Origin of the sequence: Salinivibrio sp. AR640 (assembly GCF_001995405.1) — a bacterium.
GTDB lineage: Bacteria > Pseudomonadota > Gammaproteobacteria > Enterobacterales > Vibrionaceae > Salinivibrio > Salinivibrio costicola.
In genome coordinates, this window is record NZ_MUFD01000029.1 from 1 (window position 1) to 43,421 (window position 43,421).

General features: G+C 51.1%; 39 protein-coding genes, 1 rRNA gene and 1 riboswitch. Of the genes, 13 read left to right on the forward strand and 27 right to left on the reverse strand.

Translation table 11 applies throughout. From position 1 onward, the window contains the following. A 16S ribosomal RNA gene (locus BZG75_RS13015) occupies positions 1 to 130 on the reverse strand; the annotation flags it as partial. A 730-nt stretch (positions 131 to 860) separates the two neighbouring features. Between BZG75_RS13015 and BZG75_RS13020 the strand changes: the two genes are divergently transcribed. Further along, positions 861 to 1,343: an RNA-binding protein gene (locus BZG75_RS13020; protein ID WP_077577232.1), complete on the forward strand. Its 483-nt coding sequence runs from the start codon at positions 861 to 863 to the stop codon at positions 1,341 to 1,343. Here the strand turns inward: BZG75_RS13020 and murI are convergent. Further along, positions 1,297 to 2,118, reverse strand: a complete 822-nt coding sequence (gene murI / locus BZG75_RS13025; protein ID WP_077577214.1) for a glutamate racemase — start codon at positions 2,116 to 2,118, stop codon at positions 1,297 to 1,299. The two genes, BZG75_RS13020 and murI, sit on opposite strands and share 47 nt — an antisense overlap. Before the next feature lie 80 nt (positions 2,119 to 2,198). Then, on the reverse strand, positions 2,199 to 4,013 hold the full coding sequence (locus tag BZG75_RS13030) for a TonB-dependent receptor domain-containing protein (RefSeq protein ID WP_077577215.1): 1,815 nt from the start codon (positions 4,011 to 4,013) through the stop codon (positions 2,199 to 2,201). Positions 4,014 to 4,045: 32 nt separating this feature from the next. Beyond that, positions 4,046 to 4,272, reverse strand: a riboswitch (cobalamin riboswitch). Between the two features lie 122 nt (positions 4,273 to 4,394). On the opposite strand from BZG75_RS13030, the gene trmA reads away from it, so the two are divergent. Then, positions 4,395 to 5,498: a tRNA (uridine(54)-C5)-methyltransferase TrmA gene (gene trmA, locus BZG75_RS13035; protein WP_077461657.1), complete on the forward strand. Its 1,104-nt coding sequence runs from the start codon at positions 4,395 to 4,397 to the stop codon at positions 5,496 to 5,498. A 73-nt stretch (positions 5,499 to 5,571) separates the two neighbouring features. On the opposite strand, the gene BZG75_RS13040 is transcribed toward trmA, so the two are convergent. Both BZG75_RS13040 and fabR read right to left on the reverse strand, forming a co-directional pair. Continuing rightward, positions 5,572 to 5,955: a YijD family membrane protein gene (locus BZG75_RS13040; protein WP_021022553.1), complete on the reverse strand. Its 384-nt coding sequence runs from the start codon at positions 5,953 to 5,955 to the stop codon at positions 5,572 to 5,574. Between the two features lie 12 nt (positions 5,956 to 5,967). After that, positions 5,968 to 6,603, reverse strand: a complete 636-nt coding sequence (gene fabR / locus BZG75_RS13045) for an HTH-type transcriptional repressor FabR (RefSeq protein ID WP_028569605.1) — start codon at positions 6,601 to 6,603, stop codon at positions 5,968 to 5,970. 185 nt (positions 6,604 to 6,788) lie between these two features. Between fabR and sthA the strand changes: the two genes are divergently transcribed. Then, positions 6,789 to 8,207 carry a Si-specific NAD(P)(+) transhydrogenase gene (sthA, locus tag BZG75_RS13050; RefSeq protein WP_021022555.1) on the forward strand — a complete coding sequence of 473 codons (1,419 nt, stop codon included), beginning with the start codon at positions 6,789 to 6,791 and terminating at the stop codon, positions 8,205 to 8,207. Positions 8,208 to 8,283: 76 nt separating this feature from the next. Here the strand turns inward: sthA and cysQ are convergent, their stop codons facing one another. The 14 genes from cysQ to gspC form a co-directional block, all read right to left on the reverse strand. Continuing rightward, the gene (cysQ, locus tag BZG75_RS13055; protein WP_077577216.1) at positions 8,284 to 9,093 is read right to left on the reverse strand and encodes a 3'(2'),5'-bisphosphate nucleotidase CysQ; all 810 of its coding nucleotides are present in this window, start codon (positions 9,091 to 9,093) and stop codon (positions 8,284 to 8,286) included. 3 nt (positions 9,094 to 9,096) lie between these two features. Next, positions 9,097 to 9,651, reverse strand: coding sequence for an ADP compounds hydrolase NudE (gene nudE / locus BZG75_RS13060; RefSeq protein ID WP_077461661.1), 555 nt, complete (start codon positions 9,649 to 9,651; stop codon positions 9,097 to 9,099). A gap of 43 nt (positions 9,652 to 9,694) precedes the next feature. After that, positions 9,695 to 10,441, reverse strand: coding sequence for a type II secretion system protein N (locus BZG75_RS13065; RefSeq protein WP_077577217.1), 747 nt, complete (start codon positions 10,439 to 10,441; stop codon positions 9,695 to 9,697). A gap of 4 nt (positions 10,442 to 10,445) precedes the next feature. Further along, positions 10,446 to 10,940 (reverse strand): type II secretion system protein GspM, encoded by a 495-nt coding sequence (gene gspM / locus BZG75_RS13070; RefSeq protein ID WP_077577218.1) that lies wholly within the window; start codon positions 10,938 to 10,940, stop codon positions 10,446 to 10,448. Further along, positions 10,937 to 12,190: a type II secretion system protein GspL gene (gspL, locus tag BZG75_RS13075; RefSeq protein ID WP_158009990.1), complete on the reverse strand. Its 1,254-nt coding sequence runs from the start codon at positions 12,188 to 12,190 to the stop codon at positions 10,937 to 10,939. The genes gspM and gspL overlap by 4 nt, the downstream gene beginning before the upstream one ends. Next, entirely contained in the window at positions 12,159 to 13,163 is a 1,005-nt protein-coding gene (gspK, locus tag BZG75_RS13080; RefSeq protein ID WP_077577220.1) for a type II secretion system minor pseudopilin GspK, read from the reverse strand. The genes gspL and gspK overlap by 32 nt, the downstream gene beginning before the upstream one ends. Beyond that, positions 13,160 to 13,798, reverse strand: coding sequence for a type II secretion system minor pseudopilin GspJ (gene gspJ / locus BZG75_RS13085; protein ID WP_021022562.1), 639 nt, complete (start codon positions 13,796 to 13,798; stop codon positions 13,160 to 13,162). The genes gspK and gspJ overlap by 4 nt, the downstream gene beginning before the upstream one ends. Continuing rightward, the gene (gspI, locus tag BZG75_RS13090) at positions 13,782 to 14,159 is read right to left on the reverse strand and encodes a type II secretion system minor pseudopilin GspI (RefSeq protein WP_021022563.1); all 378 of its coding nucleotides are present in this window, start codon (positions 14,157 to 14,159) and stop codon (positions 13,782 to 13,784) included. The genes gspJ and gspI overlap by 17 nt, the downstream gene beginning before the upstream one ends. Then, complete coding sequence (gene gspH, locus BZG75_RS13095; protein WP_158009991.1) at positions 14,159 to 14,707, reverse strand: type II secretion system minor pseudopilin GspH; 549 nt, start codon at positions 14,705 to 14,707, stop codon at positions 14,159 to 14,161. The genes gspI and gspH overlap by 1 nt, the downstream gene beginning before the upstream one ends. A gap of 1 nt (position 14,708) precedes the next feature. Next, complete coding sequence (gene gspG / locus BZG75_RS13100) at positions 14,709 to 15,164, reverse strand: type II secretion system major pseudopilin GspG (protein WP_033379158.1); 456 nt, start codon at positions 15,162 to 15,164, stop codon at positions 14,709 to 14,711. A 7-nt stretch (positions 15,165 to 15,171) separates the two neighbouring features. Continuing rightward, positions 15,172 to 16,407, reverse strand: coding sequence for a type II secretion system inner membrane protein GspF (gene gspF / locus BZG75_RS13105; protein ID WP_077577222.1), 1,236 nt, complete (start codon positions 16,405 to 16,407; stop codon positions 15,172 to 15,174). Further along, entirely contained in the window at positions 16,407 to 17,933 is a 1,527-nt protein-coding gene (gspE, locus tag BZG75_RS13110) for a type II secretion system ATPase GspE (RefSeq protein WP_077577223.1), read from the reverse strand. The genes gspF and gspE overlap by 1 nt, the downstream gene beginning before the upstream one ends. Further along, positions 17,930 to 19,912, reverse strand: coding sequence for a type II secretion system secretin GspD (gene gspD / locus BZG75_RS13115; protein WP_033379160.1), 1,983 nt, complete (start codon positions 19,910 to 19,912; stop codon positions 17,930 to 17,932). Before gspD ends, gspE begins: the two co-directional genes overlap by 4 nt. 71 nt (positions 19,913 to 19,983) lie before the next feature. Next, a complete protein-coding gene (gene gspC / locus BZG75_RS13120) occupies positions 19,984 to 20,853 on the reverse strand; it encodes a type II secretion system protein GspC (protein WP_158009992.1) in 870 nt (289 codons plus the stop codon). Positions 20,854 to 21,140: 287 nt separating this feature from the next. On the opposite strand from gspC, the gene hslR reads away from it, so the two are divergent. From hslR to BZG75_RS13140, 4 genes are all read left to right on the forward strand, one after another. After that, positions 21,141 to 21,545 (forward strand): ribosome-associated heat shock protein Hsp15, encoded by a 405-nt coding sequence (gene hslR / locus BZG75_RS13125; protein WP_021022570.1) that lies wholly within the window; start codon positions 21,141 to 21,143, stop codon positions 21,543 to 21,545. 35 nt (positions 21,546 to 21,580) lie between these two features. After that, entirely contained in the window at positions 21,581 to 22,456 is an 876-nt protein-coding gene (gene hslO / locus BZG75_RS13130; protein ID WP_021022571.1) for an Hsp33 family molecular chaperone HslO, read from the forward strand. Between the two features lie 321 nt (positions 22,457 to 22,777). Next, positions 22,778 to 24,406 (forward strand): phosphoenolpyruvate carboxykinase (ATP), encoded by a 1,629-nt coding sequence (gene pckA / locus BZG75_RS13135; protein WP_021022572.1) that lies wholly within the window; start codon positions 22,778 to 22,780, stop codon positions 24,404 to 24,406. Between the two features lie 124 nt (positions 24,407 to 24,530). Then, a complete protein-coding gene (locus BZG75_RS13140) occupies positions 24,531 to 26,372 on the forward strand; it encodes an AsmA family protein (protein WP_077577225.1) in 1,842 nt (613 codons plus the stop codon). On the opposite strand, the gene BZG75_RS13145 is transcribed toward BZG75_RS13140, so the two are convergent. The 4 genes from BZG75_RS13145 to typA form a co-directional block, all read right to left on the reverse strand. Then, the gene (locus tag BZG75_RS13145) at positions 26,369 to 27,313 is read right to left on the reverse strand and encodes a bifunctional GNAT family N-acetyltransferase/hotdog fold thioesterase (RefSeq protein WP_021022574.1); all 945 of its coding nucleotides are present in this window, start codon (positions 27,311 to 27,313) and stop codon (positions 26,369 to 26,371) included. The genes BZG75_RS13140 and BZG75_RS13145 overlap by 4 nt on opposite strands. A gap of 27 nt (positions 27,314 to 27,340) precedes the next feature. Beyond that, on the reverse strand, positions 27,341 to 27,775 hold the full coding sequence (gene dtd, locus BZG75_RS13150) for a D-aminoacyl-tRNA deacylase (RefSeq protein WP_077577226.1): 435 nt from the start codon (positions 27,773 to 27,775) through the stop codon (positions 27,341 to 27,343). Then, on the reverse strand, positions 27,747 to 28,715 hold the full coding sequence (locus BZG75_RS13155) for a virulence factor BrkB family protein (protein WP_077577227.1): 969 nt from the start codon (positions 28,713 to 28,715) through the stop codon (positions 27,747 to 27,749). Before BZG75_RS13155 ends, dtd begins: the two co-directional genes overlap by 29 nt. Positions 28,716 to 28,862: 147 nt before the next feature. Beyond that, a complete protein-coding gene (gene typA / locus BZG75_RS13160; RefSeq protein ID WP_077577228.1) occupies positions 28,863 to 30,689 on the reverse strand; it encodes a translational GTPase TypA in 1,827 nt (608 codons plus the stop codon). A gap of 531 nt (positions 30,690 to 31,220) precedes the next feature. On the opposite strand from typA, the gene glnA reads away from it, so the two are divergent. The 6 genes from glnA to add all read left to right on the forward strand — a co-directional run bounded on the left by glnA (position 31,221) and on the right by add (position 39,698). Continuing rightward, positions 31,221 to 32,630 carry a glutamate--ammonia ligase gene (gene glnA, locus BZG75_RS13165; protein WP_077461674.1) on the forward strand — a complete coding sequence of 470 codons (1,410 nt, stop codon included), beginning with the start codon at positions 31,221 to 31,223 and terminating at the stop codon, positions 32,628 to 32,630. A 186-nt stretch (positions 32,631 to 32,816) separates the two neighbouring features. After that, a complete protein-coding gene (locus BZG75_RS13170) occupies positions 32,817 to 33,353 on the forward strand; it encodes a DUF4124 domain-containing protein (protein WP_158009993.1) in 537 nt (178 codons plus the stop codon). Positions 33,354 to 33,462: 109 nt separating this feature from the next. Next, the gene (gene glnL / locus BZG75_RS13175) at positions 33,463 to 34,527 is read left to right on the forward strand and encodes a nitrogen regulation protein NR(II) (RefSeq protein WP_077577229.1); all 1,065 of its coding nucleotides are present in this window, start codon (positions 33,463 to 33,465) and stop codon (positions 34,525 to 34,527) included. Then, complete coding sequence (gene glnG, locus BZG75_RS13180) at positions 34,520 to 35,929, forward strand: nitrogen regulation protein NR(I) (protein WP_077461677.1); 1,410 nt, start codon at positions 34,520 to 34,522, stop codon at positions 35,927 to 35,929. The genes glnL and glnG overlap by 8 nt, the downstream gene beginning before the upstream one ends. 135 nt (positions 35,930 to 36,064) lie before the next feature. Further along, a complete protein-coding gene (locus tag BZG75_RS13185) occupies positions 36,065 to 38,611 on the forward strand; it encodes a bifunctional diguanylate cyclase/phosphodiesterase (protein WP_198532350.1) in 2,547 nt (848 codons plus the stop codon). A gap of 85 nt (positions 38,612 to 38,696) precedes the next feature. Next, on the forward strand, positions 38,697 to 39,698 hold the full coding sequence (gene add / locus BZG75_RS13190; protein WP_077461679.1) for an adenosine deaminase: 1,002 nt from the start codon (positions 38,697 to 38,699) through the stop codon (positions 39,696 to 39,698). Positions 39,699 to 39,745: 47 nt separating this feature from the next. On the opposite strand, the gene hemN is transcribed toward add, so the two are convergent. From hemN to BZG75_RS13210, 4 genes are all read right to left on the reverse strand, one after another. Continuing rightward, positions 39,746 to 41,119 carry an oxygen-independent coproporphyrinogen III oxidase gene (gene hemN, locus BZG75_RS13195; RefSeq protein WP_077577230.1) on the reverse strand — a complete coding sequence of 458 codons (1,374 nt, stop codon included), beginning with the start codon at positions 41,117 to 41,119 and terminating at the stop codon, positions 39,746 to 39,748. 199 nt (positions 41,120 to 41,318) lie between these two features. Then, complete coding sequence (locus BZG75_RS13200; protein WP_077461681.1) at positions 41,319 to 41,813, reverse strand: DUF2489 domain-containing protein; 495 nt, start codon at positions 41,811 to 41,813, stop codon at positions 41,319 to 41,321. 13 nt (positions 41,814 to 41,826) lie between these two features. Next, on the reverse strand, positions 41,827 to 42,315 hold the full coding sequence (gene yihI / locus BZG75_RS13205) for a Der GTPase-activating protein YihI (protein ID WP_077461682.1): 489 nt from the start codon (positions 42,313 to 42,315) through the stop codon (positions 41,827 to 41,829). Then, positions 42,312 to 42,956 carry a class I SAM-dependent methyltransferase gene (locus BZG75_RS13210; protein ID WP_077577231.1) on the reverse strand — a complete coding sequence of 215 codons (645 nt, stop codon included), beginning with the start codon at positions 42,954 to 42,956 and terminating at the stop codon, positions 42,312 to 42,314. Before BZG75_RS13210 ends, yihI begins: the two co-directional genes overlap by 4 nt. Between the last annotated feature and the right edge of the window lie 465 nt (positions 42,957 to 43,421).

A 43,421-nucleotide genomic window follows, 5' to 3' on the forward strand; every position in this document is an offset into this window, starting at 1 on the left:
TTACTCACCCGTCCGCCGCTCGACGTCCAGTAAATCCACCGAAGCTTCAATACTGCCGTTTCCGCTCGACTTGCATGTGTTAGGCCTGCCGCCAGCGTTCAATCTGAGCCATGATCAAACTCTTCAATTAAAGTTTTGGTGTTTGCTTTTCCAAAGAAAAGACAAACGGCTCGATAAATACTGTTTTGTTCGTCTCTTTCGAGATAAACGAATTGACTGTGCTCTTGTTGGCATCCACTTTTAAAAAAGTGAAATCAAAACAGCTCAAGGCTGTACCAACATGAATTGGTCACTCAGTTCATCGAATAAATCTTTTTGTCTATTCTCAACGAGTGCCCACACAGATTGCATAGGTCAAATTGTTAAAGAGCGTTGACTGTGCGAAGCTGCGCTTCGCTTGGTCAGGGCTGCGTATCTTACGCGCCTTACCGTTAAAGTCAAGAAGAAATTTTATTTTTTATTTTCAACCCTTAGGGCCGAAACAAAACCTCTTTTTGACTCCCCTAACGCTTGGCGTTAAGTGGACGGCTATCTTAATCTTTTAAAAACTCACGTCAAGCGTTTATTTTTATTTGATTTTTTACTTCTACATGGCGCTGAGCGCTTGCCCTGTGTGCCGTGTCGATGTGGGGCGTAGTATAGCGACACAGATCACACTGACAAGGGTTTTTTACGTTTTTTATTTCGACTGGGCAAGAATCCACCTAAAATGATGAATAACCAGCGTTTTGAAACATTCTTGATACGTGGTATTTACTGAGAGATAACGCTGGCCTGTTTTCTTGGTCCTTTTCATGACATGCATTGCCTATTTGTTGTTCATGTCATCACTTTTAATTGCTCTATTTTTAATAATGCTTATGAAATCACCAGTCAATTTTGCACTAATTATCTGTATCGCCGTACTCGGCGCCATTATCGTCAACCTGATGGGGGTCAGTTCACCTGCCATTGCATTCGCTGCAGGCGCAATCGTCAGCGGACTGTCTTGCCTCTACCTTCCTCTCCCCGATTTTAAACCAGCGGCACAGGATGCCCCTGCACCACATAGCGTGAACAACGACGAGGAAGAATCACCTCAGAGTAAAACCTTGTATGTGGGTAACCTACCTTATCGCGCCAATGAAAATGATGTCCGTACACTGTTTAGCGAACATGGCGAGGTTTTTGCCGTTCGGCTGATGAAGGATAAACGCACCGGCAAACGTCGAGGCTTTGGTTTCGTGGTGATGGCCGCTGCGCATGCCGAGGATGCCATCAACGCCCTGAATAACAATGTATACGGTGAGCGGACACTTAAAGTCCGTGAAGCGAACGAACCAAAAAAGCAGGCGAATAGCTAACGCGCGTCAATCCTATCGACTGTATATAGTCGGATAGCGCGTCAGCCTTAATCGGTGTTGCCGTTGCGTAAGCGTGATTGTCTGATGTTGTCGCGGTAACACTGGATAAGTTCAGTGTCGCCGTCAGTGAGACGATGCGGCGCGCGATTGCAGTGCCTGAATCAATCAAACACACTGACTCACCCAATACTTGTTGGATTTCATTTCGCAATAAGGGGAAATGCGTACATCCCAGCACCAACGTATCGATGGTGGCTGTAAACGGCGCTAAGATTGCCGTTAAGTCCTCTTGATTAACGGCCTCGCCTCGTAACTTTCGCTCTGCCATATGCACCAAAGCTGTAGTACCTACCGACACCATATGACAGCCTTTGGCGTAATCGGCAATCAACTGCTTCGTATAAGGACGAGCAACGGTGGCAGGTGTGGCCAGCAAACCTATCGTTTTATGCTGACTTTGCGCCGCTGCCGGTTTGATCGCCGGCACCACGCCGACAACCGGAATCGCTAACTGTTCACGTAACTGCGGCAGTACCAGCGTCGAGGCGGTATTACATGCGATGACGACGATATCAATATCATGCTGCATACATACCGCACTCACCAAAGCAGTCACACGAGTGATGAGTTGGGTATCGTCCAGCTCACCGTATGGGAAAGCTGCGTTATCGAACAAATAGGTGTAGTTAGCGTCAGGAAGCAGCTCTCGCACCGACTGATAAATCGATAAGCCCCCCACACCGGAGTCGAAGATCAATATATTGGGCTGCGCCATGGGACACCCATTCAATAAAAAACGCCCTTATCATAACGATAAAGGCGTGATTAAAGCTAGTTTCACCATAAAAGCAAACGCTAGTACTGATAGTCCAGCGTCATAAAGTAGCCGCGTTCGGCCGCAGGATAACCCCCCGCAGTCTCGTACTCTTTATCGAACACATTATCGACTTTGCCTTTCACGGTCAGGTTATCGGTCGCCTGATAAGAGGCAGTAACCGTCCACAGACTATAGCTTCCCAGCATCTTTCCATCGGGATAATCCAGACGTTCACTTTGATACTGCCACTGAGTACCGAGCTGCAGTCGCTCCCATTGGTAGGATGCATCCCACTTCGCTATCCGTTTAGCGCGACGTGCGAGCTGCTCGCCTGTTTTCTCATTTTTAGGATCTTTATATTCTAACGATATGCGATTATTTAAAGAGTGGACATCAAAGTTAGCAATAAACTCAACGCCTTCGATCTTAGCTTCACCCACGTTTTGGTTCTGACCATTGGGGTAACTACCTGCATACTGAATGAGATTATCAATGCGATTGATATAGCCTGTAAGTGACCAATCAACGTCAGCCGTCACGCCACGAAGAGCAAACTCGGTATTGGACGATTCCTCCGGCTTGAGCGTTGCATTGCCGCCCCATCCGTAAAGCTCAGTCAGACCGGGTGCCTTAAAAGCGGTGCCGTAGCTAGCGACCAATTGATACCCTTCCTCTATCGCAAAACCCGCGCTTGTCTGCCAAGTCGTATGCTGCCCGTATTGTTCGTTATCGTCCGAACGTGCGCTTGCCTCAATAGATAGTGCCTCTACTGGGCTAAATTGCGTTAAAAGGTAAGTGCCCAGGTTATCACGCGGATTGATTGCAATATCATTGGGGTTGGTAATCAAGCTTCCTTCATTAAAGGTGTCTTGTCGATAATCCACACCACCGCCAAGCAGCCAATCATTCGTGGCTTGATACTGGAGTCCCAACGAGGTAGTGACTTGCTCAACATCTGAAGTTTTATTGTTTTTACGGTCACTGCCAAGGCTGTAGTCATAGTTTTCTTGTTGGGAGATTTCTGCGCTGAGTGTTGCACTCCAGGCATCAGAGCGATAATTCAGCGTGCTGGCCAGTGCTTGGCTTTCTAACCAGCCATGTTTTAAGCTACCAAAATTATCGTAATCGTACTCATTCTGGTACCAGCGCCCCGTGATATCAGCCGACCAAGCAGCGTTCCATTGATAATTGTATCCAAGTTGTGTATTGCGACCAGTAAAGCCATGCTGGTCTCCACGGTTACTCGCCTTTGGGTGAACATTATATCCATCATTCGACTCATACCCAGCAATGCCTGAGAAGTGACCCTTATCGCCTAACTTTGTTGCCCAAGCGCCGTTAATCGCATGATGATCCAAACTGCCCATGGTTACGGAAACATTGGCTCGCTCTTTATCGGTTTTAGTGATGATATTGATCACACCACCGATCGCGCTCGACCCATAGAGTGTGGCGCGTGCGCCACGAATAACCTCAATACGCTCGATACTGTTCACCGGGATCTGATTAAAATCCACCGACCCTGTGATGGACGAGGCCATACGCACCCCATCAATTAGGACCAAAGAGTGGTCTGATTCCGTGCCGCGCATAAAAATAGAGGCAATTTGTCCACGACCTCCGTTTTGAGCAATTTCAATACTCGGCACCGAGCGCAATACATCGACAAGGCTTCGCGCCTGCAAGCGCGCAATGTCTTGACGTGTCAAAATGGCTGCGGATTGCAATACTGAGGCATCGGACTGCGCAAACCGACTGGCGGTCACCACCACCGTTTCGGTATTTTGCTCGGCCCACGCGCTCGCGGGGAGTAATGACGCCGCCACCAGGCTCGCCACAATTGGTTTGTTCATGGGTTATTCCTTCCTATCGCGAGAATATGCAGCACTGTGCTGCGGGGCGGGCTGTATTCGGACTTAAGAGCATGGCTTGCGCCGCCTACTGCTAACGACTTCCCATCACCTATCCAAAGAATTGGCGACAGTGTCTGGCCTAGTGCCGAGTTAGGGTCGTTCTCTGATACCGCTGCGCGTCAGTTGCGGATTCTCACCGCATTCCTGCGATTACGGCCTGTTTGCTCGCTAATCGCTTACCCGCCCAAGGATAGTAGCCATCTAGATGGATATTGTCCATTGATAACCTTATAGAATAACGGAGAATCGTGAGCAAGGCTGGACATAGCTGGGGATTTGTCTAAAATCTGCGCTCATTTTCCAATCGCTGAGGCAGCCATCATGACCAAGGCCCAATCAACCGTTGACTACGACACACAGCTTGCTGAGAAAGTCCAACGACTCACGGAACAACTCGCACCGTTTCACGCGCCTGAGCTCGAAGTGTTTCATTCGCCAGAGACGCATTATCGGATGCGCGCGGAATTTCGGGTATGGCATGAGGGGGATGATCTTTACTACATCATGTTTGACCCGGCGACTAAACAAAAATATCGCGTTGATACCTTTCCCGTGGCGAGCCGCTTAATCAACGACTTGATGCCGCTCTTACTCGAAGCAATTAAACCCAACGAGACCTTGCGCCGCAAACTGTTCCAAGTGGACTTTTTGTCAACCCAAAGTGGCGAGATCTTGGTGTCGTTACTGTACCACCGCCAACTAGATGAAGCGTGGGAGCAGGCCGCCCAAGCACTGAAGCAACGCCTCAATGATGAAGGCTTTAACCTCAACTTGATTGGCCGTGCGCGTAAGCAAAAAAAAGTACTAGACCGCGATTACGTACTAGAAAAGGTACAGGCTGATGGCCAAACCTTGGTGTACCAGCAAATTGAAAACAGTTTTACCCAGCCCAATGGCCCAGTGGCGCAAAAAATGCTGGATTGGGCGATTGATTGTACCCGAGATAGCGAGGGCGATTTGCTGGAACTGTATTGCGGTAACGGCAACTTCTCACTGGCGCTGGCAAAAAACTTCCGTCGAGTCTTAGCCACCGAGCTTGCCAAGCCCTCGGTACAATCGGCGCAATACAATATTGCCGCCAATCATATCGATAACGTGCAAATCGTTCGTATGTCAGCCGAAGAGTTTACCCAAGCGATTAATGGTGAGCGTGAGTTCCGTCGCTTACAAGACCAAGGCGTGACGCTGAGTGATTATCAGTGCAACACCATTTTTGTCGATCCACCCCGCGCGGGCATGGATGATGAAACCTGCAAAATGGTGCAAGGCTACGATCGTATTTTGTATATTTCATGCAATCCGGAAACCTTGGTCGAGAATTTACAACGCTTAGGCCAAACCCACCGGATTAGTCGTTGTGCCCTGTTCGATCAATTCCCGTTCACTCACCATACCGAAGCGGGTGTGTGGTTAGAGCGCCTATAAAACCACTAAAGCCAGAAACAAAAAAGCGTCGCTCGCGAAAGGGACGCCTTTTTTTTGTTTTTAGCCCTGGTGATTAGGAATCAGAGGCCGTCTCTGCAGTCTGTTTGCGACTGAAAAAGCCCAACTTATGCCCAATCCAGAAAGCTAACGCCATTGAGACCAAGATCGAGAAGAAGTTACCGCCCAGCTCTGGTATTTGCATGCGAATAAAGGCGGAATAGCCAAATGCCCCCACCAGGAAACACGCAAAGGCAATCAGCGGTGTGCCTTCTGTCAGTGGCTGTCGTTCATGCAATTGATAACAAGCATGTACGGCCAGTACAAATGCGAGAATGGGGAAGATCGAAAACGCCACGCCACTGAAAAAGACGGTGGCTAGCGTTGCACTTCCACAAATGCCAGTGACTAGCGCCAGCAATAAGAATTTACGTTCTGATTTGACTTGCTCGTGTTCCATGTTTTCACCTGTTTATGACAGTTTTTCCTGTAAGGCTCGCCGCTCACGGTCTTTACGGTACCAGTAAGCTCCCTTGGCTATCATGCGCAATTGTAACACCATTCGCTCCGCCAATTCTGCGCGTGCGTGCGGGTCGAGATCAAGGGCCTCTGCCCCCATATTGAAGACTAAAATCACACACGCCTCAGATTGATTGTACGCTTCTTCATACGTGAGCTGTGTGCGCGATTGTAAATACTCGGTTAACTCCGCAACAAAATGTTGGATTTCTCGCGCGACTGCAGCACGAAACGCAGCGGATGTACCTGACCGTTCACGGAGCAACAATCGAAACACATTCGGACTACTTTCAATAAATTCCATAAAGGTTTCGACGGAAGTACGTACCACACTGCCTTCCGCAGCGATACGTTGACGCGCTTGGCGCATCAGTTGGCGCAATAACAAGCCCCCTTCATCGACCATGGTTAAACCGAGCTCATCCATGTCTTTGAAGTGACGATAAAACGAAGTCGGCGCTATACCTGCCTCTCGGGCCACTTCGCGCAAACTTAAGCCTGAGAAACTGCGCTCAGCACTGAGTTGGCTAAACGCCGCATCAATGACAGATCGACGCGTTTTTTCTTTTTGTTCTGCTCGAATCCCCATCATATCCAACTCATGGTCACCATGGTGTCACTATACGCAATTTTTATCGGCAAATCAGCCAGCCTACATCACGCGCGAACGCCAATTTCACCAGAGATTGGGCACCGAAAGTTAACCTTACGGATAATAAGCGTTAAACTAGTCATAAATGGATGTTGCAATAATGAAAATAAGGTCTGAGCCCTATGAGCAAGTCGAGTCCCCACCCAAAAGATCACTTTGACGCGATCGTTATTGGTAGCGGCCCTGGCGGTGAAGGGGCCGCGATGGGTTTGTCAAAAGCGGGCAAACGCGTCGCGGTGATTGAGCGCGAAAACACGGTTGGCGGCGGATGTACCCATTGGGGCACGATTCCCTCCAAAGCGCTGCGCCACACGGTTAGCCGGATCATCGAATTTAATCAAAGTCCGATTTATACCCAAAACACCAAAAGCCTACACAGCACGTTTGCACAAATTCTAAGTCATGCCGATTCAGTGATTGGCAAACAAACGCGCATGCGCCAAGGCTTTTACGACCGCAACCAATGTACCTTGTTACATGGGAGTGCCACATTTATTGATGCACACACATTAGCGGTTCATCATAGTGATGGCAGCGCTGATACCTACACGGCTGATCACTTTGTGATAGCCACCGGCTCTCGCCCTTATCAACCGGCAGATGTTGATTTTGCTCACCCTCGTATTTACGACAGTGATTCAATTTTGTCGCTTGAGCACGACCCTCGTCATGTCATCATTTATGGTGCGGGGGTCATTGGCAGTGAATATGCCTCGATTTTTCGCGGGTTAGGGGTGAAGGTCGATTTAATCAATACACGAGACCGCTTGCTCTCCTTTTTGGATAACGAAATCTCTGATGCCTTGTCCTATCACTTTGGCAGTAGCGGCGTCATGATCCGTAACGATGAGACCTATGCAAACATTGAAGGCACGGAAGATGGGGTGGTCGTCCATCTTGAGTCAGGCAAAAAAATGAAAGCCGATTGTTTGCTCTATGCCAACGGACGCGCGGGCAATACCGACAAACTTAATCTTCAATCCGTCGGGCTGACACCGAATTCTCGCGGTCAACTTGATGTCGATAGCGAAAGCTATGCCACTGAGGTCGGTCACATCTACGCGGTCGGTGATGTCATTGGTTATCCAAGTTTAGCGAGTGCTGCCTACGACCAAGGCCGTGTGGTGGCTGAAGCCATCTGCCAAGGCAATGCCAATGTGCGCCTGATTGAACATATTCCAACTGGGATCTATACCATTCCGGAGATCAGTTCAGTGGGGAAAACCGAGCAGGAGCTCACTGCAGAAAAAGTCCCTTACGAAGTAGGCCGATCGCTTTTTAAACACCTAGCACGAGCACAAATTGCAGGGATGGATGTCGGTAGCTTAAAGATACTGTTTCACCGTGAAACACGCGAGATCCTTGGCATCCATTGCTTTGGTGAACGTGCCTCGGAAATCATTCACATTGGCCAAGCGATTTTCGAGCAAAAAGGTGAGGCAAATACCATCGATTATTTTGTCAACACCACCTTCAATTATCCCACCATGGCGGAAGCCTATCGGGTGGCGGCGCTTAATGGGCTCAATCGCTTGTTCTAGCGGCTTTGTTCTTATCCATGCAAAACGGCACTGAGAGCGGTGCCGTTGACTGTATTATCAAACACCTGCGGTGTCTCTAGCGACGTAAAATAGATGACCACGCTAGCGACTCATCACCAAGAACAATAAAGTTTGGATTTTGCAGTGAATCCCGCTCGTTATACGACAAAGGGTCAAGCTCTGTGCTGAGGATCCGTCCACCTGCTTGCTCGACGATGCATTGCGTCGCGGCGGTGTCCCACTCACCGGTCGGTCCTAAACGCAGATAACAATCTACCGCCCCTTCCGCCACTAAACAGGCTTTCAGTGCGGCTGAGCCCAAAGGGATCAAATCGTAATTAATTTCAGGCGCTAGTTTTTCCGTCACCGCATGAATATCTTGTCGACGACTGATCGCAATGGATAACGAGGTAATCGCTTCGTCGCGCTTCATGGTCGAGATGCGATGCATATCGCCATCAGGGGTGATTTTCCACGCCCCTTTATCTTGGCACGCATAATAGGTCACACCCGATACAGGCGCATAGACCACGCCCATCACCGGATGGTTGTTTTCCACCAGCGCAATAATAGTGGCAAAATCGCCACTGCCAGCGATAAATTCTTGGGTACCATCCAGTGGATCAATCAGCCAATAGCGCTGCCATTGTTGGCGATCACTGAAGGGCACACCGCAATCTTCTTCCGACAATACCGGAATCTCCGGCGTCAACGCAGTGAGTTTTTCCGTAATCAGCTTGTGGGCAGCTAAATCGGCGCTGGTCACCGGCGTTTGATCACTTTTGGTGATCTCTTCAAAATCACCGTCTTGATAAATATCGAGAATAACCTGGCCCGCTGAGCGGGTTATTTCAATCACATCGGGCAACAACTCAGGCAATGCCATGCCTCACCTCTCCGCTTGTAAGTACTTCAGCGCCATCATCAGTGCGGTAATACTGCGCGCTTCACAGAAATCACCATGGGTCAGTAACTCTTCCGCTTGGGCTAACGGCCAGCGAATGATCTCAAGCGGTTCGGGTTCATCACCTTCCAAGCTTTCTGGATACAAATCACGTGCCAACATCAAGGTCATACGGCTGGAAAAGTACGAAGGCGCGAGGACCACCTCTTTCAACGGGATCAATTCGCGCGCGCCCTGGCCAATTTCTTCTTTCAGCTCACGCACCGCCGCTTGCGCGGCCTCTTCACCCGGGTCAATTAAGCCTTTCGGGAATCCCAATTCATAGCGCTCTGTCCCAGCAGCATATTCTCGGACTAATAAGAGATCGCCTGACTCGGTAACCGGCACCATCATTACCGCATTACGGCCTGAGGGTTTCATCCGCTCATAGGTACGTTCAACGCCATTGCTAAACGTGAGCGCTAACGACTCCACCTTAAACAAACGAGAAGCGGCGACGACCTGTTTCGACAGGATTTGAGGAAGTTTACGCTGCGTCATAGTGTGATTTGCCACCCTTTGCTGATATGCCAATCAGGCCTTGTTAGCCGCGAAAAGAAAAGCGATAGCGGCCTTGTTGATCTGGCGCGCCTAACCAAGATAATGGCGCCTTCATCGGCTCGGGATAGTCAGGCCCCGGCTTTAGCCATCCCGATACAGAGTATCGCCCAGACGGCGTAATTGACAATGAAAACTTATTGCTTAAAGACGCCGACTGCCCCTCACCGTGCGCGGCAATACCTTGATTTTCGCAGGATAAAGCGGCTTGCGCAGGAATATTTTCTAGCTGCCCCATCGGCAGTTGCAATGCTGCATGCTGCCATTGGATTTGCCCTTGCAATTGCTGACACCCTGATTCAGCCAAGATGGCATCGCGCAGCACCAGATCGAGTGTGCCATCAATCGCAACGCCCGGGGGCAGTGCGATAGCGCCTGTTAATAGCTGCGCGGGCGCAGACACCAACGTTTGTGACACCGTCAGTGTCGAGCCGTTAAAACCAAGGTTCCCTTTTCCTCGCAACCCGTCAGGGCTACGTACCTGAATGGCCGCTTCAAACGTCGCGCCGGTGACTAAACGATGCCACTGCACATCCCATTGCACCGGCCCTAGGGTATAATTTTGCCACCGTATTTGTTCGACTTGCCCGTGCCAAACCGTGCCGTCGATTTCACCGATTTGTATCGCATCGGGCAAAGGCGCTAGGCGTAATAAAGATGCAGGCGCATGCACCACAACACTGACCACAAAGACAAGCACACACCCTATGCCGAATAAGCCTTTTTTCCACATTGTTTTATCGCTCCAACTGCAGTCGATTCACCTTAACTTTGCCGGCCGTCTCTGTGGCTTCCGTGCTTAAACGCACCACGCGAATACCATGTACACTCGCCAGTTGATCTAACCAGCGGAGGAGTTGGTTAAACGGCAGCGGTTCAATCCCAAGCTGCACGCTATCTTCACCCGGTTGTAAGCGCGTAATCGTGAGGTTAAATTCCCCAGCACTGGCCGCGATGACTTGGTTTAATGGCTGTGTACGGCTTGCAGAGGCTTGATGACCGCTTCCTGACTGCGCCCGCAGCTGCATGATTTGGGTGCGCTTTTGTTGAACGTCTCGCAACAGGTGCTGCTCGCTGGCTAGCGCGGTATTGGCCTTTTCGGCCTGAGTTTGAAGCGGAACGATAACTCCCCAGTACAAAAGACTAACGACCAGCACGCCACCTGCGATCAGTAATAATCGCTGCTCGCGCACACTGATCGCCTGCCACTGGGCTTGAATGCGTGCCATCATGATGGGCTCCTTAACGTAAACTCGCCACTGACTGCGTCGCCACTACGGTTCAGCTGGCCGAGCTCAGTCGCATAATGCTCGCTCAATATTCCTCGCAAACGCTCAAATTGCGCAAAGTCTCGACCTTTGGCGCGTAAAATCAACGCGTCTCGATTACCCTGATAACGCAGCGCCTGGAGCTCCAGGCCAGGCACATCATCCAGCATTGGCGCTAATTGTGCCAACCAAGGCAGTAGCGCGGAATCCTGTTGCTGCCCGGCTAGGCGGGCAATTTCAGCGTCCATTTGCCGCACCATATACGAGCGGGTTGGAATGCGTTGGTATTGTGGTAACGTCTCACGAAACAAGGCTTCGCTTTGCGAGCGTAACACTTGCACCTGTTGCTGAGTGTCACGAAGTGCCAGCCATTGCTCGCCGCCCAACAACGCCATCACCATCACCAATAGCGCGGCGGTGGGGATCAGCGGCTTGAATCGCTGTTTCATCTGGCTTTGCGGCCGATAAGGGCCGGATAATAAATTGGCAGACACCGAGGTACTCTGTGCGGCCAACATACTGATAGTTGGTTCACTTTGCTGCCACTGCACCGGGAAGCCATCGATGGGCAAAGGCGACTCGGTGTGTGCGTCTTGCGCGCCATACACCTGCAGGCTGAGTGTCGATGACTCGGTGCCTGCCGCGCGCGCTCCCTCGGTTTGATTGCCCGGCTGTTGCCACCAAGCTTGCGCCCAGAAGGCAAGCCATGCGCGCTGCCCAACCACACCTTGATGGGGTTGATAGCGGCACAACCACTGATCGGCCAGTGGCGCTAGCGTCAACGTTTGAGGCTGCCAAGGTAAACACAACACATCCGGGATCCACTGGCGAGCATGGATATTGGCCGCATCAAGGGCCTGCTGCCAAGCTTGCATCTGCCGATGAGCTACCACCGCGACCTGAGCGGTGTTTTCTTGGGTGTCGAGCAGGGTGACATGCACCGCCTCAACCTCATCGGCTAATGCTTCTTCCAGTAAATAGGGCACGACTTTGTCTCGTTGCCGGCGCGAGCCAGGCGGTAACGTCACCGAAGTGAGCGTCAGCCAGGTACTGTCCACCAGCACGACCACACGTCTTGTCTGTGCTTGTTCTGTTAATGCTGACAACTGCTGACAGGTGCCGGTCGTCATCACTTGGTTATCGCTGGTACGCACCTGCGCCCAATAAATGGGTTGGCTGGCATCACTGATCCTGATTATCAGTCGCTCGCTCACGCATTCCTCCGAACCGACGGCGTAAAACCGATACTTGGCCGTCGTCTTGATAGTGCAATAATGCCTGGATGTGACGTTGGGCTGAGGCCACGTGCACATCGGCGTGTAATAAAAAGTAATGGCTTGTCACGCTTAAATGCGACATCACTTGCTTGCGCGCCGCCTCATCAAAATCAGTAAGCGTCAGGGTAGCGATAAAATCGTCGACACTTTTCCAACCCGAATCAGGGCGCTCGGTCAGTACCTGTTCTGCCTGTTCAACTGACAGGGCCGGGGTAAACAACGCCGATAGCAATGCAGCCTGTTTGTCCATTAACGTGTTCACGTTCACCATCAGCTCCGCAGAGGGAATCGCACACAGCTGCGGTGATAACTGACGAAAGACCTCAGCGTTGACTCCACGAACAGCGCGCCACTCACTGACATCGGCAATCACGGCATCAGCCGTCACGTAAGCGGGACGGACACTCTCGTAGTGAGCATCTTCCGCGCCTAACGATTGATCAAGCTGATTATTTTCATCAATATAATCGCGACTCGCTTGCGCAATCACATCGGCTTGATAACTATCGTCGACCTGGCTACCGATTAAAGCACGCAGTACGCGCACTTCATACGGCACCTCGCCGCCTAACGCTACGCCTCGCAACTGCAAACTATTTAAGTTAAAGCAGGCTTGTGCATCTTGTAAGTAACCACTAACTTTGCCACCTTGAAGCGGAAATGTCCGCGCAGACTGGGCCCAGTCCTGGTTTACATTCACCGTATCACTGTCCGATAAACTTTCGCGTAATACCGCAGAGGCAAGGGCTTCCACCGCGTTGCTGTACCAGTACACTTGCTGAAAATGGAGCTGGTTTTCCGCCCGATAGTAATTGGTAAACAATCGTGACGCCATGCTGCCAGCAATCGCTGTCATCAGCGCCATGATCATCATCACGATAAGAAGCGCCGCGCCTCGCTGTCGGGTCATTGTGCCTCCCGCTGCAGCGGCGCGGGTAACGTTTGCCCCGCCAGCAAATACGTCCGGACTAACCGCCCGTAACGCGGATGAGTAAAGCGTACTTGCACCGCTTTGGGCAAAGCATGGGCCGTGTTATAGCTTTCTTGCCAATTGCCTTCCACGTAAAATCGAAACGTGAGCGCTTTGATATCACTGAGCAAGGTCGCCACCGCTGGCTCATCACCTGCGGCCTGATCCGGATAGCGCCAACGCAGGCGCTCTAAGTGACCGTCCCGTTGTCGGTAGCCAACCGCGACGACTTCACCGCGAGGAAAACGCGCTTGCGGGTTAATCCAACCGGTACGCGTAAAACGTATACCCATTTGTTCACTTTGGAGAACATCGCGTCCGGCAATCAGCAGTCGCTCGGTCGGTGTTTGACCGTCGATACGCTGACGACGCGCGGCCATTTGACGAAAGTCACTGTCCATGATCACTAACGCACGTTGCAACCGCTGCAAGGTTTCGCCGACTTCACGCGATTGCACATTGCTGCGTTGTACGGTTTGTAGCACTTGATAAGCCGTCAGGCTGATACTGGCAAATACCACCAACGCCAACAAGACTTCAAGTAACGTAAATCCCTTTTCAGCGCGTCTCGACATACGTCCTCACGGTCACCAATGGGTTATCGCTCTGCTCAGCGGCCGACACCGACAGATCCACCGCTCGCAGTTGGCCGGTTTCGGTCGCCACCGGCGTAAGTTGCCATTGCCATTGCTGACCGGCCATCTCAGTGGTCCCTTGCGTCGCCTTTTCTGGCACGTCAGCCCTGAGCACGACTTCAGCAAGTTGGTTATCCGCCACCATGGCCGCTAAGGTTTTTTGCTCTAAACGCCCTAGCGAACGGGTATGCTGGCCCGTCGCCTTCATGACACTGAGCGCGGCAATAGCAAAAATGGCCACCGCCACCAATACCTCAAGCAAAGTCATGCCCTTTTGGGGGCTTGGCGTCTTGCCATGCATCAGCGGTCCTCCACCCGTTGCCAAGTAAACTGTGCCAGCTCATTGGCTTTAAGCTGCCAAGCGGCCCGGCCATCTACGTCGATTCGTAAGGTAAAAGGGGTGAGTTCACCATTGGGCAATAACCAGATCTGTGGTGGGGCCACGGGCTGTTCACCCTCGTCATCAAACAGGTTCTCAAACAGAGGCTTATCTTCGAACAAGCGGTCTTGTTGCTGCCAACCAAAGCCGTCCATGGTGAGAGAAAACCGGCTTTGCGCTGGCAAGGTCCCTTGGGTTGCCCAGCGTTCACTGCGCACGGGACGCCACTTGTCTTCCCCCAATGTTAACAGCTGATAATCATGCTCATTGATGCGCACGCCATACGTTCGCCCCTCGAGCCAGCTTTGCTCGGCCCATAGCTTCATCCGCTGGTGTAACGCTTGCCCCGCTTCTTGCGCGCGGGTATCGGCAGGCTCTGGCAACACCATCACCACACCAGAGGCACTGACAGCGATAATGACCACCACCAGTAAGATCTCAAGGAGGGTAAAACCTGCCGCTTGGCGCATCTTATTGCAGCTCGTTAAGGTTCCAGTTGCCGATGTCTTGGTTGACACCGTCGCCCCCTTCTTGGCCATCCGCGCCTAACGAGAAAATATCAATCACCCCATGTTCACCTGGGCTGACATAGCGATAATCGTTATTCCATGGGTCCTGTGGCAAGCGCTTAATGTAGCCTTGATCCGGATAGCTGCGCGGTACCGGCTCACTTTGCGGTTTGTTCACTAACGCGTCTAAGCCTTGATCGGTGGTGGGATATTGGTTGTTATCCAGTTTGTACATGTCCAGAGCATTTTCAAGCGCACTGACATCAGCAATCGCCTTTTTGACCGCGGCTTTATCTTTATTACCGAGCAAATTGGGGGCGACAAAGCTTGCTAATAAGCCAATAATCACCACCACGACCATCACTTCGAGCAGGGTAAAACCGTGTTGACGACGCATCTTGTTCTCCTTATTTATCATTATAAAATTACAATCCGACCATATCGTTCATGGCAATAATCGGCATCAAGGTGGCCACGACAATAAAAAGCACCAATCCTGCCATTAATACGATCATCAACGGGCCGAATATACCTAGTGCCACATTCACTTGGGCTTCAAAATCTTTATCTTGGTTATCCGCGGCACGAGAGAGCATGGGCTCAAGATCACCACTGCGTTCACCACTGGCAATCATGTGCAGCATCATGGGAGGAAATAAGCGCGACTGATCCAAAGCGACACGCAAACTGGCACCTTCCCGCACTTTATCCGCAGCTTCCAATACGCGCATGCGGACGTATTGATTACTCATCACTTGCGCGGCGACTTTCATCCCATCTAATAACGGGATGGCACTGGCCGTGCATATTGCCAAGGTACGCGCAAAACGGGATGTATTCAGGCCGCGAGCCACCCGGCCAATTACCGGCAAGGACAGTATTTTTTTATCCCACACTAAGCGTCGCTGCGTATCCTTAAGCAAGGCTCGGATACTGACACCGATAAGGATCAGTGCGCTCACCACCCAAACCCCCCAGTCGGTAATAAAATCACTGGCGTTCAATAGAAATTGGGTGGATGCCGGCAGCGCCTGACCGGTTTGAACAAATTGACCGACAATATCAGGCACCACGGTGGCCAGTAAAAAGGCGACAATCACCACCGAAAAGAAGGTGAGAATGGCGGGATACAACATGGCTTGTAACAACGTGGACTGAATGCGCTGACGGTTCTCAACATAATCAGCCAAGCGTGATAATACGGTGGATAAATACCCCGCTTTTTCACCGGCAGCAATCATCGCTCGGTAGAGTTCATTAAACACCTGTGGGTAATCGGCTAACGCATCAGCCAAGGTGTACCCTTCCATCACTCGCGCTCGAACACTGGTCATCATGCTGCCTATTCGCGGTTTTTCCGCTTGCTCTGCCACTGCTTTTAAGCACTCTTCAAGTGGCATAGAGGCATCGATTAAGGTCGCCAATTGGCGGGTGATCAACGACAGCTCTTGTGTACGAATACCGCGGTTTCGTTGACTGAACAGTGGCTGCGACGCCGATGCCTTTTGGTTGGCGCGTTGACGACGCGTAGCATTGACGTCGAGCGGGGTAAAGCCTTTGTCACGCAGCTGCTGACGCGCTTGTCGTGCAGTATCGGCCTCAATCACCCCTTTACGCTTACGCCCTCGCGCGTCTAACGCTTGATAGTCAAATGCGCCCATTAGCCCTCCTTGGTGACACGAATCACTTCTTCAAGGGTGGTTTGCCCTTGCAGCACTTTGGTTAGGCCGTCATAGCGAATACTCGGACTTTGCGCACGCACGGCTTCTTCTATCGCATGCTCGCCCGCATCATGATGGATAAGCGCTTGCACCTTCTCGTCGACTGTCAGCAATTCATGAATCCCGGTTCGGCCTCGGTAGCCCTTGTGGTGACAGTGTTCACAGCCATCCGCTTTATAGAGCGTGATCGCCTCGCCGGGGTTCGCCAAGCCTAGCTCGACAAATAACGGCTGCTGCGAGCTATCGGCTTGATAAGGGATACGGCACCGTGGACATAAGGTGCGGACCAAGCGCTGGGCCAGCACGCCGAGTAACGAGGAGGACAACAAGAAAGGCTCAATGCCCATATCACGTAAGCGTGTCACCGCGCCAATCGCCGTGTTGGTGTGCAGTGTCGACATCACTAAGTGACCGGTCAGTGAGGCTTGTACGGCGATTTGTGCGGTTTCTAAGTCTCGAATTTCACCCACCATCACCACGTCAGGATCTTGACGCAACATAGCGCGCAACCCTCGCGCAAAGGTCATATCGACTTTGGGATTGACTTGGGTCTGACCGATACCCGCCAGATCAAATTCGATCGGATCTTCCACGGTGAGGATATTGCGATCCTCACTGTTAATGGTTTGTAATCCAGCATACAAGGTCGTGGATTTCCCTGACCCCGTCGGGCCGGTGACGAGCAAAATACCATGAGGTTTGTGAATCAGTGCGCGAAAATCTTGGTGCAAGCTGGGCACCATGCCCAACTGCGCGAGATCCAGTTGGACGGCGTTCTTATCCAGCAAACGCATGACGACACGTTCGCCGTGAGACGAGGGCATGGTCGACACCCGCACATCCACCGCTCGCCCACCAATACGGACCGAAATACGCCCATCTTGTGGGACCCGTTTTTCGGCAATATCCAGTTTTGCCATCACTTTGACGCGAGACACTAATAAGGGGGCCAACTTGCGGCTGGGGGATAGAACGTCACGCAGCACCCCGTCAACGCGAAAACGGATCGATAACGCATGCTCAAAGGTTTCGATATGAATGTCAGACGCGCTTTCTTTAATCGCTTCGCCTAACATGGCGTTAATCAACTTAATGATCGGCGCGTCGTCTTCCGATTCAAGCAAGTCTTCACTTTGCGGCAGCTCTTCGGCCAACGAGAAAAAGTCGTCGCTGTCGGCATCCGCACCAATGTCAGCCATTAGCTGTTGTGCATCGGCGCTGTCTCTTTGATAAAGGCGAGTCAGATGGTGCTCAAAGTCAGCATCCGACACCCATTCCGGGGCGATATCCGTACCCAGAACACGTTGCACCTCCACCAAGGTCTGCGGTGTTACCGACGCTAAACACAGTAAACGCGGGGTGTCGTTATCGGCCAATACCACCACACCGTGACGACGCGCAAAGCCAAAGGGTAACTGCCAGGTTGTCACCGGTTCAGCCGCTAGCGCCGCAGCACGCTCACTCATCCTTCTAACTCCGCTTGTAGCATACGTACTTCGGCCGGCATCACTGCTTCGCTGTTGTAATCAGGCAGGACCGGTTTTTCAGCGTCAGGCATCAGCTTAACGCCATCTTGGGCGCGCTGTAATTGCTCGGCGCGGATATAGTTGTATTTGCGTTGAGTCACCCCGTCTGCGGTCAAACCGGTACGAATAATGGTCGGCTTAATAAACAGCATCAGGTTTTTCTTTTCGGTTTCGGTCGAGGTCGACTTAAACAAGTGCCCTAAAATAGGAATATCCCCCAACAGTGGCACCTTGGATTCACTTTCGACCGTTCGTTCGTCAATCAAGCCACTTAATACAATCATTTGTTGGTCGCCGACCATCACTGATGTATTCAGTTGACGTTTACCAAAGCGCACATCCACCGCGCCACTGGCGCCAAGCACGTTCGAGACTTCTTGCTCAATATCGAGCAACACCGCGGAGCCTTCATTGATTTGCGGGGTGACTTTCAGCTTGATCCCCACATCTTTACGCTCAACGGTTTGGAAGGGGTTGTCGTTATTCGAGCCCGTTTGCGAGCCGGTGATCACAGGGACTTCTTCACCGACAATAAACGAGGCTTCTTGGTTATCGAGCACCATCAAATTGGGCGACGACAAAATATTCGACTCGTTTTTCGACGCCACCGCGGTCACCAAGGCGGTCCAATCGCCCATGACTACGCCGGCAGCCAAGCCATTTAATCCACCTAATACATTGTTTAATGCCGAGTAATCGCCCGACTCGGTAATCGGAACATTGTACGGAGTACCATCATCCCGATAGCGTACTTCAGTACGAGTAGTATCTTCCGCTGCTTTCTGTCCTGTGAGGTAACTGGTAACACCCACCCCTGCGTTATTAAACTGAATCCCGCCGTTTTCAAGCGATCCCCACTGTACGCCGAGGTTCGCCCCATCGGATTCCGACATTTCGACGATTAAGGCTTCAATCAACACTTGTGCGCGGCGAATATCGAGCTGAGAAATCACGCTCTCAAGGGTTTTTAAAATATCAGGTGGCGCGGTGATCACCAGCGAGTTAGTGCCTTGGTGCGAGGAAATTTGTACCGCTTGATCATTTACGCTCGGTTGGTTTTTCTTCTCTTTTTCTTTTAACAGATTATCGGAGACGCCTTGTAATACATCTACGACGTCTTCCGCTTTCGCATAGCGCAGATAAATCACCCGGCTGTTGCCGGTCGTCGCCATTTCTTGGTCGAGTTGTCGGATAAGTTCAATCACGCGCTCACGGACTTTGGGCTCGCCAGAAACCAACACCGCATTCAGGCGCTCGTCCGCAACAATACGTGGTTCTAAAAGCTCAGGGCGGGTGTTGGCGTTGTCTCGCTTATTGAGGGTGTCGACGATCCGTACCATTTCCGCGGCTGACGCGTGGTCAAGGCGGACCACTTCCACTTTTTTATCGCCTGCTTGATCGACACGCTGAATAATATCGGTGAGCCGATTCACCACCGCGGCACGACCGGTGATCATAATGACATTGGCAGGATCATAGTGCACCACGTTCCCTGCCCCCGCATTATTGATCAGCTGACGCAACAAAGGGGATAGCTCGCGCACCGAGACATTTTTTACGGCAATCACGCGCGTCACGACTTCGTCACCGACCACGTTATCGCCTTCTCCAACCACGGGAACGGGCGAGGTTTTCGCATCTTTGTCGCGAACAACTTTAACAATCCCATTTTCCATCTCAACCACCGCAAAGCCATACACTTCGAGCACGTTAAGGAAAAATTGGTAGTACTGTTCATCGTCTAACGTATTGTAACTGCGTACATTAATGGTGCCGCGTACCGAGGGATCAACGATAATGGTTTTCTCGAGGTTGCGCCCTACAATTTCGATAAACTCTTGAATGTTCGTGCCTTTAAACGAGGCACTAAATTCTGCCGCTCCCGCCGGTAGGCCAGAGAAAAGCAGACTTGCGGCCATCAGATAGGGGATCAGTCGTTGCTTTACGTTCACGTCACACTCCTAAAGCCGCACGGGGCGGTTGTGGTAATTTATAGTTGAATCGAAATGTCATGTTGCTGCCCTTGTCGCTCGACGACTAAATCAAGCGTGCCCTGTTGTTGAATGCGATTGAGAATATCGGGAAGCGCCACCGAACGGCTCAGTGTTAGACCGTTAATAGCGACGGCGATATCACCCGGCTGTAACCCCGATTGCTCAAATAACACCGGATTTTTTCCTGGTGTAAGACGAAAACCTTTTAACTGTCTGGCATCGCCGACCTGCGCTAACTGGACATAATCAAATAACCGCTGAGGATTGCTGGCAAGCTGTCGCGCTAAGTCGGCAGGCCAGTCAGGGCTGGTCTGCCTTGAGATTGGCGTCGGCTTTGGGGGCGTATAGTTACCCTCAGAAGAAGAGAACACGGTTTGCGGTGTACTGTCGGCCTCCACACCCGGCATCAACAAGGCTTCACGACGCGTGCCTTGACGAAGGATAACGCGATCGGACAAGACTTGATCGACACTGACCTGGGTACCTTTAACTTGCTCACCCACACCATAGGTTGCTTGTTGACCACCGTTAGCAATCACCGCTAATGCCCGAGCAGGCTGATTGGAAGCCACCACGCCGACTAAAGTAAGCTGTAAACGGGTCTCAGGCACTTGGCTAACCGACTGCTGGCGCTGTTGCGCGGAAGCTTGGAATCGACCAAATAACTGGGCATTAATCGCGGGCGCCAATGAAAAGGCCCCCTTACTGGCGACTTGGCTCGTCACAACCTGACTACTCGACGGCAAGATAGGTGCCGCGGGAGGCGTGTAGACATGCCACACCAGCCGCCCAATAAGCCAAGCCAGTAAAAGTACTAGCCCACCGTTTAGGCACAGCAGTACCCGACCGCGTGTCAGTGCAGACATCGAGATTGTTCGTTGAGGGCTTCCTGCCTGGATCATCCTTTTAAAACCAATTAATGACACCACATGCCTATTGATGGCCTTTTTCGCCATTAGATTCCACGATTAGATTACGAAAAGCTGGACATACTAGCAAAAACACATTGTGATCTTGAGACTTTTTCATTTATAGCGTGTTTATTTTACCGAAGTCGCAGCGATGACGGGAGGATGAGCTCTGATGCTGTGATACTGCTCTAAAGTAAATTTTATGCTAATGTCGCCGATCCAGATTGCGCAGGAGTTGAGGGATGAAAAAAAGCAAATCAGCACCTTTGACAGCGGTCAGGTTAGATAAATGGCTGTGGGCCGCTCGCTTTTATAAAACACGCTCTATTGCTCGCAATATGATCGATGGGGGCAAGGTGCACTACAATGGTCAACGTGCCAAGCCAAGCAGAATGGTCGAGGTTGGGGCTGAAATACGCTTGCGCCAAGGCCATGATGAAAGAACCATCGCTGTTTTAGCGTTATCGGAGCAACGTCAAGGCGCGCCGATCGCGCAAACCTTGTATCAAGAAACCGACACGAGCCTAAAGAAACGTGAGCACGAGACGGAAATGCGTCGCTTAAATGCCCATAATCCACGTCCCGATGGACGACCGGATAAAAAGCAACGCCGAGATATTCGTAAGTTTAAACAAGGCATAGACTAAGGCCGCAAGTCGCGCCATTGCCGGAGAGAGATTGCATGTCAAACGATCAATTACACCGTTACCTATTCGAAGATGTGTCTGTGCGTGGTGAGCTAGTCAAGCTCGACGAAACCTATCAACGCATCCTGGAGAATCAAAATTTTCCAGCCCCGGTGAATGCTTTACTGGGTGAAATGTTGGCCGCCACCAGCCTGCTTACCGCAACACTCAAATTTAATGGCTCGATCACGGTGCAATTGCAGGGAGATGGTCCTGTGTCGCTGGCGGTCATTAATGGTGATCACCATCAGCAACTGCGCGGCACCGCGCGGGTGAAAGGTGACGTCAAAGAGGATGCGACCTTGCCAGAAATGATGGGCAAGGGCCAACTGGTCATTACCATTGAGCCTGTCGATGGCGAGCGCTATCAAGGCATTGTTGGCTTAGAGTCGGATCATTTACAAGGTTGCTTGGAAGATTACTTCGCACGCTCAGAGCAGTTAATGACCCGTCTTTGGTTACGCACGGGAGAGGTTGACGGCAAGCCGCATGCGGCCGGTATGATGTTGCAAGTGTTGCCTGACGATAAAGGCGACGAAGGCGACTTTGATCACCTTGCCCAGCTGACTGAAACGATTAAAAATGATGAACTTTTCAGCCTCAGCGCCAAAGATGTCTTATACCGTCTGTACCATCAAGAGAAAGTCACCCTGTATCCGGCACAAGATGTGGTGTTTAAATGCAGTTGCTCCCGTGAACGCAGTGCCGGTGCTATTGCCGCGATTGAGCGCAGTGAAGTCGACAAAATGGTCGCGGAAATGGGTACGATCCATTTGCACTGTGATTACTGTGGCACTGACTATGCGTTCGATAGCGTTGATGTGGCGGCAATTTTTGAGCAAAACGCCAGCTCCTCCTCTCAAATGCAATAACCACGTGCTACATTTTTAGCGCTTCGAAGTAAATAAGCTTGACCAAGCTCAAAAGCCAGCACAACGCTGGCTTTTTTCTTATTCCTTCCCGACTTAACTCACATTTTTCTGCGCGTTATTTTTGTACAAACAATAATAGGTCTTTGGGTAGCGCAAACGTTTAACTAAGCGTTACCATGTCTATGACATGGCAGCTGGTGGTCCGTACCCTACAATCACAATAACCCCAGTCTGTCGTCATCTATGGAGTCAGTTCCTGAATCTATATTTCAGGTTGCTAGCACAAAGACAGTTAACACCATCTTACCTCAAGGAGCACCTATGACTGTCCTGAACGTCGAATCTGAGGTCGCTGACATCGATCTTTCCCGTTATGGTCTGGAAAATGTCAAAGAAGTCATCCGTAACCCCTCATATGAGCAGTTGTTCGAAGAAGAAACCAAACCTGGGCTGGAAGGCTACGAGAAAGGCGTAGTGACCGAACTCGGCGCGGTGTCGGTAGACACGGGTATTTTTACCGGCCGTTCTCCCAAAGATAAGTACATTGTTCGTGATGACACCACGCGCGATACCCTGTGGTGGTCGGATCAAGGCAAAAACGATAATAAACCGATCGATCAAGCGGTATGGAATGATCTCAAGGCACTGGTCACACAACAACTCTCTAATAAACGCCTGTTTGTCGTTGATGGCTATTGCGGTGCCAACCCCAACACACGATTACGTATTCGCGTGATCACCGAAGTGGCTTGGCAGGCGCACTTCGTCAAAAATATGTTTATTCGTCCAACCGAGGAAGAGCTTAAAGATTTCGAGCCCGACTTTGTGGTGATGAATGGTGCCAAATGCGTGAACAACCAATGGCGTGAACACGGCCTAAACTCAGAAAACTTTACCGTTTTCAACCTCACCGAACGGATGCAGCTTATTGGCGGTACTTGGTATGGCGGTGAAATGAAAAAAGGCATGTTCGCGATGATGAACTACTTCTTGCCGTTGCAAGATGTCGCATCGATGCATTGCTCCGCCAACATGGGCAAAGATGGCGACGTTGCCATCTTCTTCGGGCTATCTGGAACCGGGAAAACCACACTCTCCACCGATCCTAAGCGCCAGCTTATCGGTGACGATGAACATGGTTGGGACGATCAGGGCGTCTTTAACTTTGAAGGGGGCTGCTATGCCAAAACCATCAAGTTATCTAAAGAGGCTGAGCCAGATATATATAACGCCATCCGCCGTGATGCGTTATTAGAAAACGTCACCGTCCGTGGCGACGGCCGCATCGATTTTGACGATAATTCGAAGACAGAAAACACCCGCGTGTCATACCCCATTTATCATATCGATAATATTGTGAAGCCGGTCTCAAAAGGCGGCCATGCCAACAAGGTGATTTTCTTGTCTGCGGATGCATTCGGCATACTTCCACCGGTGTCTAAATTGACGCCTGAACAAACCAAGTACCATTTCTTATCTGGTTTTACCGCGAAGTTAGCAGGTACCGAGCGCGGCATTACTGAACCCACGCCTGCTTTCTCAGCGGCCTTTGGCGCGGCATTTTTGACCTTGCACCCCACCAAGTATGCGGAAGTATTGGTCAAGCGCATGGAGGCGGCAGGGACTGAAGCCTATCTGGTCAATACAGGCTGGAATGGCTCAGGCAAGCGGATATCCATCAAAGATACCCGCGCGATCATCGACGCGATTTTAGACGGCTCGATCGAAAAAGCCGACACCAAGGTAATTCCAATCTTTAATTTGGAAGTTCCTGTCTCGCTAGACGAAGTGAGCGACGGCATTCTTGACCCGCGTGATACCTATGTTGACCCGCTGCAATGGGAAAGCAAAGCGAAAGACCTGGCCACACGCTTTATCGATAACTTCGATAAATACACAGATACCGAAGAAGGCGCAGCCTTGGTCGCTGCAGGTCCACAGTTAGACTAACCCCTAGCCCCATATTGCTGATGCGATATGGGGCGCTATTCCTCAGGGTGACTGGTTGACTGGTTGAAGTTTGGCAACTTTTGCGCCAATCTTACTGCTACTCGTTGCCTGATAGGATTCATTCATGCGCATCCTGGCCAAACTCTTTGCCAGCTTTTTTATCCTAATCATAATCTCACTGTCAGTGATTTTCGTGTTGCTCCATACGCGACACGCCACCCAGGTTTTTACTGCCCTTATCACCCCTATACTGCCAGGCACCTTAACGGCAGAACAGGTGGACTATCACTGGCAACGCCCGCTTCACCTCACTCTGACGCAACCGAATTACCAATATGGCCATCAACACTGGCAGGCCAATACGGCGCGTGTACAGTTCTCTGTCGAACGATGGTCTCACCTGCAATGGGTAAGGATTGACGGTCTAAGCCTTGACCTGACCGATCGGGCCATAACGTCTCTCGATATGCTACCGGCGACGCTTACCATTGGTCGTGTCCTTTTTAATGATCTTTCCCTGCAAGGACAAGGCTGGCAAGCGCAGCAAGTCAGCGCTCAGCTCGATGATTGGCACAAAGGACAAGCCCCCTTAGGATCAGTTCGCGGCCGCGCGCAATGGGAGGCCAAACAAGTCGACTGGCATGGGCTACAAGCCTCCCGACTTTTAGTCGATGCCACACCAGCGCCTAACGGTTGGCAATTCCGCGGCGTGTCTTTTGAGTGGCAAGGTGCCGCGATCAGCGCCCAAGGCCATTGGCAGCCAGGTGCGCTCGCCTTAACCCAGTTAACCCTGAGCGATGTCATTATCGACGGGGAAGACACGTATCAACGCGTGTCCAACGCCTTATTGCAATGGCCCCACACAACCACGTTAACCATCGACCGTACTGATATTCGCCAACTCAGTGCCGAAACCGAACAGTTTTCGGTGAATGGCCTCACCTTATCGGCCGAGCACATCACCATTGCGCCAAAGACGCCTTGGTGGCAACAGCCTAAGCTGCGTGCATCATTCAACGCTGACTATATCCGCTGGCACACGCAGACTTGGGATCAACCGCTTGGGGATATTGAACGTCACGGCGAAAGCTGGGTGATCCATCAGTTGACCAGTCAATGGCAAGAAGGATTTGTCGGGCTATCCGGGCACTTTTCTAAGCGTCATTGGCAGATTGATAAGCTACAAGCCAATAACCTGACACTCAGTCACGCAGTGCTTTCTCCGCTGATGGCGGCACTCCCGGAGTGGCCAGAGACACTGTTCATTGACGACGTATCACTGAAACATAATCAATGGCTGGCCTTATCGCCGCAGTTTCCTATCAAAATCAGTGGCATTGATGTTAATGGACGCGCATTGCAGCTATCCCCGTTCAAACAATGGCGCTTAACCGATGGCCGTTTGACCGCCAGCGCAAGCCACGCCAGCATCAATCAGCATTGGCTGGCTGAGCCCTATTTGCGCCTCGATGCTGATCAAGGGAAATTAACCCTCCAGCAGCTATTACTGGGCTTCCCTGATGGCCAACTGGCTGTATCAGGAACCTGGGACTTAAGCGCCCCTAGTCAACCATGGTCACTGCTTGTGGATGGGTTACAAATTCCGCTCTCTGTTTATCAAGACTGGTTTGATTGGCCCCTCCCCCTGACAGGGTTTCATGATATTGAGGCAAAGTGGTCAGGGCTGGCAGCGGATCGAGAAAGCTTCAATGTGGGGCTCAATGGCGAGATGGATATCACCTTCTTAGATGCAAAAACCCATGCAGACTCAGACACAAATTGGGCCACACAAATAAGCGCTTGGCTGCAACCGCCAAGCCCCAAGAAGGACAAACAACAGACTTTCCCGTTTGAGACTTTATCCATTGATGCTGATCGCGGCCAACTGACCGGTGCACTGCAAGGCGAGACACGCTTATCCATCCAGTGGCCGATTTATCGCACGGACGCCCCACGCATTCGTTAGCGTAACAAGGCCAACTGAGGGGCAGGTTGTGCGGTAGCGCCATCATCCGAGGGGAGCAGGACATAGGTGCCGGTAAACACACCGGCTTTTTCATCACCACTGAAAAAATCGACTTCTAACGTCACACGGGCACGGCGTCCGTTTTCTAATCGATCGAGCTCGCCACTAAGGTTATCGAGTGACACACTCGCCCGGGGCCGTTCTGCAACCGGACGACGGTAGCGAATATGGCTATCCGCTAGGACAATATCCGCGCTGAGTTGGCGCTCTTTCATCAATAGCCATACCATGCCCCAACCGGTTAACGTCGCAAGGCTGAAAATACTGCCCGCAAACATGGTTTGGCGAGGGTTTAAATTGGCGTTTAAATTGGCGCTCACTTCAAAGCTGTAGCCAGTGAACTGGCTAATTTTGACTCCCATTTTGTCGCTAATCGGAATGTGTGCTTGCCAACGCTGCTGAAGCTCGGTGCACCACTCGGGACGGCGAACCACATCCGATAACGGATCCAAGGGTTTAACCATCTGCTGATGACGTATCGGTCCTCGCTCGTCACTCAGATCGCCCTGACGGAGGAAATCGTGTTGCGCATAAAAGCTCACCGCCTCTTCACGCGCACTGCACACCAGACGCTTAGCGCCCTCTTCCCGCGCCAACGACTCTAACGCCATGAGCACTAAGGCGCCTAAACCACGATTACGATAATCTGGTGACACCGCCATATATCGGATTTGGCCGTCATTGTCTGGGGTTAAGTACAAGCGTCCAATCGCGACCGGCGCGTCATCACTGTCTACGATCATACGATGGCACGCATTAACATCATACGCATCGCGCTCTGAACCACGCGGCGCATGCCATGGTTCTCTTAACATCCGATAACGAAAATCATAATAACGCGCTAGCTCTTGCTCTGTGCGCGGGGTAACGATTCTAAACATGCCTGTCTCTCCTTGTGAGGCGCGTGGTTATACCTGAAGCCAGAAAGTCACAGGACCATCATTAACGAGGCTGACTTTCATGTCAGCGGCGAATTGACCCGTTTGCGTTTTTAACCCTGCACGCTGGCAATCCTGACAAAATACCGTGTACAAACGTTCTGCTTCATCAGGCGATGCCCCCGAGAAGCTCGGACGCATTCCCTTTTTTGTGTCGGCAGCCAGGGTAAACTGCGATATCACCAACAATTCACCGCCGTACTGAGACACATTGAGATTCATTTTGCCATTATCGTCTTCAAACACACGATAACCTCTGACTTTATGCGCCAGTTTCGCGGCATCCGCATCGGTATCGCCCTTTTCGACGCCCAGAAGCACCACCAGCCCTTTCCCTATCGCACCGAGGATCTCACCGTCGACAGTGACATTGGCTTCACTCACGCGTTGAATTAGGGCAATCATAAGGCGCCTCCGCTTGATTGATTAAAGGATGGGATGGCTCAGCCAAACCGGCTGACTGATTGTTAACCGCTGGCGAGGTGCCACTTGGCCACCAAGTCTCCGACTCTCTTAAAGTCGCGGTAACTTGTGCGCCGAATAATACAATACACCAGCTAAAATACACCCACACAAACAGAATGGGCACCACGGCCAGAGCGCCGTAAATTAATTGATACGAGGGAAAGTGGGCAACATATAGCGCGAATACTTTTTTACTTAGCTCAAATAGCACACTCGCCACAGCCGCACCGACCAAGGCATGGCGAAGGCGCACGCGAGTATTGGGTACCAGGGTATATAATCCCATAAAGGTGAGCGTGGTTAAAAGAAAAGGCAGGATTCGGAGTAAGGTGGTAAACAAATCATTCGCCAGCCCTGTCTGTAATAACGACAAAGACGTTAAGTAAGAGCTCAGCGCGATGCTAGTACCAATCAAAATAGGCCCTAACGTGAGCACCATCCAATAGATTGAGAACGCAATCATCATCGGCCGTTTGGTCTGAATTTTAAACGTGTGGTTCAAACTTTTGTCGATCGCCGAGATCAGCATAATCGCGACCACAAACAAAAAACTAACCCCAACAGCGGTCATCTTACCGGCGTTAGCAACAAATTGGTTGAGATAGCGTGCCACCACCTCACCGGCGGCGGGAACAAAATTATTGATCACAAATGTTTGTAAGGTATCACCCACTTGAGAAAATCCCGGGAAACTCGAAAAAGCAGACAACACGACAGTGACTAAGGGGACCAAAGAAAGCAGCGTGACATACGCCATATAACCGGCACTCACCGTGAGCCTGTCTTCGCCCATACGCTGCCACAAATGCGTGAGCATCGCTTTCAACCAATTACGGCTGTCATGCCACGTTTTCTGATTTAGCGTCCCAATTATGCGCATCCTTCCACCTTTATCTTGTGCCCGTTTTACGCGTAATGAGTGTACATGATTTACTTCTCGCTCGCTGCGATCAAAAAAAGGCACCTAACGGTGCCTTTAATCTTGGGACAGAATCTGGTGACTCAGTCACATGATGATATAACGCGATTAACCTTTACGACCAGCGCGCTTGCGGTCTGTCTCAGTCAACAGCTTTTTACGAATACGGATGCTTTCTGGCGTAACTTCAACCAGCTCATCGTCATCAATAAACTCAAGCGCTTGCTCCAAGGTATACTTGATCGCTGGGCTCAATACCTGCGCCTCATCGGTACCCGAGGCACGCACGTTAGTCAATTGCTTACCTTTCAGACAGTTAACCGTCAAGTCATTGGCGCGGTTATGAATACCGATAACTTGACCTTCGTACACTTCATCACCGTGTTCAGCAAACAAGCGACCACGGCCTTGTAGGTTAAACAAGGCATAAGTCAGTGCCTTACCTGCGGCGTTTGAGATCAATACACCGTTGATACGTTGGCCAATATCACCCCCTTTGAATTTACCGTAATGGTCAAAGGTATGATAAATCAGGCCCGAACCAGAGGTCAGGGTTAAGAACTCGGTTTGGAAACCAATTAAACCCCGTGATGGCATCACAAAGTCCATGCGTACACGGCCTTTACCGTCTGGGAGCATGTTGCTCAGCTCGCCTTTACGCAGACCGATGCTTTCCATAACGCCACCTTGGTGCTCTTCGAGCACGTCAATGGTCACGGTTTCAAACGGTTCAAATTTCTCACCGTTTTCTTCTTTGATGATCACTTCAGGGCGAGATACGGCAAGCTCAAAGCCTTCGCGACGCATATTCTCGATAAGGATCGACAAGTGCAATTCGCCACGACCTGATACACGGAATTTATCCGGGTTCTCGGTCTCTTCAACACGCAGCGCCACGTTGTGGACCAGCTCTTTTTGCAAACGCTCAAGGATATTACGTGACGTCACGTACTTACCTTCTAGGCCGGCGAACGGCGAGGTATTGACTTGGAACGTCATGGTCACAGTTGGCTCATCAACGGTCAGTGCGGGGAGCGCTTCAACGTTGCTTGGATCACAGATGGTGTCTGAAATCTTTAGCTCGCCCAGACCCGTAATAGCAATAATGTCGCCCGCTGAGGCTTCATCGACATCAGTACGGTCAAGGCCGAGGTAACCCAAGACGCTACCTACCTTACCATTGCGCTTGCTGCCATCGGCACTGATGATGGTCACTTGCTGGTTCGGTTTCACCGAGCCACGCGTAATTCGACCCACGCCGATAACACCGACATAGGCGTTATAATCAAGCTGAGACACCTGCATTTGCAATGGCGTAGTAATGTCGACGTCAGGCGCATCGACGTTGTCCACGATCGCGTTGAACAACGGCTCCATATCGTCGCCTTCGGTCCCTTCATCTAGGCTCGCCCAACCGTTTAGCGCTGATGCGTAAACCACTTGGAAGTCTAACTGTTCGTCCGTGGCACCCAAGGTGTCAAACAGATCGAAAACTTGGTCCATCACCCAGTCAGGGCGTGCACCCGGACGGTCAATTTTGTTGATAACCAAAATCGGCTTCAGGCCGTGAGCGAAGGCTTTTTGGGTCACAAAGCGGGTTTGTGGCATCGGACCATCAACGGCATCAACCACCAATAAGACCGAATCAACCATCGACATGATACGCTCAACTTCACCACCGAAATCGGCGTGCCCTGGGGTATCAACGATGTTAATTCGATAATCATTCCAGTTAATGGCGGTGTTTTTCGCCAAAATGGTGATGCCACGCTCTTTCTCAATATCATTTGAGTCCATGACACGCTCTTCCACCTCACCGCGGGAAGCCAGCGTACCGGATTGCTGAAGCAGCTTATCCACTAGCGTGGTTTTACCGTGGTCAACGTGGGCAATAATGGCGATATTTCTTAATTTATCTGTTTGTATTTTGGTCATGGACTCTCTTTTTCACTCGTTAGACGCGGCGCGTGTCGAACCTGACACGCTGAGACAGCGTATACTAGCACGACGGGGCCACCATCTGATTAAAAAAACGGCCGTAATGTACCAGATTTTGTCGCAAAACCCACCTTATTCTGTGAATCAGCTCACCATCAAAGTGGCTTGACTGCTGTCTAGTTGGTCATTTGTTAAGCAAATACAAGGATTCACCGGTCTTCGAGCAAACATGAATTTTTAAAGACGGCCCACACTCTCAATACCGATTGTCTGCTAAAAAGAAGAGGGGGATGGGGTTGCACCCATGTCGTGCACAAACATCTGCACCACCTTCGCCCCTTGCACTATGATTGAGCATGTGCGCACAATAATGGTGCAACCCGCTCTCGTTTGACGAGCACTGAGCGGCATTTTTACCCGCCGAGCCTGCTATGGCGTGGTTTTAAATTGTTGGCACAGTTTTCGCTTTGTCATGCAGCAAGGAGCCAATTCGCTATTTACCTAATTTGACACCGGAGGTTATTTCACATGTCAGTAGAAAATGTGCTCGCACTTATTCAAGAAAACGAGGTGAAATTCATCGACCTGCGCTTTACCGATACCAAAGGCAAAGAGCAGCATGTTTCCATCCCCTCTCATCAAGTGGACGATGACTTCTTTGAAGAAGGCAAAATGTTTGATGGTTCATCCGTGGCGGGCTGGAAAGGGATCAACGAATCAGACATGGTCATGATGCCAGATGCAAGTTCGGCCGTGCTTGATCCCTTTACCGAAGAAAGCACCTTGAATATTCGCTGTGATATTCTAGAGCCGTCTACCATGCAAGGGTATGATCGTGACCCACGTTCCATTGCTAAACGCGCTGAAGATTTCATGCGCTCAACGGGGATCGCAGATACCGTTCTAATTGGGCCTGAACCCGAGTTTTTCCTCTTTGATGACGTGAAATTCGCCACCGATATGGCCGGCTCTTTTTACAAAATCGATGACGTCGAAGCGAGCTGGAACTCAGGCACCGCACTGGAAGGCGGTAACAAAGGCCACCGTCCAGGCGTTAAAGGTGGCTATTTCCCGGTTGCACCGGTCGATTCGTCACAAGATATTCGCTCGGCCATGTCATTGGTCATGGAAGAGATGGGCTTAGTGGTTGAAGCGCACCACCATGAAGTGGCAACGGCTGGCCAAAACGAAATTGCGACCCGCTTTAACACCTTGACCACTAAAGCGGACGAAATTCAGATCTATAAATATGTGGTGCACAACGTCGCACACGCCTTTGGTAAGACGGCGACCTTTATGCCGAAACCACTGGTGGGCGATAATGGCTCAGGCATGCACGTTCACCAATCACTGGCCAAAGATGGTCAAAACCTCTTTGCAGGTGATAAATACGGTGGCCTATCTGAAACAGCACTTTATTACATTGGTGGTGTGATTAAGCACGCACGGGCCATTAACGCCTTTGCCAACGCGTCAACCAACTCGTATAAGCGCCTGGTTCCTGGGTTTGAAGCGCCGGTCATGCTGGCTTATTCTGCGCGTAACCGCTCTGCGTCAATTCGTATCCCAGTGGTGCCTAGCCCGAAAGCGCGCCGTATTGAGCTCCGTTTTGCCGATCCAACCGCGAACCCTTATTTGTGCTTTGCTTCGATGCTGATGGCCGGCCTTGACGGTATCAAAAACAAGATTCATCCAGGCGATGCCATGGACAAAGACTTGTATGATCTCCCGGCTGAAGAAGCGGCAGAAATTCCGACGGTAGCGGAGTCCCTTAAAGAGGCTCTACAGGCGCTGGATGCTGACCGCGAATTCTTGACCGCAGGTGGCGTGTTCTCAGACGACTTTATCGACTCATACATCAAACTGAAAAGCGAAGATGTTGAGCGTATTCAAATGACAACGCACCCAGTTGAGTTTGAGCTTTACTACTCGGTGTAACGACTCGTCACGCTGAACATTTAAAATGTAGCCCACCTCGCAGGTGGGCTTTTTTATGCTTGGCGACTGTATGTACCCACTTACAATGCTCCGCAGGGGATCACGCAAACCTAGGGGGCTGTGATGCGTGAGTTAGGTGCTCGTTGGCGAGGAGCTCTTTCGCGAGGAGCTCTTTTACTAGGCGCTATGTTACTGACATTGGCTTTTAGCAGCCATGCCGGCATGCTCTATCAGTGGACCGATGACAACGGCCAGGTGCATTTTAGCGACCAACCTCCGGCGCGCCCGCACCACGTTAGGCCGTATGCATCCCTAACGTCTTCGCCCTCTCTCTACGATGCCTCTTCGTCTTCGACTGAGCAGCCTGCGCCAGCCCTGACACCACCCAAATCGGTGACACTCACCCTTGTATCGCCCAATGATGGCGCAACATTACGCAGTAATCCCGGCGAGCTATCCGTGACAGCCACGGTGTCACCGCTCTCCATCCCCGCCGAGCAAACACGGCTCGTCTTAGACGGCCAGCCCGTTGCGTCTCCCCCAACCATTAGCTTAAACGCATCACAGCGACAGCTGGATTGGCGGCTGGCGCCCATTGATCGTGGCACCCATCAGATTCAAGTCCAATACCTCGAAAGCGGCAAGGTAATTGCATCCTCATCGATACATCACGTGTATTTACACCGCGCGCACGTTAATCAACGCCATCGACGCCAAGATTAACCGACCACGGCACCTAAACCATCACAAACTCAGTGGTACCGGCTGCATCATGCAAGGATCTCGATTACACTCAATGCACCAAACTAGTGCAAACAAGGACGCGACACGGATGACGCCAGCTCAACTGTTTGATCATCTGCTTACCGCCATCATTGTGGTAGACAGCCAATGGCGTATTGAATACGTTAATGCAGCAGCAGAACAGCTAATGCATCAAAGTGCTAGGCGCTTGCGCCAGCAACCCCTCACACAGCAAATTCAGCATGCCAGTGTTGACTGGGCGCACATAGCCAGCGCCACTCAGGCAGGGCAAAGTTTAACGGATAGTGATGTCACTTGGGTGGTTGATGGACAACCACAAAAAGTACAACTCAGTGCAAGCCCCTTATTTGACGCCGAGGATGAGGGCCGTCTGTTACTTGAAGTCAACGTCGTGAGCCAGCAACAAAGGATCAGCAAGGAGCTGACCCAAAAAGCGCAACAACAAGCAGCAAAAGAACTGGTGCGTGGCTTGGCTCATGAAATAAAAAACCCGCTAGGCGGATTGCGCGGGGCGGCACAGCTACTGGAAAAAATGCTACCCGATGCCAGCCTCGCGGAGTATACCCAAATCATTATCGAGCAAGCGGACCGCTTAAGAAATTTAGTCGACCGCTTGCTTGGACCGCAGCGCCCGGGATTACGCCAACGGCAAAATATACACGTGGTCTTGGAGAAAGTCCGTCAACTGGTCAGCCTTGATCATCATGACGGGGTGCATATTGTGCGCGACTATGATCCCAGTTTGCCTGATTTTGATATGGATCCAGAGCAGCTTGAGCAGGCGATCCTCAACGTCGTCACCAATGCCGCCGACGCGGTGAGTGGCCAAGAGGATGCACGCCTCACACTGCGCACCCGCACCGGTTTTCAAACCGTGATTCATGGTCAACGCCATCGTGTCGTGGCCCAGATAGAAATCATCGACAATGGCCCAGGTATCGCCCCTCACTTACAAGATACCTTGTTCTATCCGATGGTCACCAGCAAAGCGGATGGTAACGGACTCGGACTGGCCATTACCCACCACTTAATCGATCAACACCAGGGCAAAATTGAAGTGAATAGCTGGCCGGGCCATACCTGCTTCACTATCCAATTACCCATTATTGAAAAGGATAGACCGCATGAGTAAAGGGACCATTTGGGTCGTGGATGATGACAGCTCGATTCGTTGGGTGATGGAGCGAACACTGAGTGCCGCGGGCCTCACGTGCGATACATTTTGCGATGCTGAAAGTGTAATGAGTGCGTTGCACGAGCGCACCCCCGACGTTTTAGTGTCAGACATTCGCATGCCAGGCAGCGATGGGCTTGCTCTGCTCAATGTGGTGCAAGCACAACACCCAGGCTTACCCGTCATTATCATGACCGCCCACTCTGATTTAGATGCCGCGGTTAATGCCTATAAAGAAGGCGCGTTTGAGTACCTGCCAAAACCTTTCGATATTGACGAAGCCTTAGCCTTGGTTGAGCGCGCGTTAGCCCACGTTAAAGAACAGCAAAAGCAGCAAACGGCGACGCAACCACAAGCACAAACGCCAGAAATCATTGGCGAAGCCCCGGCGATGCAAGAAGTGTTTCGCGCCATCGGTCGGTTATCGCGCTCATCCATTTCGGTGTTAATCAACGGTGAGTCCGGCACCGGCAAGGAGTTAGTCGCCCAAGCGCTTCACCGCCATAGTCCGCGTTCAGAGCAAGCCTTTATTGCCCTGAACATGGCAGCAATCCCAAAAGATTTGATCGAGTCAGAGCTGTTTGGGCATGAGAAAGGCGCATTTACCGGAGCCAATGCCGTTCGCCAAGGACGGTTTGAGCAAGCCAATGGCGGCACCTTATTTTTAGATGAAATTGGTGACATGCCGTTGGATGTGCAAACGCGTTTGCTACGCGTGCTCGCCGATGGTCAATTCTATCGCGTGGGTGGCCACGCAGCCGTCGATGTGGATGTCCGTATTATTGCCGCGACCCACCAAGATTTAGAGCGCCTTGTCACCAATGGTACATTCCGAGAGGACTTATTCCATCGCTTAAATGTGATTCGCGTCCACCTTCCATCACTCAAGGACAGGCGCCAGGACATCCCGCAACTGTGCCAACACTTTTTGGCCCGCGCGGCTAAAGAGTTAGATGTCGAGGCCAAACAACTTCACCCGGACACCGAAGCCATGATGAGTCAGCTTCCGTGGCCTGGCAATGTGCGTCAGCTGGAAAACACCTGCCGCTGGCTCACGGTGATGGCCAGCAGTAAAGAAGTACTCCCCGGTGATTTACCGCGCGAATTGGTCAATCAGCCATTGTCTGTGACCGACAGTGAAGCGAAAGACTGGCAGGATGCACTCACTCAATGGGCTCAGGACGCAATCACTCAGGGGCAGCATGGCATTTTGCAACAAGCATTGCCTAACGTGGAGCGAATACTCCTACAATCAGCGTTGCAACATACTCATGGGCATAAGCAAGAAGCCGCGAAAATTTTAGGATGGGGACGTAATACACTGACACGCAAGCTGAAAGAGCTTAATATTGAGCACTAACGCAATATTAAAACTAACACAATTTGAACCTCTGCTAAATTTAAGTAAAGAGATTGAAGTAAAAACCGTTGATCGTGTTAACTTCAATGGTGTTTAGTTGATGAGAAAAGTGATGTTGTTGTTCTGATGAGAAACATGCGCCCATTGTCGATTCGAGCCGCTGTAATGCTCCCCGTGTTTCTCGTGCTCACGTTCACCTTGATTGTGATCATTCTGACCATTAACAACCACTACCGCACCAGCTCTCAGTTTGTCGGTAAGTTACTGCTGGACGATTACTCTCAAGGGATTGAATTAGACTTACGCCAGTATCTTCAGCACCCGTTTAACGCCAACGTATTTGTCGCTGAGCGTCTCGCCGCTCGCCTCCAAGCCGCCCCCATCAACAATAAAGGCTTGCGAGACTATTTACTCAGTAGTCACACGTCGCTTTATCAAGCCATGCCATACATGCAAGTGCTCAGCATTGGCGTTGATGCGAACGGCGATTATTTTGGCTATCGCAAAAATCAAGCAGGCCAGTCGATTTTGATGGAGCGAAGTGATGCCACACAAGGCGCATTACGCATCTTCGACGGTCGAACGTTAAACGCCAATATTGTTTACCAAGACAGCCACTATGATCCTCGTGTTCGCCCCTGGTATATTCCAGCCTTTAACCGCGAACAACCACGCTGGACCGATATATACCTCGATGCTGATGAAATCGGCGAAGTATCACTCTCTGCCATTGCGCCCGTGCAGGTTAGTGGCGAGGTCTGGGGGGTGGTCGCCAGCGATATCAAGCTGAACGCCTTTAATCGCTTTCTCAGTGAGCGCCAGCAAAAACTCGGCGGCGCGCTTTTTATTGTCGATGACGAAGGCAGGATGATCGCCCATAGCGGCAACAGCAGTCCTAGCAACATTTTACACTTCCCTAATATCACCAATAACTCAGTACTCAACGCCACCATCAATGAGATATCGGCTGATTGGCCTCCTGAACCTGAAAAGCTCGGCAAATCGTTTCATTTCGACATCCATGAAAAACAGGGTCACTTCTATGGCACCGTCAAAAAAATCGCCTTACCGCCGCCTTTTCAGCATCAATGGTATGTGGTGGCCGCCCTGCCTGATCAGCTGCTTCTCGAAAGCTTGTTAAGCCAACAAGAAATCAGTATTTATTTAGTGATCGCAATATCGGTAATTGGCTTGGTGATTGTTTATTTAATTATTCGCCAACTCACTCGGCCCTTGCGTGACACCGCAGAGGCGGCGGCAAAGCTCGCCTCAGGCAATCTCACCTATCGAATTAACACCCCTGCCAACCTGCGGGAGATTGCGATATTAAAAGACGCGTTTAATAACATGTCCGGCAAAATGCAAGAGTCATTCAACCGCTTACGTCAGCAAGTCCGCCAAGATAACTTAACCCAGTTGTATACGCGCGAAGGCTTGATCGAACAAGCCGCCGGGCTGCGTTATCGGTCACCGAATACCTTGGCGATTTTAGGGGTCAATGGCTTTCGAGATATTAACGATAGCCTAGGTCAAGACGGCGGTGATGTGCTGCTATGTGCCATCGCACAACGATTAACAGATTTAGCCGATGGCTCCAGTATGCTAATCGCACGCGTTCGCGGTGATGAATTTGCAGTCCTGGCGCCCCACACCACTAACCGAACCCAGTCAGAAGCGCTAGTGAGTCAACTACTGAGTCTGTTTAACCGCCCAGTCACTATCGGTAACGACGATGTCCTGGTGGATGCTTGTGCCGGGGTGGTGTTCGGTTATACCTACGGGGATGCCATTCATGAAAGCCTCCAACACGCAGGGTTGGCTCTCAGTGAAGCCAAGCGCAGTGATGCGGCGATGTATGTCTATTTTGAAGCCAGTATGCAAGCTCGGGTGCAAGAACAGTCTCGGCTCCTGCTTGAGCTTCATCATGCCGTTCAGCATCATGAATTCGTCGTGTTCTATCAACCTTTCGTGCGCTTAAGCGATGGCTATTTCTGTGGCGCAGAAGCCTTAGTGCGCTGGGAAAGCCCCAGCCGTGGCATGGTGTCCCCAGCAGAGTTCATTCCGGTCGCCGAACAAAGCGGTTTAATCAACCAAATCGGCATGCAAGTGCTTGAACAAGCCGCTTTTGATACGGTCGCACAAATTGAAGCCGGACGATGGCCTGCCCATTTCCAATTACATGTCAACTTATCAGCACGACAGTTATTATCGGCTGACTTTATCGACAAGTTGGAGCAAGTGCTCACACGCACACAACTTCCGCCCGAGAATTTAACCTTAGAGATCACTGAGTCACAGTTGATGAGCCATGAGCATCTCGCGACCTCTGGGCTCACTAAAATCCGCGCCCTTGGGATTAAAATTGCGATTGACGACTTTGGTACGGGCTATTCTTCATTGGCCTATTTACATCAGATGGCTTTCGATAGCCTAAAAATCGACCGTAGCTTCGTCCATTCGATGACCGAAAACAGCACCAACCAAAGGATCATTGAAGCCGTGGTTGCCATGACCCGAGGCATGGATGTCCACTTGGTCGCTGAAGGCATTGAAACCAAAGAAGAGGCGGCTAGGTTACGTGAAATTGGTTGCCATTATGCGCAAGGGTTCTTGTTCGCCAGGCCCCTACCCTTGGCCGAACAACCAACAGAACGGGTAACGGATAAATTGCCAACGCGATAAGGCTCACGTCCTACGCGCTTCGACAGCTGACGCATGGCGCCACAGTCGCTATACTGAGCGCCAACTCACCGGCTGGGAACCAACGATGATGAGACACGATTTTCCTTTAACGGACCTACACCGTCACCTCGATGGCAACATCCGCATCAATACGATTTTAGAGCTTGGTCAGCAGTTTTCGATGCCGCTGCCGGCACATGACATTGAAAGCCTGCGCCCCCATGTACAGGTGGTTGATACCGCGCCTGATTTGGTCGCGTTTCTCTCAAAACTTGATTGGGGTGTGGCAGTACTCGGGGATCTCGACGCGGTACGGCGCGTGGCGTATGAAAACGTCGAGGATGCCCTAAATGCACACATCGACTATGCCGAACTACGATTTTCGCCCTACTACATGGCGATGAAACATCAACTGCCCCTCGAAGGCGTGGTGGAAGCCGTCGTCGATGGCGTGCAGGCCGGCAGCCGTGACTTTGGCGTGAAAACCAACCTGATTGGCATCATGAGCCGTACTTTCGGCACCCAAGCCTGTATGGCCGAGTTGGATGCACTACTGACACAGAAATCGCAACTGGTTGCCATCGATTTAGCCGGTGACGAACTGGGGCAGCCCGGAGACCAATTCACCGAACATTTTGCCAAAGTTCGAGCCAGTGATTTGCAAGTGACGGTTCACGCTGGTGAGGCTGCGGGCGCTGAGAGTATGTGGCAGGCGATTAACGAGCTAGGCGCGACCCGTATTGGCCATGGCGTGAAAGCGATTGAAGACCCCGCTTTAATGGACTATTTAGCCAAGCACCGTATCGGGATTGAATCCTGCCTAACCTCGAATATTCAGACCAGTACCATTGCTGATCTCGCACAGCATCCGGTGCGCCAATTCCTCGACCACGGTATTCTGGCATCGTTAAATACCGACGATCCAGCCGTGGAAGGCATCGAGCTGCCCTATGAATATGAAGTCGCGGCCCCAGCCGCGGGCTTAACCGCTACACAAATCAACACACTACAAGAAAATGGCCTAACCATTGCCTTCTTGTCTGACCATGAGAAAGCGGCGCTAATAGCCAAAGCTGCGGCCCGCTAATGGGCTGTGGGTGTTATAAAAAAACCGCCATTTGGCGGTTTTTTTGTTTAAATCACCCGTGAGAACTGTTGTTGTCGCGCCCTATCCCGTAAATAAATATCAAAACTCATACAGATATTACGGATCAGCATCCGACCGGTTTTGGTCACGCTGATGGTCTGGTCGGTAACACGGACCAAATCGTCGTCAATAAAACACTGTAGCAACTTGAGATCGTCAGCAAAGTAACGGTCAAAATCAATCTGATAACGTGCGGCGATCACCGCCTTCTCAAGGGTAAAGTTACACATCAAGGCTTTAATCACATCGCGGCGAATACGATCATCGCGCTCCAACATGACGCCTTTAAATAAGGCATGTCGCTCCGCATCCACTTGGTGATAATACCGCTTCATCTCTTTTTGATTTTGCGCGTAACAATCACCAATCATCGAAATCGCCGACACACCCAATCCTAATAAGTCACAGTCACCCTGGGTGGTGTAGCCTTGAAAATTACGATGCAAGCGTCCCTCACGTTGCGCAACCGCCAGCTCATCATCGGGCAACGCAAAGTGGTCCATACCAATAAATTGGTACCCCGCCGCCGTTAGCGTGTTAATGGTTTCTTGCAGCATGGTGAGCTTGGCGTCGGGTGACGGTAAGGCATTCTCGTCTATTTTCCGCTGGGCGGCGAATAAATTAGGTAAATGGGCATAGTTAAACACTGATAGCCGCCCAGGGCGCATGGTGAGCACTTGCTCTAGCGTGTTGGCAAATCCCTCGGGTGTTTGGCTGGGTAAACCATAAATCAAATCAAGATTGGTGGAGCGAAAGCCAAGCTCTCGCGCACGTGCAACCAATGCGTGAATAAAGTCTTCATCTTGCTCTCGGTTGACCAGCTGCTGCACTTTTTTATCAAAGTCCTGCACGCCAATACTGATGCGATTAAACCCTTCACTGCGCAGATGATCGAGCATATCCAGCGGGATTTCACGTGGGTCCACCTCGATACTGATTTCCGCATCGTCTTCAAACTGGAACTCTTGGCGCAGTAACCCCATTAGACGCGAGATCTGTGCTTTGGTGAGAAAGGTGGGTGTACCGCCTCCCCAGTGCAATTGAGTAACCCGACGGGCGCCCAGTAAGAATGCACGCTGGCGAATTTCATGTTCCAAGGCATCCAGATACTCATCCGCCTTATGTTGATGCCGGGTCACCACTTTGTTGCAGCCGCAGTAATAGCAGAGCTTGTGACAAAATGGGATATGCACATACAACGACAACGGCCGCTCAGGATACTGGCTACATGCCATATCAAATTCCGCAGGCGTAAATGCCTCATGGAATTCAAGCGCGGTGGGGTACGAGGTATAGCGGGGCCCTGAATAATTATACTTATTGATCAAGGCTTGATCCCAAATGATTTGTGGTGATGACATGGCTTACATTCCGCAAAGGCGCTTAGGAAAGGAGAACAAAGTGTAGTGTGCCACAGCCTTAAGTCAGGTGTTTAGCACTACCCGCATTGATATGGTGAAAGTGTCGGCGAGATCGATTTTCGCCTAATAATTATAAGGGTATTGTGCCAAAATAATAAAGGAATGCCGCTGCGAGCAGCCGCATTCCAAGCAGGTACACTTAGTGGGTCAAAATATGATCAGGGATATGCCGGCCACCCGTAAAGGCCAAAATCTCGGCCAACTCGGCTTTTATCGCCTGCTCGAGTCGCGCTTCATGCTTGGCACGATCAAAGTCCAACCGCATCCGTTCGTTCTTTTTAAGGGTTTTCCTGGCATCACCTCGTGGGGTGTCTTTGACCGCCTCGTAAAGTTCAAATAACGCAGGGTAGCGGCTATCAAATTCAACCCGCTTTTCCCCTTGGAGGTGATCCATAATCATATAAAGACGAATCGCCGCCTCGGACAAATCACATTGATCTTTCAAGGCTGCGAACGCAATCACATCAACGCTTTCAATGATTTTATCATTCCGCTTTTTTATCGCCGCCTCTTCCATCTCCGCTTGCAGCGCCGTCTGCCGCTTGAGTCTTGCCAGCAAAGTCCCGGCGTATACCGATAACGCTAAAATAATCAGCGCGCCTAGTCCTGCTAGTATCCAGATCCCGTCCTGCACCTGCTACTCCTCTTTAATCGTTCTGTTGCTCAAATTTGGCAAGCAGATCGCTTTCATCATCCTCCGGTGTATCCTCGTCGCTCAGCAACCCTAGCTTATCCATCAGCACTTCAATGCGATCGAGTTTTTCATCGACATAGTTTTGCAGCCCTGCCCCGAGCTTTTCACCGTTTTCGATGCGATCGAGTAAGACATTCAGTTGCGGGTCTTGCTCGAGCTTTTCCAGCTCTTGCGCAGGGGTCAACGTGGATTGTTTCGGTTTCGCAGCTTCAGGCCCCAATGGAATCGGTTTTTTACTGCCAATCCGTGGGTCTTTCTTGCCGCCGCGACGATGCGTTTGCACATCACTTTCTTCAGAATGACGCGATCCTGCTTTTTTTCCTTTCCGTTTTTTCTGCTTTTTCAGCATGCGAGCAATTCGATCTTGCTCGGTCTGGTTTTTATCTACGTATTGCGCCGGGCCTTCCGATCCTGTGCGGCGCGTTTTCTTTTTACGCGTCATAACAATGGTTTCCTCATTAATATTACATCGTTGCCCAAAAAGGTCAGTTCGAAGCCAGCTTGAGCAGCTAGAAATTGAAACGTTTGGCGGCTAAAAAAGCTGACATGAGTCAGGTCATTCTTATAGTGCCAGCGTGAAAATGCCGCTGGATCCTGGACCAGCTTGGTCATGATCCCCAGATACCCACCCGGCTTTAGCATGGATAGCCATTGTGTCCACTGCTCGGCGGGGTGATAAAAGTGCTCAATCGCTTCGGTGCAGGTGATAAAATCGTAACCACGCGCCAACACCTGTGTATCAGGGGCATAGAAGGGATCATAGCAGGCGATTGAATGTCCCGCGTCACGCAGCATGTTTGCAAGCACCGGCCCCGGACCACAACCAAAATCTAGGCCGTTGCGTGGCGATTCAGCTAACCGCGCAAGTAACGGGGTGGCCAACCGCGATAAGAAGCGCTGATAACCCGCATCATCAGGATGATTTTGGTGCAAGTCATAAATGGCTTTCTCATCGTGCGGTGCCAGCAGTGCCTGGCGATCAATAAACACCAAATCACAACGCGTACATTGAAAATAGGCGCGGCGCTTATCGGTATGGTAAGGGTGAGTCTGGGTATGCTCACATAAAGGGCAGTGCTGCATGTTATTCGTCTATGCCAAAAGCTGGCGCGAATGTAGCAGAAAGTGGGTCAATAAAAAAGCGACAGGCATAATGCCTGTCGCGGTATCGCCTTGGCGATATAAGCGGGTGTCGTCCGTCCTGGTACGTCTTTCATCCCTGCTCAATAGCGTTTTACGCCTTGGTTTTAACATCCTGTTAGTGTGGTTGGCTTACCTGCCTAACGGTCGCATCCTGCGTCCTTGTCGTCATAACATCCACATCACATCCTGTGCGAGACTATCCTTGCATGCCGACCTTGGCGAGTTCACATCCTGTGGCAACACCTTACTGGTGTGAAAAGCTTTCCTTAGCCGGTTGGCCTATTCTTGGCGTCAACGTCCGGTTGATGATGATAGCGTATCCTAATCACTTAATTTGCCTAGCATGCCAAACAAAAAAATCCTGTTTAAAAAAGAAATGTGCGCATTAAGTGATTGAATATATAG

Bases quoted from the DNA above. Each gene is read 5' to 3' on its own strand.
- BZG75_RS13020 (WP_077577232.1), top strand. From the start codon at position 861: ATGAAATCACCAGTCAATTTTGCACTAATTATCTGTATCGCCGTACTC.
- murI (WP_077577214.1), bottom strand. From the start codon at position 2,118: ATGGCGCAGCCCAATATATTGATCTTCGACTCCGGTGTGGGGGGCTTA.
- BZG75_RS13030 (WP_077577215.1), bottom strand. From the start codon at position 4,013: ATGAACAAACCAATTGTGGCGAGCCTGGTGGCGGCGTCATTACTCCCC.
- trmA (WP_077461657.1), top strand. From the start codon at position 4,395: ATGACCAAGGCCCAATCAACCGTTGACTACGACACACAGCTTGCTGAG.
- BZG75_RS13040 (WP_021022553.1), bottom strand. From the start codon at position 5,955: ATGGAACACGAGCAAGTCAAATCAGAACGTAAATTCTTATTGCTGGCG.
- fabR (WP_028569605.1), bottom strand. From the start codon at position 6,603: ATGGGGATTCGAGCAGAACAAAAAGAAAAAACGCGTCGATCTGTCATT.
- sthA (WP_021022555.1), top strand. From the start codon at position 6,789: ATGAGCAAGTCGAGTCCCCACCCAAAAGATCACTTTGACGCGATCGTT.
- cysQ (WP_077577216.1), bottom strand. From the start codon at position 9,093: ATGGCATTGCCTGAGTTGTTGCCCGATGTGATTGAAATAACCCGCTCA.
- nudE (WP_077461661.1), bottom strand. From the start codon at position 9,651: ATGACGCAGCGTAAACTTCCTCAAATCCTGTCGAAACAGGTCGTCGCC.
- BZG75_RS13065 (WP_077577217.1), bottom strand. From the start codon at position 10,441: ATGTGGAAAAAAGGCTTATTCGGCATAGGGTGTGTGCTTGTCTTTGTG.
- gspM (WP_077577218.1), bottom strand. From the start codon at position 10,940: ATGATGGCACGCATTCAAGCCCAGTGGCAGGCGATCAGTGTGCGCGAG.
- gspK (WP_077577220.1), bottom strand. From the start codon at position 13,163: ATGACCCGACAGCGAGGCGCGGCGCTTCTTATCGTGATGATGATCATG.
- gspJ (WP_021022562.1), bottom strand. From the start codon at position 13,798: ATGTCGAGACGCGCTGAAAAGGGATTTACGTTACTTGAAGTCTTGTTG.
- gspI (WP_021022563.1), bottom strand. From the start codon at position 14,159: ATGCATGGCAAGACGCCAAGCCCCCAAAAGGGCATGACTTTGCTTGAG.
- gspH (WP_158009991.1), bottom strand. From the start codon at position 14,707: ATGCGCCAAGCGGCAGGTTTTACCCTCCTTGAGATCTTACTGGTGGTG.
- gspG (WP_033379158.1), bottom strand. From the start codon at position 15,164: ATGATAAATAAGGAGAACAAGATGCGTCGTCAACACGGTTTTACCCTG.
- gspF (WP_077577222.1), bottom strand. From the start codon at position 16,407: ATGGGCGCATTTGACTATCAAGCGTTAGACGCGCGAGGGCGTAAGCGT.
- gspE (WP_077577223.1), bottom strand. From the start codon at position 17,933: ATGAGTGAGCGTGCTGCGGCGCTAGCGGCTGAACCGGTGACAACCTGG.
- gspD (WP_033379160.1), bottom strand. From the start codon at position 19,912: ATGGCCGCAAGTCTGCTTTTCTCTGGCCTACCGGCGGGAGCGGCAGAA.
- gspC (WP_158009992.1), bottom strand. From the start codon at position 20,853: ATGTCTGCACTGACACGCGGTCGGGTACTGCTGTGCCTAAACGGTGGG.
- hslR (WP_021022570.1), top strand. From the start codon at position 21,141: ATGAAAAAAAGCAAATCAGCACCTTTGACAGCGGTCAGGTTAGATAAA.
- hslO (WP_021022571.1), top strand. From the start codon at position 21,581: ATGTCAAACGATCAATTACACCGTTACCTATTCGAAGATGTGTCTGTG.
- pckA (WP_021022572.1), top strand. From the start codon at position 22,778: ATGACTGTCCTGAACGTCGAATCTGAGGTCGCTGACATCGATCTTTCC.
- BZG75_RS13140 (WP_077577225.1), top strand. From the start codon at position 24,531: ATGCGCATCCTGGCCAAACTCTTTGCCAGCTTTTTTATCCTAATCATA.
- BZG75_RS13145 (WP_021022574.1), bottom strand. From the start codon at position 27,313: ATGTTTAGAATCGTTACCCCGCGCACAGAGCAAGAGCTAGCGCGTTAT.
- dtd (WP_077577226.1), bottom strand. From the start codon at position 27,775: ATGATTGCCCTAATTCAACGCGTGAGTGAAGCCAATGTCACTGTCGAC.
- BZG75_RS13155 (WP_077577227.1), bottom strand. From the start codon at position 28,715: ATGCGCATAATTGGGACGCTAAATCAGAAAACGTGGCATGACAGCCGT.
- typA (WP_077577228.1), bottom strand. From the start codon at position 30,689: ATGACCAAAATACAAACAGATAAATTAAGAAATATCGCCATTATTGCC.
- glnA (WP_077461674.1), top strand. From the start codon at position 31,221: ATGTCAGTAGAAAATGTGCTCGCACTTATTCAAGAAAACGAGGTGAAA.
- BZG75_RS13170 (WP_158009993.1), top strand. From the start codon at position 32,817: ATGTTACTGACATTGGCTTTTAGCAGCCATGCCGGCATGCTCTATCAG.
- glnL (WP_077577229.1), top strand. From the start codon at position 33,463: ATGACGCCAGCTCAACTGTTTGATCATCTGCTTACCGCCATCATTGTG.
- glnG (WP_077461677.1), top strand. From the start codon at position 34,520: ATGAGTAAAGGGACCATTTGGGTCGTGGATGATGACAGCTCGATTCGT.
- BZG75_RS13185 (WP_198532350.1), top strand. From the start codon at position 36,065: ATGCGCCCATTGTCGATTCGAGCCGCTGTAATGCTCCCCGTGTTTCTC.
- add (WP_077461679.1), top strand. From the start codon at position 38,697: ATGATGAGACACGATTTTCCTTTAACGGACCTACACCGTCACCTCGAT.
- hemN (WP_077577230.1), bottom strand. From the start codon at position 41,119: ATGTCATCACCACAAATCATTTGGGATCAAGCCTTGATCAATAAGTAT.
- yihI (WP_077461682.1), bottom strand. From the start codon at position 42,315: ATGACGCGTAAAAAGAAAACGCGCCGCACAGGATCGGAAGGCCCGGCG.
- BZG75_RS13210 (WP_077577231.1), bottom strand. From the start codon at position 42,956: ATGCAGCACTGCCCTTTATGTGAGCATACCCAGACTCACCCTTACCAT.